Genomic DNA, 57,671 nt, shown 5'->3' with positions numbered 1-57,671 from the left:
GTCGCGGCGCCCTCCGATTCGCTCAAGGAACTGGCGACGCACCGGGCCGAGGGCAACCCGCTGTACATCGAGGAGATCTTGCGTGCGCTGATTGATGGCGGCGCGCTGCGCGAGAACGAAGGCCGCTGGGAGACGTCGCCGGGACTCAGCCTGTCGGCGCTGGAAGTGCCGCGCACCCTGCAGGGCTTGCTCATGGCGCGCGTGGACAGCCTGCCGGAAGAGACGCGCTACCTGATGCAGCACGCCGCCGTGATCGGACGGACGTTCCCGCGCGCGCTGCTGCAGCGCGTGCTGGAGGCGTCCGATCCGGGCTTCGAGTCCGAGCTGCGCCTGCTGCGCGATCACGACTTGATCGCGCTGACGGCGCAATCGGGCAGCGCCGAGTACATCTTCCGTCACGTGCTGATTCAGGAAACGGTCTATGCCAGCCTGTTGCAGCGCCGGCGGCAGCGCATGCACTTCCAGACCGCCACGGCGATTGAGGCGCTCTATGCTGACCGCATCGACGAGTACGCAGAGCCGCTGGCGTACCAGTACACGGAGGCGGGCGACAACGCCCGCGCGCTGCCGTATCTGATCCGGTCGGCCGAGCGCGCCGCGGGCCGCTACGCGAACGACGAGGCGATGCGGCGCTATCACGCGGTCGTCGAATTGCTGCCGGCGACGCCGGTGACGCCGGCCCAGCGCGTGGCCGCATACACCGGCATGGGTGAAGTGCAGCTGGTCGTCGGCCGTTATGACGATGCGCTGCAGAGCTTCCGCAACGCCATAGAGATTGCGCGCGGCGCGGGCGGGTCCACCGCGCGCCAGATCGCCAGCATCGCCAGCCGGATCGGCCGCGTGTTCATGCGCAAGAGCAACTACGACGAGTCCCTGCGCTGGCAGGAGACCGCGCTGGATGAACTGGATCGCGACCCGGACAGCCTGCGCTCGGTCGAGCGCATGCGCATCTACCATGAGATGGGCTGGGTCTATTACCAGCGCGGCGAAATGGACAAGGCGTACCAGTGGCGCATGCGCAGCCTGGAGATCGGCTCCGGCACGGATTACTACGCGGAGCTCGGCGCGGCGTACAACGGCCTGGTGCCGCTCTTCGCCGCGCGCGGTGATTGGGACCGAGCGCGCTCGTACGCCGTCGAGGGCCTGCGCATGCGCGAGCGCATCAGCGACACGGAAGGCACCGCGCGCTGCTACGTCAACCTGGCGAACATCTCCGTGGCGCAGGGCGACTGGAACCGCGCCGTGGAGGACTACGGGCGCGGACTGACGCTGGCGCTGCGCGTGGGGCAGGCGTCGACCACCTTCACGATCTACCACAACCTGGGCGAACTGCACACGCTCAAAGGCGAGAGCGCGGTGGCGCGCGGGTACCTGGCGCAGGCGCGGAGTGTGGCCGAGAGCAGCGGCAACGTCCACCAGTTGTGTGCGGCGCTGAACAACACCGCCGAGGTCGATCTGCTCGAAGGCCGGCCGGCCGCGGCGATCGAGACGCTGCAGGGCAGCCTGGCGCGCGCGCGCGAGACGGGCAACAAGCCGGACCAGGCGCAGGCGCACTGGCTGATGGCGCTGGCGCAACTGGCCGGGGCGAACCTGCCCGAAGCCGAAGCGGCGGCCGCGCAGGCGCTGACGATTGCGTCGGATGCAAAGCTGGCGCCATACGAGGGACGGGCAGCGCGCGCGCTTGGCAGCGTGCGCCGCGCGCAGGGACGCTTGGACGAGGCGCGCGAGTTGCTGCAGCGGGCGCGCGGCATTTTCGTGACGCTCAAAGACCGGCTGGAGATGGCTCGCACCGATCTGGAGATTGCGTCACTATGCCGCGCGTCGGGCGACGCGGCAGCGCAGGCTGAGTCCGCACGCGGCGCCGAGGCGGTGTTCGTATCGCTCGGCGCGGAGGTCGACCGGCAGCGGGCCGCCGCACTGGTGCCGCAGCCAGCCTGAAAAGACCACTGACCCACCCTGACCGGTGGGTCTGCTGTTTCTTGTGAACCGGCCATATTGGCGGGGTGCGCCGACTGCGGCATAATGGACGCGGCGAGCCGCATCGCATCTATGCACGTATCCGCAGGTCGGTTCGCAGTGAAAGGTGCGTCCATGTCAGAGGTAGAGACCCCGCCAGCCGAAAGGCGGCGGCACAAGCTGAGTGAATACCTGATGGCGGCCGTCGCCATAATCGGCAGCATCGCGATTGCCGTCGGCGTCTTTGCGTTTAACGATCAGATTCAGCAACTCGGCGCGCTGGGCTACCCCGGCATCTTCATCATCAGCCTGCTGAGCAGTGCGACGCTCTTTGCGACTGCACCGGGTTTCGTCGCCGTCTTTGCGCTGGGCAAGGTGCTCAACCCGGTGCTGATCGGCATCACGGCCGGTGCGGGCGCGGCGCTCGGCGAGACGACCGGGTATCTCGCGGGCGTCGGCGGCAAAGCGATCATTGAGGACAAGCCGATCTACCGGCAGTTTCATAGCTGGATCACACGCTACGGCCCGCTGGCGATCTGCGTCATGGCCGCTGTGCCAAACCCACTGTTCGACATCGGCGGCCTGATCTCGGGTGCAACCGGCATGCCGCTCTGGCAGTTCGTGCTGGCAACCTGGATCGGCAAGTCGATACGGTTCGTGATTCTGGCGTACTCGGGCGGGGTGCTGCTGGGGACACCGTAAACTACCCGCTGCGTTGAGACAACAAGTAACGCGCCGCTCCCGGTGAAGGGAACGGCGCGTTTCGCATTTTGTAACGGGCGTTCAATTGAACGCCCGTACCATCGTGTGAACGCCGGTGCCCTTAGAGCATTTTGCAGAAACATCGGGCACGCCATGCGGTTCGCTGGGTAGGGGCAGGTCTTTGACCTGCCCGGCGGACAGGCCAAAGGCCTGTCCCTACATGCGCCGTGCAGCGCCATATCGGATCATTTCGCAAACCGCAATAAGCTTACGGCAGCACCTGGAATGACGTGCTGGCGCTGCGGCCCATGACGTCCGGCGCGTAGGTCTGCCAGGCGCGCGCCGGCAACGTGTGGAAGTCGCCGGCCAGGCTGGCGCGCAGCATGTACGTGTACTCGTACACGCCGCGGCCGAGATAGGTGGCGTACATCTTTACGCGGTCGTCGCGCACGTCGGTCTGCACCCAGTACGTCCAGTACGGGCGCGCGTACGGCGTCGACGCCAACGCCGGGTCGGGCTTGGTGTCGAGTTGCCCGCCCTGCACCGCCACGCTCGTCGTCTTGAGCGTGTTGTCCACGGCCTCGAACCCAGCCGGCATGGCGTCCTCGACGACGAGGTAGTGCAGGTCGGTCGGCGCCACGATGACCAGCCGTACCTGCACGTAGTCGCCCACCTTCGCGGAGGCGATCGCGGTGCTGGTCGGCTTGAGCGTGGCCTGGTCAACGGCGTAGTACTGGCGGCCGACGATCACGCCCCGGTTCAGCGCCGGGATGTTCTCGGCCGACAGGTAGTACTGCAAGTTTGCGCTGTAGTACAGCTTGCCGTCGCCCGCGCCGCGCGTGATCAACAGCTCGTTCGCGGTGTCGAGCAGCAGGTCCTTGACCGGCACCGTGAACGACACCGGCTGGTCGATGGTGCTCTTGTCCACCTTGTTGTCGCCGCCCAGCAACTTCCCGTTCAGCAACACCTGGTAGGTGTAGTTGCCGGACAGTTCGCCGCTGGCCTGCATGTACTCGGTCAGCGCGAGGACGGACCAGGCCGTCTCCTGCGTGGTCTCCCAATGGCCCTGCTTGCGGGCGACCATCAGCCAGCGCACCGCGCCGGCCAGCAGCGCGTTCTTCGGGTCGGCGCGCGACAGCGCCATGACCACGAGCGCGGTGCTGCGCGTGTTCGTGTTCATGGTGCGGTAGTCGGCCTTCGCCTCTTCCCAGTGCGTGCCGGTGGCGCTCGGCAGCGCCGCCGCCGACAGTTCCGCCACCAGCGTCTGCGCCTGCGGCTGTTTCAGTGCGTGCAGCGTCATCAGCAGGTACGCCTTGCCGTACGCGCCCAGGCTGGCGCGCTGCTCGTACAGGTTGACGGCGCGGCTGGTCATGTTGCGGCCGATCTCGGTCAGCGCGAACACGACAAACGCGCGCTCGTTGTACGCATAGCCGAGTTTGGCATCGACCGGCTTGTCCAGATACTTGGTCAGGAATTGCTCCGCGCGGTTCAGCGCTGTCGCGTCGACCGCGAAGCCGGCGCGCTGTGCCGTCGAGAGCGCCATGAGTGCGTAGGCGGTCAGCATCGGCTGGCTCTCGTCGGACTGGCACCAACCCCATCCGCCGTCGAGGTTCTGCAGCGTATACAGCCGCTGCACGTCGCGGCTGACGGCCGCCTCCAGTTGCTTCTGCAGTTCCGGCCGCTCGAGCCCCATCTTCTTCAGCGACAGGACGGTGGCCGCGTTCGGGAAGAAGCGGCTGATAGTGAACTCCGTGCAGGCCGTGCTGTACGTTTCAAGATACTTCAACCCGCTGCGGCTGGCCGCAGCCAGCGACGGGCTGGTCTCGATCTGCAACTCGCCCGCCGCGCGGTCGGCGCCCGCCGGCAGCTTGATCTGCTCTGCGAGCTTGGTGTCCACCTGCCCGGCGGTCGCGACGGTCTCCGGCGAGATCTCGCGGTTGACGGGCAGCGTGTACTCGGCCGCATCGCTCAATCCGCCGCCCGTCACGCTGAACTTCGCGACGACGTTCTGCGCCGTGCCGACGACGGTGTCCCATGACACTTTGGCCTTGTCTTTCGCCTTGATCGTGACGGCCTGCTTCGCGCTGCCGGCGATCACAAGCCCCTGCGCGTCGAGACTCACGTCGGCGGTGATATCGTTGGCAGTGTTATTGTTGACGACCGCCTCGATGCGCGCCTTGTCGCCCGTGACCACGAACCGCGGCGTGACCGGCCGCAGCAGCAGGTCCTTCGTGCTCAGAATATCGACCGAGGTGTCGCCGACGAGCGTGCCGGCCGTGACGCCCTTGACGCGGACGTTCCACGTCGTCAGGTTGTCCGGCAGAGGCGTCGTGACCTGCGCGCGGCCCTGCGCGTTCGTCGTCACGTTCGCATTCCAGTACGCGGTGTCGCGGAAGTCGCGGCGCACGGGGGATACCACCGCCGCGGCCGGCCCGCCACCGCCACCGCCGCCCTTGGCGTCGCGCTGGACGGTCTGGTTCAGGCGCTCGACCGAGCGCACGAGGGTCGTCGCCGTCTGGATCGCCAGGCCGCGCCGACCGTAAAACGCATCGACCAGCGGCGTGCTCTGCTCGTCCATGAGCGACTGCACCGCCTTGTCCACCATCGCCAGCGAGAACTCTGCCTCAACCGGTTTGCCGGCGCCGTCGGTCGCGTCAATGTTCAACGTCGCCTTGTCGCCTGGCGCGTACTGCGGCTTGTCGGCCGTGATCTTCACCGTCAGCTCTTTCTGCGTCGTCGCCACATCCAGGCTGGCGTAGCCCATCTTGAACTGCGCCGGCTCGGCGATGCCGGTGCGGCCCTTGACCAGCATGACCGAGACGTACACGTTGGGCGTGTACTCGGCCCGGATCGGCACGCTGAGCTTCTCGCTGTTGCCGGCCATGGTCAGGCGGCGCACTTCGAGGATGCCGCCGCGCTCGATGGTGATCAGCGCCTCGCCGCCCGCGAACGGCGCGGGGATCAGGATCTCGGCGGTCTCGCCGACGTCGTACTGCTTTTTGTCAGAGACGAGTTCAATGCGGTCGTTGTTGTCGACGCGCCAGTTGACGAACTGGCTGCCGAACACCCACATCGTCGTCGCGCTGCGCACGGCGTTGCCTGCGCCATCGGTCGCATCGGCCACGATGCGATAGATGCCGCCGGCTGCCGGTGTGAACTTCGCCGCGCCGGCGCCCTGCGCGCTCGTCAGCACGTTCTGCTTGGTCAGCAGTGTGTCGCTGTAGTGGCTGGTCCAGTAGAACTGGCCGTCCTCGCGCTTTTCGCGCGCACTGTACCAAGTGCGCCGGTAGACGCTCACGCTAACGTTCTGGCTGGCTACGGGCAGGCCCTGGCTGTTCACGGTCAGGACGTCCACGGCCTGTTCCTGGCCGGCGGTGCCGAGATACTTCTGCGGCTTGAGGCCGATGTAGATCTGGCCTTTGTGCACCGGCACCGTCACGCGGCTGGCGACCGACTGGTTGTTGATGTCGGCCACTTCGACTTCCAGCGTGAAGTTCTGGCTGAGTGGGTAGTCGCGCAGGTCGGCCGTCACGTCGGCGTGGAAGTTGCCGGCCTTGTCGGTCGTACCTTTGCCCTCGCGGATGACGCCGCCGGTGCGCTTGCGGTCCAGCAGCAGATCGGTGTCCACGAAATCCCAATAGCCCTTGACGTTCGTGGGGCGGAAGAAGTAGTCGTCGCTCAACAGGCGCCACTGTACCTTGGCGTCCGCCACGGGGCCGCCGAAGAAGTACGTCGTCGCGGCGTCGAGGTTGATCGTCTCGCCGTTGGCGTACTCGGCCTTGTTGGTCTTGACATCGACCTGGAACTCCGGCTTGCGGTACTCGGCGACCGTGAAGCCGACGCTGCCGAAGTACTTGCGGTTGGCCGCGCCGAGCTCAAAGTTGATATTGTAGTAGCCGGTGCGCGCCGCCTCGCTCAGAACGACCTGCCCGTCGAACGCGCCGAAGCGGTCGAGCGTGACGTTCTGCGACAGCACCGCTTTGCCTTCGCTGTCGCGCACTTTGATCGGAATGCTTATCACATCGGACGGGATACTGTAGGTAGCATCGTTGTCGCGGCGCAGGATGCCCTTGTAGTAGACGGTCTGGCCGGGGCGATAGACGGGCCGATCGGTGTACAGGTTGGCGTAGAACTCCTGCGAGCCGTACTGCATCGGCAACTGGTAGTCGAAGCCGCCGATGCCGTCGTTCCAGTCGCTGCCGGTGGCTGCGACCACGCGGCCGTCGCTCTCGCTGAGCGCAAAGATCGGCTCGAACGGCTCGACGCGCGGGAAGCTGCCGCGGAAGACGCCATTGGCGTCGGTCTTGCCCTGTGCGATCACCTTGTTGTCCGGCCCATAAAGCGCGACCGGCTGGTTGGCAACCGGCTTGCCGGTTTGCAGGCTCGTGGCCCAGACGAGCGCCTCCGTCTCGCCGCGTTTGAGCGCCAGGTTGAGTCCGCTGACGACGAGCAGGTGGCGGTCCGCCTCGCGCACGCTCGGCGAGCGCGCTTCGACGTAGTAGACGCCGGCATCGAGCGGCGCGCCGGTCGTGAGCGTCGTCGAGATGACGCGGTAGCTGTTCAGCGGCGTGCTGACGGCCTGCGACCAATCGCGCATGCGGTTGGCCGGCGCGGGGCGGAAATTGTTGAAATTCTGATACGCATTGCGCCCGGCCATGCGCAGGAAGTCTTCGCGGTCCACCCGGTACAGCGAATACTCAATTTTTTCGAGATTGACGTACGACGCGTAGATCAACTGCGCGCCGAGCGCGTCGTACATGCCCATGATGCCGGTGACGTTGAGCGTCAGCGACGGATCGAGCGGCGGCGCGACAAAGCGGGCCATGAACTCCTTGCCGAGCTTGTCGCCGTAGCGGCCACGCGAATCGCCGTTGACCGTGACAGTGTACGCCTGCGACGCCTGCCAGTTGCCGCGGATGTGCAGGATGGTGTCGTTAGCGTTGAACTGCCAGTCGAGGTACTGGTTCGTGATGGTCGGCGCGACGGTCAGCTTCAACGCCTCTTTGTCCATCGGCGAGGTGAACGTCAGCGTAAAGCCGGAGCGGATCTCGCGGTTGCCGACCGAGCCGTCTTTCGGCGCGGTGCCGGATACTTCAGGCTTCTTGATCGTGCGGAACTGCCAGCGCACGTCGGCCTTGGTGGCCGCGACCTTGTTGATATCCTGCGCGCCAGCCGCAAGGATCGCGGAGTAACTCGTGTCGTAATCAAGCGGCGGATCGGCGACGAAGCGCATGACCGGCCCGTTCCACTCGAAGCGCCCGCCGACGCCGCGGCCTGTGGCGCCGCCGCCCTGCGGGGGCAGCAACCGGAAGCGCGACTCGACGGAAGCGGTATCCATCGGCGTATTGAACGTGACCGTGATGCCCTGCGACGGTCCGGCGAACACGCTGTTGTCGTCGGGAGAGCGCCGCGCGATCGCCGGTGCGGTCGTCTTGAACGCGAACGCATAGCTTGCGAGTGACTGCCCGAGCGCATCGGTCATCGACTTGACGGCGACGGTATACGTCGTGGCCGCCGTCAGGTCCTGGCCCGGCGTGTAGACATAGGTCGCCGTGTTGAGCCATTCGCCTGCACCCTGGATGGCGGGCTGGAACGTCAGCGGCTGCGGCAGGTCTTTCTGGCCGGCGACCGAAACGAGCGGCACGACCGGGTGATTGAATTGCACCACGATGCGCGCGCGGTCCTTCGTCACAGCGTTGTCTTCCGACTTGTCGGCGGGCGACGTGGAGACGACCGCGAGCGCCTCGTTCGTCAGGCCGGCGGGGAAGAGCCGGCCGGGCTGGCGCACCGGCGCGCTGGTCGGCGTCGGCGGAGCCGGCGTCGCGCTCTGCGGCACGACGGGCGCGGATGTCGGCGTCGGCTGCGGGGCCGGCGTGTTCTGGTCGCAGCCGGCCAGCAGGGTCAGCGCGATGATCAGGGTTGCGATACGGCGATAAATGCTCGTCATAGGATGCTTCCTCCGCCCGGCGGTTGTTCCGGGCTGTGCGGCTACGTGGCCGGTGTGATGATTTCCGGGCTGTTATGGGCCGGTGAATTGACCAAGCGCGACACGGGATAGGCTTCCATCTCGCGCGCCGGGTAGGGCGCGAGCAGCGCGGCCAGTTGCTCGATCTTGTCGTTCTGCGGGTCGAGCCATTCAGCGCGCCGGCGCGCCGCGATGATGGCTGGCATCCGGTCGTGAATCGGCAGCATGAACTCGTTGGCGGCCGTGGTGATGATCGTACACGACGTGATCGCCAGTCCGTCCGGCGAGGTCCAGGTGTCGTACAGCCCGGCGAAGCCGAACGGCTCGTGCGACTTCAGCCGGATATGCATTGGAATCTTGCCTTCGGACGTCTTGCGCCATTCAAAGAACCCGTCGGCGACGACCAGGCAGCGGCGCGACTTGAACAGCCGCTTGAACGATGCCTTCTCGCCGAGCGTTTCGGCGCGCGCGTTGATCATGCGCGAGCCGATGCTGATATCCTTGGCCCAGACCGGAATCAAGCCCCAGCGCATGGCGGCCAGCTTGTTGCGGTCGTCGCGGTGCACCACCGTCATGGCCGGCTGCGTCGGGGCGATGTTATAGCTGGGTGGCAGCGCGATGTCGGGTGCATCGGCGTCAAACAGCATGGCAAGCTGTTCCAGGTTGGTATAGAGCGTGAATCGTCCGCACATATCGCCAATTTCCCCCTCTGAATTATAGTCCCGGACGGCACGATACCGACATATCCACCAGCAGTTCTCAATTTGGCTTTGGCCGGCACTTTCCAATGTCGACTTGTCATGCGCTGGTGCTCAGGTGCTTGTCACGCAAGCCGATTCGACAAGTACGCTGTACTGCCCTCCCCCCGACCCCCTCCCAACGAAGTTGGGAGGGGGAGCGATTCGATGCGGAGGTGCGCGGCGGCGCAGCCGCCGCGCACCTCCGCATTCACTTTTCCCCTTCTCCCCCGTGCGTGGGGGAGAAGGGGCCAGGGGATGAGAGGGGGCAACCTGGTGGCCAGACTCCGAAATGAGAAAAGCTGCATATCTATAGCATCGATAGCCCCAGTCACGACCGTGCGCGCCCACGCGCGGACACGCCACAGCAATAGACGCCGTACGGGCCGCGAAAGTTCCGGCAAAATACAAAGCGGGGTCCGCGCGTGCGGGCCCCGCTCAGGGTCACCCAGAACAGCGCTACTTCTTGTTCGTGGCGATCACGTTCAGCATGTCCGGCACGTTGGTGTACTTGACGCGCGGGCGGCCCTGCGGCTTGCCCAGCGCGGTTTCGGCTGCGTCGAGCACCTTCCAGTCGTCGTACGAAACGATGTTCGGCTGGCGGCCGCGGATGAACGCATCGAACGTCGCGGGCTTCGCGTGCTCGTCGCAGACGGGCGTCAGGCTGGCAGCGTCCTGCAGCGCCAATTGAACAGTCTCGACGGCGTCGGGCTTGTTGGTGCCGATGACGCCGCTTGGGCCGCGCTTGGCCCAGCCGACGACGTACTCGCCCGGTACGACGGCGCGCGACTGCGCATCGACCACGCGGCCGCCCTCGTTCGGCACGGTGCCGCTCTTCGAGTCGTACGGGACGCCGGGCACCGGCAGGCCCTTGTAGCCGACCGCGCGGAAGATGATGTCCACCGGGATCGTCTCAAACTGGCCGGTACCCTTGGCCGACAGCGCGCCGCCGGAGCCCGGCACCAGCATGTTGCGCTCCATCTTGAGCGCGGAAACGTGGCCGTTGCTGCCGATCAACTCGACGGGCGAGGTCAGGAAGCGGACGTGCACCTGGCGCTGCTTGCCGGTCGTGCCGCGCTTGAGCAGCTCGTGCAGCGTCTCCAGGTTGTGTAGAATTTCCTTGTCACCCTCGGCGGCCGCCTTGCTGGCCGGGTCGAGGTCGAGGTCGGCCGGGTTAATGAGCGTGTCGCTGATGTGCAGCTCGCCCAGCTCGCGCAGTTCGGGGTTGGTGAAGGCGGCCTGCACCGGGCCGCGGCGGCCCAGCAGGTAAACATGCTCCAGCTTGTTCTGCTTGAGCAGGTCGAGCGAATGGTCGCCGATATCGGTCGTCTTGAGCTCATCGACGCTCTTGGCCAGCACGCGCACGACGTCCATGGCGACGTTGCCGATGCCGACGACGACGGCCGTCCTGGCGGCGGCCACGTCGAACTGCATGTTCACGAAGTCCGGGTGGCAGTTATACCAGCCGACGAACTCCGTCGCCGAGTACGCGCCGCGCAGGTCTTCGCCCGGGATGCCGAGCTTGCGGTCGGAGGCCGAGCCGTACGCGTAGATGATCTGGTCGTAGTAGCGGCGCGCGTCGTCGTGCGTCAGGTCCTTGCCGAAGTCCACGTTGCCGTAGAAGCGCACGCGCGGATCGAGCGAGATCTTCTCATAAACGCGGATGACGGACTTGATTTTCGGATGGTCGGGGGCGACGCCGTAACGAACGAGGCCGAAGGGGGTAGGCAGCCGGTCGAAAATGTCGACCGAGACGTGGATGTTCTTTTGTTCGATCAATGCGCCGGCTGCGTAATAGCCGGACGGGCCTGCGCCGATAATGGCGACGCGCAAGGGGCGCTCCGCCGTGCCGATCTGACTGCTCATATGTGACACCTCTGGTGCTTTAGGGGATATTCCTCATCCCCTCCCCAAGTGATTATGATACATGATGTAGGCAGGCGGCGCAAGCGCAACATGTATGATTCTTGGTATAATCAGCCCGCTTGCCGTGAATCCATTACAGACCCTCTCGCGCATCAACCTCGTCCTGCGGATCGGCCTCGGGCTCGTCTGGCTCTGGTCGGCGCTCGTCTCCGAGTTTTTCGCGCCGCGCGCCGTCACGCTGGGCCTGCTGGCAGATGTGGGCATTACCGGTCCGCTCGCCGAGCCGGTGCTGCATGCGGCGTCGGCGCTCGATGCGCTCGTCGGCGTACTGACACTGGCGGGCGTCGCGATGCGGCCGCTCGCGCTGGCGCAGGCTGCAATCATCACCGGCTATACCATTCTGCTGGTTGGCCGCGTTCCCGACCTCTGGGCGCACCCCTTTGCGCCAATTGGCAAGAACATCGCGCTCGTCGCGGCCGCGCTGGCGCTTGCGCTGGTTTCCGGGCGACCAGCGCGCAACTGAGACTCGCTGAGGACCTATTGCTCTTGTGCCACGTCGTAGCCTGAGGCGGTCACCGTGATACTGGCGGGGTGTTGGCCGGCGTGCTGTCCGGCGCGCCGTATCAGAGTTCGGCAGGGCCTCTCCAAAGTCTATGTTTCCCTCTCCCTAACCCTCTCCCGCGACGCAAAGTCGGCGTCGCAGGCGAGGGGATTGGCTCCTTCCCCTGTTCGCGCTGCGTGCGAACGGGGGAGGGCTGGGATGGGGGCACATCATCACTGGACTTTGGAAAAGCCCTGGATGTTCGGCAGCAATTCTCATTTTGGAGTCGGCCACCAGTATGCCCCCTCATCCCCTAGCCCCTGCTCCCCCGCGCGCGAGGGGGAGCAGGGGAAAAGCTAACGGGGAGGTGCGCGGCGGAAAGCTAACGGGGAGGTGCGCGGCGGCGCAGCCGCCGCGCACCTCCCCTTAGAATCTCGCCCCCTCCCAACTTTGTTGGGAGGGGGTCGGGGGGAGGGCAACGCCGCTTTCTTGTCGAGCCAGCTTGCGTGATAAGCACCAGGGGGCCAGTTCATAGCAAGCCGGCATTGGAAAGTACCCGTCCAAAGCCAAAATGGGAATTGCTGGATGTTCGGCCGGGCAAGTTGACATACGGTCTCATTCGGGTACAATACCTCCCGCTTAAGTTATACTGGGGAAGATCGCCTAAGCAGTTCAGATGCGGGGGAACCAGGAACGTAGCAGGGGTGAATCCGGATTGTTCCGGTAGGGTCACTTTTGGGACCCGAACCCGTCAGCTAACCTCGCCGGCGTGCTGAAAGACCCGTTGGAGACATACTGTCTCAACGGGTTTTTTGCTAGATAGCACACGCTACTCTTGATTCAGGGAGGCTGTATGCCCGCGCTCCTTCAGAAGATTATCAAAACGGGCATCGCGACCGAGCCGCTCAGCCGCGACGAGGCCGGCATTCTACAAATCGTCAGGCAAATCGATGAGCGCACCCAGCGCTTGCTGGGGCGCGCCCTCGCCATTCGCGAAGTGGACGCCGGCTCGTGCAACGGCTGCGAAATTGAGATCAGCGGCCTGACGTCGCCCGTCTACGACCTCGAGCGCTTCGGCATTCACTTTGTGGCCTCGCCGCGTCATGCCGACATGCTGCTGGTGACGGGGCCGGTGACGCGCAATATGGAAGTGCCGCTGCGCAAGACCTACGAAGCCACGCCCGCCCCGAAGCTCGTCGTCGCCGTGGGCGATTGCGCGCAAACGTGCGGCGTGTTCAAAGGCAGCTACGCCGTGGTCGGCAGCGTCGACAGCGTGATTCCGGTCGACGTGTTCGTGCCGGGCTGCGCGCCGGAGCCGGCCGATATCCTGCGCGGCATCCTCGCCGCGCTCGACAGGCTGCCGGCGTGAGCGCGGCTCGCGCCTGCGCTAAGCCGTCGCCGGAATCCGCTGGACGACGGGCCGAAGGGAAGTCAATATGATGCTGGTCTGCTTTGTAATCCTCGTCCTGGCGTACACTCTGGGCGCGCTCAGCGCGCTGGTTATGCCGCGCGGCGGCGTGGGACGTGGACTGACGGCGCTCTGTGCGGTGACGGGCGCCGCCGCCGGATGCGTGCTCGGCGCAGGCGTCGTCTTCGCTGGCGAGCCGTTCAGTTTATCACTCCCCGATCTGGCGCCCCTCGGAGGCGGCCTGTTGCTGCGGCTCGACCCGCTCGGCGCGTTTTTCCTCGTCGTGATTGGCGTCGGCGCCATTCCGGCATCGATCTACGGCGTGGGCTATTCGGCGGCCTACGAAGACGGCCGCGCCTCGCTGCGCCTGCTGGGCGTCATGCTCAATCTGTTCCTGTTGAGCATGAGCCTCGTCACCATGGCGGACAACGTGCTGACGTTCCTGTTGATGTGGGAAGGCATGTCGCTTGCGTCTTACTTCCTCGTCATCACGGAAGCGGGCGAAGACGGAACCGTGCAAGCGGGCCTGTGGTACACGGCGATGACGCACGCGGGGTGGGCGGCGCTGTTTGGCGCTTTTCTGATCCTGATGAACGGCCAGGCGACCGGCACCTTTGCCGATCTGCGTATGAACGCAGCCACGCTCGACCCCGCGCTGCGCAACGCCGTCTTTGTGCTGGCGCTGCTCGGCTTCGGCTCGAAGGCGGGCGCGGCGCCGCTGCATGTCTGGCTGCCGCGCGCGCACCCCGCCGCGCCGAGCCACGTGTCGGCGCTTATGTCCGGCGTGATGATCAAGCTGGGCGTGTTCGGCCTGTTGCGCGTGGTGCTGGACCTGATGGGCGGCGGTCCGCTCTGGTGGGGCGCCGTGGTGCTCGCGGTAGGCGCGGTGTCCACCATGCTCGGCATCCTGTACGCGCTGATGGAGCAAGACCTGAAGCGCCTGCTGGCTTACAGTTCGGTCGAGAACATCGGCATCATCCTGATGGCGGTCGGCACCGGCATGATATTTCAGCGCAGCAACCTGCCTGTGCTGGCCGGCCTGGCCCTGACGGGCGCGCTGTATCACACGCTCAATCACACGGCGTTCAAGACGCTGCTCTTCCTTGGTGCGGGCTCCGTACTACACGCCACCCACACCCGCAACATGGAGGCGCTCGGCGGGTTGATTAAGCGCATGCCGTGGACGGCCGCGTTCTTTCTCATTGGCGCCGCATCGATTGCCGCCCTGCCGCCGCTCAACGGGTTCGCCTCGGAATGGCTCATCTTCCAGTCGATGCTCAGCGCCTTCAAATTGCCGATGCCCGAACTGGCCGTGCTGATGCCTATTGCAGTTGGCATCCTAGCGCTCACCAGCGGACTGGCCGCCGCGGGTTTTGTGAAGGCGTTCGGCATTTCGTTCCTCGCCATCCCCCGCTCGCCGGAAGCCGAACACGCGCATGAGTCGCCGCTGTCGATGCGCGCCGGCATGGCGATCCCGGCCGTGCTATGCGTCGTGCTGGGGATAACGCCATTCGCCGTCTTGCCCGTGCTGGAACGAGTGCTCGCCGGTCTGCCGGGTATCGGCGGCTCCGGCGCGGTTCCGGCGCCGACGCTGTTCGTGCAGTCCCCCAATGCGTTCGGTCAGATGTCGCCGGCGCTCGTGGGGCTGGCGCTGCTGGTCATCCTGGCGCTGGCGCCGCTTGGCCTGCGGCTGGCGCGCGCCAATCGCGCGCTGCGCGTTAGCGACTCGTGGGGCTGCGGGCGCATCGGCCAGACGCCGCGCATGGAGTACACCGCCACCGCATTTGCGGAGCCGCTGCGCCGCGTGTTCGCCGAGTTGTATCGGCCGACCCAGGAACTGAGTATCGATTTCCACAGCGAGTCGAAATACTTCGTGCAGTCTATCGCCTATCGAAGCGGCGTCACGCCCTGGTTCGAGAAGGCGCTGTATGCGCCTCTGCTGGCGGCCGTGGCGTGGCTCGCGGCGCAGGTGCGGCGCTTGCAGTCCGGCTCCCTGCACCTGTACCTCGCATACATTACCATCGTCCTGATCGTCTTACTGTGGCTCGCCAGGTGGTCCTAAAAATGGCCGACTATCTTCTCGAAATCGCCCAATCGCTGCTGGCGCTGGCGCTCTCGCCCCTGCTGGTCGGCTTTGTGCGTTGGGTCAAAGCACGCCTGCAGAACCGGCGCGGCGCGCCGCCGTGGCAGCCCTACTACGAACTGCGCAAGCTGTTTGGCAAAGAAGTGGTCATGTCAAACAACGCGTCGTGGCTCTTTCGTGCAGCGCCTTACGTGGTCTTCGCCAGCGCGGCGACCGTTACGCTGCTGATTCCGCTGCTCTCCGCGCCATCGCCGTTCGACGGCGTGGGCGATCTGGTGGTCGTTGTCTACCTGCTGATGCTCGGCACGTTCGTTCTCGCACTGGCCGGACTGGATACCGGCACGACGTTCGGCGGCATGGGTTCCAGCCGCGAGATGACGGTGGCGGCGATCGCCGAGCCGACGATCGCGCTCGCCATCGGCGGGCTGGCGCTGGGCGCCGGTTCGACGAACCTGGGGCGCATGGTCACACAGACGCTGGCCAATCCCGGCACCGTTCTCAGCCCGGGCCATCTACTGGCATTTGCCGCCTTCTTCATCGTGGCGCTGGCTGAGACGGGGCGGCTGCCGGTCGATAACCCGGCCACGCATCTCGAACTGACCATGATCCACGAGGCGATGATCCTCGAATACTCCGGGCGCTATCTGGCGCTGATCGAGTGGGCGTCCTGGCTGCGCCTGTTCATCTTCTTCACGCTGCTGTCCAACCTGTTCGTGCCGTGGGGCATCGCGACGACGCTTGAGCCGGCCGCATTGGCCCTGAGCCTCGGCGCGCTGATCGTCAAGCTGGTCGTGCTGGGTCTCGCCGTCGCGCTGCTCGAAACGCATATCGCCAAATTGCGCTTGTTCCGCGTGCCTGAGCTGCTCGGCGTGTCGTTCGTGCTGGCCCTGCTGGCCGTCACGTCCGCATTCCTGTTGAGGTAGGCGCATGGGCGAAGACACATTTTCCCAACTGGCGGCTCTCGGCTCCACCCTGACGCTCATCTTCGGGCTGGTTGTGCTCTGGCGGCACAGCCTGCATGCCTACGTCGGGGCATTTCAATGGCAGTCCCTGGTGCTGGCCGGCATGTTCGTGCTGGTCGGCTACTACGGGGGCGACCCGGCATTGTACGTGGTCGCGGCGGTGTTCTGGGCGCTGAAAGTCATGATCATTCCCCGCTATCTCAACCGCCTGCACCGCGACATCGGCGCGGCCCAGGAGGACACGCCCTACGTCAATACCGCCACGTCGCTCGTCGTCGGGGGACTGCTCGTCGTCATGGCGTACGCCATGACCCGCCCGATGGTGCTGGCGAGCACGCTGCCGACGCGCGGGGGCATCCCGCTGGCGATGGGACTGATTCTGGTCGGGTTGTTCGTGCTCATCACGCGCAAGAAGGCGCTGACCCAGATCGTCGGTTTCCTGGTGCTGGAAAACGGCATCGCCCTGCTGGCCGTGCTGGGGACTTACGGCATTCCGCTGATCATCGAACTCGGCGTGTTCCTCGACGTGCTGTTGGGCTTCCTGGTCATGCAGGTGTTTGTCTATCACATTCACGGCACGTTCGAGACCATCGACGTCGATCAACTCAACCAACTGAAGCACTAAAGGGCGGCCCGGTATCATGATCTTCCTTCTCCTGTTGCTTCCGTCGCTGACGGCCGCGTTGCTGGCGTTCGCCGTGCGCCCGTACCGCAACTTCGTCGGCCGGGCGAGCGCCCTGCTGTCGCTCGCGCCACTGGGAGCGGCGCTGGCGTTCGCCGGTCAAACGTTTGGCGGCGGCACGCCTGTCTTTGGCCCCGGCGATCTGCTGCGTGTCGACAGCCTGAGCGCGCTGTTCATGGTCTGCGTGGCATTTGCCGGACTGCTCGCGCTCTGGTTCAGCCCCGGGCTCGCCGGCGCGAACCATTTCGAGCCGGGCGCCCTGCGCCGTTACCATGTGTTCATCAACCTGTTTATTTTCGCCATGCTGCTCACGGTCTCGGCCAACAACGTCGGCATCATGTGGATTGCGGTCGAAGCCACCACGATCTTCTCGGCGATGATCATCCCGCTCACGCTGACCAAATCATCGGTCGAGGCGTCCTGGAAATACATTCTCATCTGCTCGGTCGGCATTGCGCTGGCGTTCGTCGGCACGGTCTTCGCCTATTTTGACTTCGTCACGCTTTCCGGCCATCCAGAGAACGCGCTGAACTGGCCGGTGCTGGTGGCGGCCGCCCCGCATCTTCAGCCGGACGTGCTGCGGCTGGCGTTCGTCTTTATTCTCATTGGCTACGGCACCAAGGCTGGTCTGGCGCCCATGCACACCTGGCTGCCCGACGCGCACTCCGAGGCGCCCTCGCCGCTGTCGGCGCTGATGTCGGGTGTGTTGCTCACCGTTGCACTCTATACGATAATGCGCTGGAAGGTCGTCGTGGATGCGGCGCTCGGCCCGGCCTATTCCAACCAACTGCTGATTGCGCTCGGCGTCCTGTCGCTGGGCATCGGCGCGTTCAGCCTCGTGGTCCAGCACAACTACAAGCGCATGCTGGCCTATTCGAGCATCGAGCATGTGGGGCTGATGTGCATCGGGCTTGGCCTGGGGCCGCTCGGCATCTTCGCCGCATTACTGCACCTGATCGGGCATACCGCCGCCAAATCCATGGTGTTCATTGCCGCGGGCGAGGTGCTGCACCGCTTTGAGAGCACCGATCTCGCCGGCGTTTCAGGCTTGCTCCGCGCGATGCCGCGCACGGGGGTGCTATTCGCCGCCGGCGTGCTCGCGCTCGTCGGCCTGCCGCCGTTCGGGCTGTTCATGTCGGAGTTTGCGTTGGTGCGGGCCGGCGTCGTGGCGGGCCACGGTTGGCTGATGGCCGTGGTGCTCGTTCTGCTGGCGGTCGCCTTTGTGTCGCTCATCCGCCATCTTAACCAGATGCTGTATGGGGAACCACCCGCCGGCGTTCCAATGGGTGAGCAGAGGGATTGGCGATTTGCATGGCTGGCGGTGAACGTGGCCGTGCTCGTTATATTTGGACTGGTGCTGCCCGCGCCGGTGGCCGCCTGGCTGAATCAGATTGTGGAGATTGTGTCCCGATGACCGACTTCGACCAGTTGCCGGCCGCGCTTGCCGAACAGTTAGACGGCCGCGCCAGCGGCCTCCACATCCGGCATGGGCGCGCGGTGTATTTCCAGATCGCGCGTGACGACACGCGCCGCGTGGCCGAAATGATGCGCGACGCCGGCGCCGAGTTGATCCTGATGACCGCTGATGACCGCCGCGCAGACCGCGGCGGGTTCGACGTGCACTACCTGTACGCTCAGCGCCGCGCCAACTGGTTTGCCCACGCCACGGTCAGCCTGCCCGCCGGCGACCCGCAGGGCCTGTCGCTGGCGACGTTCTACTACCTGGCATCGCGGTTTGAGCGCGAAATCCGCGACATGTTTGGCATCGAGTTTGCCGGGCACCCCGACCCGCGCCCGCTGGCGCGGCATGGCTTCTGGCCCGAAGATTACTTCCCGCTCCGCAAAGACGCCGTTGTACCGGCTACCTTTACGGACGACGGCACGCCGTTTCCGTTTTTGCCGGTTGGCGGTGAGGGGGTCTTTGAGATTCCGGTCGGCCCCGTGCACGCGGGCATCATCGAGCCCGGTCACTTCCGCTTCAGCGTGGTCGGGGAGACGGTGATTGACCTGAAAATCCGGCTCTATTTCACGCACAAGGGAACGGAGAAGCTGTTTGAGGGGCGGTCGCCGGCCGATGGCGTCGAGTTGGCCGAGCGCATCTCCGGTGACGCGACCGTCGGCCATGCGCTGGCGTACTGCCAGGCGCTGGAGTCGTTATCCGGCACGGATGTGCCCCCGCGCGCGCAGTACCTGCGCGTGGTTCTGCTGGAAATGGAGCGGTTGTACAACCATATCGCCGACTTCGGCATGATCTGCAACGACACGGGCTATGCCGCCGCTCACTCGCATTGTTTCCGCATCCGGGAGAAGCTGCTGCGCCTGAACAAGCAGTTGACCGGCAACCGCTTGCTGCGCGGCGGCGTCGTGCCGGGCGGTGTGGCGTGCGATCTTCCAGCCGGTCTCGACCTGGCGTCGCAACTGGACGCCGTGCTCGCCGATTTCAACGAGATCGTCGAGATCAGCCTGAACAATACGCTGGTCACCAACCGCCTGGACGGCACGGGGCGCCTGACGAACCGGACCGCCGTAGATCATGGCGTGCTCGGCTATGTCGCGCGCGCGTCGGGCATCGACGCGGACGTACGGCGTGACCATCCGTTTGCCGCGTACGGTGCGCTGGCGTTTGAGGTGCCGGTCTTCCAAGACGGCGACGTGCGTGCGCGGACGATGGCGCGTGTGATCGAAGCGCGCGAATCGGTGGCTCTGATCAGGCAGGCGCTCGCCCGGTTGCCCGACGGCCCACTAAACGCGCCGTTGGGCGACTTGCCCGCATACGAACCGGCATTTGGTCTGGTCGAAGGCTGGCGCGGCGCTATCGTGCATTGGGTCATGGCTGATGGCAATGGCCGCCTGCACCGTGTCAAGATCAAGGACCCGTCGTTCGCAAACTGGCCGGCGCTCTCGTTCGCCCTGTTGAAGAACATCGTGCCCGACTTCCCATTGTGCAACAAGTCGTTCAACCAATCGTATTCGGGGAACGATTTGTGAGGGTGTTGCGTTTACGCTTCCGTAAAACCAAGACCCGAAGGAACTGCACAATCCTTCGGGTCTGTTCTTTGTCGGCGTGCGAACCCAGTGGCACGCATCGGCTAAAGCGTTTGCTGGAATGAACCGATACGCGACCTGTGCGGCCAGCAAGATTTCTCAGGCACTGCGTGCCTTCGAAATGACAGGACGTGCGGTGTTGTCATTTCGAAGCTGCGCAGCAGCTGAGAAATCTTGGCCTCGCCTTGCCAACCGCTAGCTGTATCGGATTACTCGTGAATCCGCTCTACCGGCCTAGTCCGACCTGCCACGCGATCAGCGCGGCCAGCATTAGCCCGGCGAACGCCAGCACCGCCCAGTCGCGTGGGCCGAGCGTGATCTCGCGGTACCAGGTGCGCGGCTTGCCCGGCGCGAAGCCGCGCGCCGTCAGCGCCATCGCCGTCTGGTCGCTCAGGCGGATCGCGCCGATCAACACGGTCACGAGCACCGGCAGGTAGCCGCGCGCCCGCGCGATCGGATTGCCGGCCGGCGGGTTCCACGCTCGCGCTGTCTGCGCCTCGCTGACGGTCTGGTACAGCCCATACAGCGTCGGGATATAGCGCAGCGACATGCTGATCGTCAATCCCCACTCGTACGGCAGGCCGAGCTTGACCAGCGCACGGATCATGTGCGCCTGGTCGGTGGTGGCGGCCAGCAGCGCCAGCACATACACCAGCGCGAGGATACGCAGGGCGTTTGTGATGCCGCCCAGCACCCCGTCGCGCGTGATGCGCAGGATCCACCAACTGAACCAGACATCGTCGCCGCGCGAGTAGAAGAGCGGCCACGAAATGAGCACGAGGATGATCAGCGGCACCAGGCTGGCGCCGACGAGGCGTACCTGGCGGGCCGGCACGCGCGACGACAGCAGCAGCATTACGCTGACGATGAGCGTCGCAGCCAGCGCGGGGGCAGTCGTTGATAGTACGAATACGAGTGCGATGGCGCAGAACGCCAGCTTGCTGCGCGGGTCGAGCGTGTAGAGCCAGCCCGAATGGGGCGCGGGGGATTGTTGCATCGTATCAGCCCAGCATCTCCGCAAACTCCGCGACGGTTAGCGGCGCTGCCGTCCATCCCAGACGCTGCGCCAGTGCCAGCACCGGTGGCGGCAGCAGTCGCGCCGGCGCCAGCGTTGCCGCATCGGCCAGCACATCGCGCGTCGGGCCATCAGCAACGATGCGGCCCTCGCTCAGGACGATCACCCGCCCGGCGTATGCCGCGACACGCGCCATGTCGTGACTGATCAGAATGATGGTCGCGCCAGCCTGCCAGGCGGTACGCGCATGCTGCATCACCAGGTCGGCGTGTTTCGCGTCGAGGCCGGTCGTCGGCTCGTCGAGCACCCAGATCTCCGGCTGCATCGCCCAGGTGGCCGCCAGCGTCACGAGGCGGCGCGCGCCGTAATTCAGTACTGCGGGCGGCGTCTCCGCCAGTGCGCGCAGATCGAACGTCTCAAGCGCGGCTTGCGTGCGCTCGTGCGCCTGCGTCGCGCTCATGCCGATATTATGCAGGCCGAAGGCGATCTCCTCGCGCACGGTGGCCGCGAAGATCTGGTGGTCGGGATTCTGGAAGACGTAGCCGACGCGCCGCGCCAGTTGACCGGTCGGCGTGTGCGCGATATCCGCGCCATCGAGGAGGACGCGCCCGGCTGTGGGGCGCAGCAGGCCGTTGACGTGCTTCGCGAGGGTCGACTTGCCGGAGCCGTTCGCGCCAAGCAGCGCGACGAACTCGCCGCGCCCGATCGAAAAGCTGATGCCGCGGAGGGCGTCGCCGGCGTCGGGGTAACGGAACTGCACGTCGTCAAATGTGATGAGCGGTGCGGTTTGTGCCGGTGCCGGGCGGGGAGCCGGGGCGTTGTGCGGACGCGCGCCGTGCAGGGCCTGCGCGGCTTCGTCGCACGTGAGGAATGATGCGTCGCAGCCGCGTGCGCGCAGAGCGTGCGCCAGTTCGGCAATCTGCGGCAGGCCGATGCCGAGCGCGTCGAGGGTGTCGCGCTCTCGGAACACCTCCGACGGCGTGCCCTCCACGACGATGCGTCCGGCGTCCATGACGAGCAGGCGGTCGGCATAGCGCGCCGCCAGTTCGGCGTCGGCGGTGGCGATGATGACGCTGTGCTGCTCCGCGCGCCGCAGCGTGTTGAGCGACTCGACGACCTCCTGCGCGCCGGCTGGGTCGAGGCCGGCCGTCGGGTCGTCGAGCACCACGATGCTGGGCGCCAGCGCCAGCACCGAGGCCAGCGCGAGCCGCTTCTTCTGTCCGCCGGATAGCTGCCACGGTGCGCGCTCGCCGAGACCGTCGAGCCGCGCCCACGCCAGCCACTCCTCCACGCGCGCCTGCATCGCCGCGCGTGGCATGGCCGCCGTCTCCAGACCGAACGCGATCTCGTCGGCGGCCGTCATGTTGAATAGTTGGGCGTCGGCGTCTTGAAACACGAAGCCGATGGATTGACCATCGGCTACGTGCAGCTGACCGTCGAGCCGGCCGCCTGTCATCGCCGGGGCCAGCCCGGCCAACGCCCAGCACAGGGTGGTCTTCCCGCTGCCGGTTGCGCCGAGGATGGCGACCCACGCGCCCGGCTCGATGGATAGATGGACGTCGCGCAAGACGACGCGCTCGCCCGGATCACAGGGCAAGCGCGGGTAGGCAAATGTCAACTGCGCGGCGACTGCGGGCATGCGCTAGGACTTATTGAACCGGTCGATCTGCGGATAGGCGCGGCGCACGGCAAACAGCAGTGCGTAGCCGACCAGTCCGCCGGCGACGACCTGGATGATATTCACCGGGAAGTCGGACAGCGCCTGCACCATGCCGCCCAGCGGCTCGATCAGCGCCTCGGCGAGGAAGTACACCGCGACCATGGCGACGGCGCCCGCGAGCCAGCCCCAGATGTAGCGCGCATTGCCGGCCAGCTTGAACGCGAGATAGCCGGCCAGCAGCCCTTCGCCGCCGTGCGCGATGAACGTGAACGGCGCGAACTGGCTGTAGCCAAGGCTCAGGTCGGCGAGCGACGCGCCGAGTCCGCCGGCGACCAGTCCCACCCACGGGCCGAAGGCGAAGGCGGCAAAGAAGATGGCGATATCTGAGAAGTTCAAATAGCCGTTTGCCACCGGGATTGAGATGGCGCGCGTGAACACGAACACGACGGCGGTCATCACGGCCATTAGAGAAATTGTGCGGGCATCGAGCTTGAAGGCCATTGCTGTCTCTCCTCGTCAGTAACCAAGATGGTAGATGTGTGGGCGCCATTATAGCCATTGCGCCCGATAAGTTCAACTGATCGGCTCGGCATCGCACCGCAGGCGTACCAGCGAACCTTCGGCGATGCGTTGTTGGCTTTCACAGCGCACCGCCTGCCCGTTGACGTCGACGGTCAGGCGGAACGCGCCCGACTCAAAGCGGCAATGCCGCACGACGCCCGGCACGCCGTCATCGGCAAGCCGCGCCTGCTCGGGCCGGATCAGATACCAGCGCGCCGGATCGGAGTCGCTGCGCGCGCCCGGTAGCGCGGCCAACCAGTCGCCGCGCACGACCGTGCCGAGGTCGAGGAAGCGCGCGACGAACTCGTCGGCCGGATGATGGTACAACTCCTCCGGTGTGCCGAACTGCGCGACGCGCCCGTCATTCAGTATGGCGATGCGGTCGCTGATCGCCATCGCCTCGGCCTGGTCGTGCGTCACGTATACCGCCGTCGTCGCCGTCTGCTTGAGGATGGCGCGGATGTCGACGATCAGTTGTTCACGGAGCAGACGGTCGAGCGCGCCGAGCGGCTCGTCGAACATCAGCAGTCGCGGACGCGGCGCCAGCGCGCGCGCCAGCGCAACCCGCTGCTGCTCGCCGCCGCTCAATAGGTTCACATCGCGCTTCGCGAACGCGCCCAGCCCGACCAGCGCGAGCGATTCGCGTACGCGTGTTTCCACCGCCGCGCGCGGCTGATTGGCCATGCGCAGGCCGAACGCCACGTTATCGAAGACGTCGCGGTGCGGGAAGAGCGCGAGGTCCTGGAACATCAGGCCGAAGCCGCGCTCGTGCACCGCGACCGGCGCGAGGTCGCGGCCGTCAAATGTAATGACGCCCTCGTCGGCGCGCTCAAGTCCGGCGATCAGGCGCAGCAGGGTCGTCTTGCCGCTGCCACTGGGGCCGAGCAGGCAGACGATCTCGCCCGCTGCGATGGAGAGGTCAATATCGTGCAGAACGGGGCGGCTGCCGAACGATTTGTTGAGGCGGCGAATATCGAGCAGGGCCATGGGCAGGTTGGGGGAGCGCTGAAAGGTCGCTGTGGTGCTAGAAGTCGGCGCCTTCCCAGCGCAGGCGCTCCATCAGCATGATAGCAGAAATGCTGACGAGCACCAGAATAGTGCTCAAGGCTAGCGCCTGGCCGCTGTTCAGCGCGCCGGGCTGGCCGAGCAGTCGAAAGATCGCCACCGGCATGGTCGGCATCTCCGGCCGCCCGACCAGCGACGTGGCGCCGAACTCGCCGACTGACACGGTGAACGTGAATACCGCGCCGGCGACCAGTGCGCGCGTGATGATCGGCAGGTCAACAGCGCGCCAGGCGTGTGCGGGCGATGCGCCGAGCACGCGCGCCGCCTCGCGCAAGTTCGGCCGGATACTGCGCAAGACCGGCAGCACCGAGCGTACGACGAACGGGAAGGCGATCAGCGCGTGCGCGAACGGCACCAGCCACGCCGACGAGCGCAGGTTGATCGGCGGCCCGAGCGCGAGGATGAAGCCGAAGCCGAGTGTGACCGCCGAGGTCGCCAGTGGCAGCATCAGCACCGGGTCGAGCCAGCGCCAGCGCGCCTGCATCAGCCGCTGCGCGCTGAGCGTGCCGAGCGGCAGGGCCAGCGCAATCGTCAGCACGGCAAAAGCCAGCGAGTTCCAGACCGCCTCGATCGGCGGCACGTACGTGACCGAGTTGCGGCGATTGACGAACAGTTCTGTGTAGTAGCGCAAACCGAAGCCGTCGGCGGTCGATACGGACTGCGCCGCCAGTGCGACGAGCGGCAGCGCCACAAATACAACGAGCGTGCCGAGCGTCAGCGCAATCGCGGCGCGCTCACCGGTCGTGTGCGGAATGCGCCGGGTGATCTGCTGCGGGCGCAGCCGCAGCGGCCGCGCCAGCGCGGACTGTACGCGTGCGTACAGCGCCATCAAGCCAAACGTGACGCCGATCTGCACGAGCGACAGCACGGCCGCCACGGGCAGATCGAACAGGTTGACGGTCTGCCGGTAGATCTCCACTTCGAGCGTCGCCAGGCGCGGCCCGCCAAGCAGCAGTACCACGCCGAACGACGTGAAGTCGAAGACGAAGACGAGCAGGCTGGCAGCGACCAGCGCGGGGGCCAGCAGCGGCAGGGTCACCTCACGGAAGGCGCGCCAGCGGCTGGCGCCGAGCATCTGCGCCGCGCTCTCAAGCTGCGGATCGAGATGCGCCCAGAAATTGCCGACGATGCGGACCACCACCGAGACGTTGTAGTAGATGTGCGCGACGATGATGATCCAGACCGTGTTGAGCAGTTTGATGGGCGGCTCATCGAGACCGAAGGCTTGCTGGAGCAGTGTGTTGATCCATCCGGCCGGGCCGAGGATGATGCTGAAGCCGAGCGCCACGACGATCGTCGGCAGCAGGAACGGCACGGTGATGACGGCGCGCACGAGCGCCTGGCCCGGAAACTCCCAGCGGGACAGGACGTAGGCGGCGGGCAACCCGCAGAGCACGGTCAGCGCCGTGGACAGCGCCGCCTGCGCCACCGTGAAGCCGAGCACGTTCGCGAAGTACGGCGTGGCCAGCACACGCGCGACGCCGTCCCAGTCGAACGCGCCGTCGGGCGCGAGACTGCGCTGGAAGATCGCGGCGAGCGGGTAGAAATAGAACAGCAGCAGGAACCCGCCCGGCAGCAGCCAACCGAGCGGGGCAGCCACCCGGAAGGCGAGCGCGCTCGCCCTCCGGGTGTTCTGGTTGTTAGCGACTAGCGCAGTACGGCGTCCGTCCACGCGCTGATCCACTTCTCGCGGTTGGCGTCAATCGCGTCGGCAGTGACCGCCGCGGGCTTGTCGGCTTTCTGCGCCCAACTGTAGAAGTCGGGCAACTTCGCGTCGGCCATGACCGGGTAGACGAACATCTGGCCCGGGATGTCTTCCTGGAACGCCTTGGACAGCATGAAATCCACAAACTTGCGGGCCAGGTCGGGGTTCTTTGCGCCCTTCAGCACGCCGACGAATTCGATTTGGCGGAAGCAGGCACTCTCGCCGAGTACGTTGCCGGTCGGCGGCTCCTTCAGCTTGCCATCCGAGAAGAAGACCTCGGCGGCCGGGCTCGTGGCATAGCTGACGACGATCGGGCGGTCGCCGCCCTTGCCGCCCCACGACGACTTGGCGTAGTACGCGTCTTCCCAACCTTCGCTGACGAGCACGTTGTTGGCGCGCAGCGCCTTCCAGTAGTCGATGTACTTGTCCGCGCCGTACTTGCCGATGGTGGCGATCAGGAAGGCGAGGCCCGGCGACGACGTAGCCGGGTTCTCGACGACGGTCATGCCCTTGTAGGCGGGCTTGGTCAGATCATCCAGCGACTGCGGGGCCGGAATGTTCTTCTTGGCGAAGTAGGCCTTGTCGTAGTTCAGGCAGACGTCGCCGTAGTCGGTCGGCGTCAGATTGAACTTCGGGTCGAGCACATAGGCGGCCGGCAGCTTGTCAGCGGCGACCGGCTTGTACGGCTCGAAGATGTCGGCCTTCAGTGCGCGCGACAGGAACGTATTGTCCACGCCGAAGAAAACGTCGCCGAGCGGGCTGCCTTTGGCGAGGATCGCCTTGTTCAGCGCAGCGCCGGCATCGCCCGACTTCAGAATCTTCAGCTTTACGTTGTTTGCCTTCTCGAACGCAGCGACCACGTCATCGCTGGCGGCCCACGAGTCATGCGACATGACAACCAGTTCGCGCGGCGCGCCACCCGTGGCGGGCGCTACCGTCGGCAAAATTGTCGGTGCGGCGGTTGGTGCCGTGGTTGGTGCCGTGGTTGGCGCTTTGGTCGGCGCGGCCGTGGGGGCCGCCGTCGGTGCGACAGGCGCCGTGGTCGGCTGCGCGGCTGCGGCGCTGGGGACGGGCGCTGCGGTCGGCGTGGCGCCACAAGCGGCCAGGAACAGCGCTGCCAGAATGGCTATAGTCAGCCAGAGTCCTGCTTTGCGAAACATAGATCCTCCCGTGAGTATCGAGTCCGGGCATGTTCTGCCCGTTCTCGGGTAAATGGTTTGCGCCGGCGCTAGGCCAGCAGGTGGACAACCAGCAACAAGCCGGATATCAGGGTCACCTCGGCGTGCGTCTCGGTTAGCTCGTTGCTCACCCCGCGCGCAGCGCCCATGAACAGCGTTTCGCCGCGCAGCGGGTAGCGCAGGCCGGTGGTAGCGATACCATCCACGCGCGCGCTGAGCGGTATCAACGACACGGTGTCGCCCGGACTGCCTTCAATGGGCGTGCGCGGACCGGCCAGCCATGCATCGAAGCGGTCGCCGGCCAGGCGCGTCGGCACATTCGACTCCGATGCTTTCACCAGCAGCATGACGTTGGCGATCATCTGATCGAAGCGCCCGCCGAGCGTGCCGATCAGCGTGATCTCGGTCGCATGCCGCTTGATAGCTTCCTCAAGCGCGAGTTCGAGGTCGGTCTTGGCCTTCTCGCGCTGGAAGCGGATGACCTCCGCGCCGCCGGCCGTGCACCAGTGCTGCGCCGCCTCGTCGGCCGAGTCGAGGTCGCCGATCAGCACGTGCGGCGGTTGGTCGAACTGCGCGCGGGCCTGGTTGGCGCCGCCGTCGGCGGCGATGCGCAGGTCGGCGTTGCTCCACAGCCCACGCAGGCGCGCGCTGGCTTCAAGCTCGCCGTTGGCGATGATGACAGTATTCATAGGCTCACAACAAAAAATCGCCAGTCCCGGGGCAGGACGGCGATGGCGGAAAGCATGACCATGGATTCCTACGCCGGCATTACCCGGATCAGGTTCAAGGGTCGAAGGCGATAGGCCTTCCTCTCAGCCCGGCAGATCCCGAGCTCCCCTGTTTTCAATTTTGTGCTTTGCAGTATAGCATATCACGGCGCGCCGGCAAATCGCGGATGCCGGCGCATTACGTTGTCTGCCGGCGCTGACTGGCCGGAGGAGCCTGGGAGGGTATGGCATGACGATGGCCGACGATCATTCGCACGATGAGCGGCACCTCACGGTGTATGGCACGCCGTGGTGCAGCGACTGCAAGCGCACGAAGCAGTTTTTGGGAGAGCAGCGCGTTCATTATCACTGGGTGAACGTGGAAGCGGACCGGGAGGGATTGGCGCTCATCGAGCGCGTCAACGCGGGCAAGCATACGGTACCGACGCTGGTGTTTCCGGACGGCTCAACGCTGGTGGAACCGTCGAACGCCGAGCTGGCGGCGAAGCTGGGGATCCAGCAGCATGCCAAACTGAGCTACTACGATCTGATTGTGGTGGGCGGCGGCCCGGCCGGTCTGACGGCGGCGCTGTACGCCGCGCGCGAGGGTATGAGTGTGCTGGTGATCGAGAAGGCGGCGCTGGGCGGGCAGGCCGGCATCACCGAGCGGCTGGATAACTTCCCCGGCTTCCCGGACGGTATCAGCGGCGCGGAGTTTGCCGACCGCCTGGCGCGACAGGCCGAGCGATTCAACACCGAAATGCTGAAGGCGCAGGCAGTCACCGCGCTGCGCCGCGAGGCGGAGTCGTGCTACGTGGACACGGGCGACGGGCAAGAGTATGGCGCGCGCGCCGTGCTGATCGCCACAGGATCGACCTACCGCCGGCTTGGCGTGCCGGGCGAGGACAGCCTGATCGGCGCGGGAGTCCACTTCTGCGCGACGTGCGACGGCCCGTTCTATCGCGGGCGACCGGTGGCCGTGATCGGCGGGGGCAACAGCGCGGGCGAGGAGAGCCTGTTCCTGACGCGCTTCGTCGAGAAGGTGACGCTGCTGGTGCGCGGCGAGGCTATGAGCGCCAGCCGTATCGTGTCCGACAAGGTGCTGCGCGCGCCCGGCATCGAGGTGCGTTACTCCAGCGAGGTCGTGGCCCTGCACGGCGAGAAGCGGCTGGAAGGGATCAGCGTGCGCAACAGCCGCACCGGCGCGACTGAGCGACTATCGCCGGCCGGCCTGTTCGTGTTCATCGGGCTGTCGCCCAACGCCGGCTGGCTGCCGGCGGCCGTAGCGCGCGATGCCCAGGGATTCATCGTAACCGACCGCTCGCTGCAAACCAGCGTGCCGGGCGTCTTCGCCGCCGGCGATGTGCGGCTGGGCAGCACCAAGCAGGCGGCCGCGGCGGTCGGCGAGGGTGCAACGGCCGCCTTGATGATCCGGGAATATCTCAAGTCGGTGTAGGGTGCATGCGCAGAAGGCGGGAGTGACCGTTCAACGTTTGGCGATGGCAGCGCGCAACCACTGTCTGTTGGGGTCGCACCGGGATAGCAGCAACCGCGGGTCGCGTGCCTGCCCGGTTTCGCTTTCGATTGAGCGATCACGGTGATTGACGCATCGGGCCATCCTGCCTATAATCTCGGTGCCTGCGCCCCGGGTCCTCAACGCCCAGCCTGGGTCGAGCAAACTTCTTGGCGGAGGAATGTGCTTGTGACCGATCACCCGACAAAAGCGGGGAGCACCGAATCACCAAAATCGCATCGCGTGGCGGCGACCCAGCGCCGCGACAAGGCGCCCGAAGGCCGCTTCTTCCTGATATCTGACCTGGAAGACGCGATTGCCGAGTTGCCGCCGGTGCGCGCCGTCCGCATCATGGCAACCGAAGACGCCATCGAGGAAATTCATGTCATCTCGACCCCGGACATCCTGCCCAAGGCGCTGGTGCGCAATATCGAGACGCTGCTGCTGGTGCGCTATGGCATCCGGATCGACCATCGCTGCCTGAGCATCGTGCAATCGCTGCAGGAGGCCGGGACGATCATGCACCGCCCGCTGATCCAGACGGTGCGGCGTGTGCCCGCGACGGGCGGCCATTGCATGGAAGTCGAACTGCGCGTATCGGCGCATGTGGCGGTGGGACGCTGCCTGCTCAGCGATGACGTGAACGACATGCGGGCGGTTGCGTTGGCGCTGATCGACGCCATCAACCAGCTCACCGGCCAGAGCCGGCTTGATCTGCGCGAGGCGACACTGCTCGACATCCATGAACACCAACTGGCGCTGGTGCTGATTCGCTGGCAAGGCGAAAAATCGGACGAGTGGTTCACCGGCACGGCGCTGGACGCCGGCGATTCGCTGATGGCGGTGGCGCGCGCCACGCTCGACGCCGTCAACCGCAAGCTGGTGCGGCTGCCGCTCCAGGATCTATTATAGAACAAACGTATGCGCCGCGATCGTCGCCGAGGTTGAAATCGCCGCCAGTTAGTTCTATAATATCGACGCCGACCCGCCCAAGAGCGAAGCGAAGGGAATCTAGCTGATCCGGATGTCATCTAGGATAAAGGAGATTCCCCCATGAAATGGAACAATAAACTCGCTCGCGCGTACCTCATCATCGTCGCCATCGCGAGCCTGGTTGTTTCAGTTCTTGCCGGCAGTAAGTGGGACTAGAGTGAATTAGGCGAGGCGGGTCGGCGTTTCCATTTTCCGTAGGTTTGCACATCCAGCGATCATGCAGTCGTTGCCACGCGCAGCCCAACAGTATATCATCCTGACTCTGGTGCTGGCGGCGCTCGTCGTGGCGGCGTCCGTGCCCGCGCTGTCCGCCTCGGCGTCCGCGCTGCCAAGCGCGGTGGCACTGGCGGCGCTGATCGTCCTCTTTGACCTCTTTCCGGTTAAGTTCCGCGAGAGTCACTTCGAAATCACCATGTCCACGGCCATCAAGCTGGCCGGTATTCTGCTGTTTGACCCGCGCATCGCCGTCCTCGGCACGTTCGTGGGCACGATCCTGGCTGAATGGCGCGCCAAGCGCGCGCCGGTTAAGAAAATGTTCAATGTGGCCGTCATGACCGTGACGGTCGCCGTGCAGGCCGCGCTCTTCATGGCGCTGGGCGCGTCCGATGTCGCCGGGGTAGTTATCTCGCTGCACCAGATTGTCGCGCTGGTGCTCATGGCGACTGTCGACATTGCGTTCAACACGACGGCGGTCGCCTTGATCATCGCGCTCGTCTCGTGCTCGCCGGTGGTCGATCACTGGGTGACCGGCTGGAAGCCGCTGCTGGTGCATGAACTGTCGATGGCGCCGCTGGCCGCGTTCATCGTCATCCTCTGGCACATTTCGCCGTGGGCGATCCTGTTCGCGTCGATCCCGCTCGTGCTGGTGCGCAATTCATACCAGTTGGTCGGGGACCTGCAGCGGCAGACATTCGACGCGCTGATGGTGCTGGCCAAGATGCTCGACGAGCGCGATGAGCACACGCATCGCCACTGCGAGTTGGTGGCGGCGCACGCGCGCGAGATCGCGCACGAGCTGAGCCTGAAAAACAGCGAGATCGACATCATTCATCGCGCCGCGTTCCTGCACGATATCGGCAAGATTGGCATGGCCAACAGCATCCTCTTCAAGGCGGGTGCGCTGACGCCGGAGGAGCGCGAGCTGGCCAAGCGCCATGCGGCCTATGGCGGCGACCTGCTGAAGCAGTTCCCCATGTTCGAAAAGGGCGCCATGTACGTGCGCCATCATCACGAGCGCTGGGATGGCCGCGGCTATCCGGACGGGCTCCAGGGGGAGTCGATCCCGCTGGGCGCGCGCATCCTGAGCGTGGCCGACTCGTTCCAGGCGATGATCGAAGACCGCCCGTACCGGAACGGTATGGAAATCAGCGCCGCCCTGCGCGAACTGGCCGTCAACGCGGGCACGCAGTTTGACCCGCGCGTGACCGAGGCGCTGATGCGCGCGAAGCGCCGCGCCGGCGAGGTGGTTATGACGCCGCACACGGCGCCGGTGCCGGCAACCGAATCGGCCGGATGATCATCCTGCTGGGCGCGGCCGGCGCGGTGCTGCTGGCGCTGGCGCGCGGCGGCCGGCTGATCCGCCTGGCCGAAGTCAACCTGCGCTGGTTTCCCCTGCTGTTCGTTCCCCTGGGCCTGCAACTGCTGATCTACACACCGCTGGCCGACCGGCTTGCGCTGCCGGACTGGATGATCAGATCTACGTACCTCGTCTCAATGCTGGTGGCGGCCGTCGTCGTGGCGCGCAATGCACGCCTGCCCGGCTTCGCGCTGCTGCTGGGCGGCCTGCTGTGTAACCTGGCCGTGATCGCGGCGAACGGCGGATTCATGCCGGTTTCCGAAAGCGCGCGCGCGCTGGCCGGGCTGCCGCCGATCACGGGATCGCACAACAATGTCATTCTGATGACCGAGTTTACGCCGCTCTGGTTTCTCGGCGACCTGTTTCCGATTCCGCGCGTGGTGCCGCTGGCTAACGTATTCAGTATTGGCGATGTGCTGATCGCGCTCGGCGCGTTCGGCTTCATCCACGCGGCGATGCGCGCGACCGTGTCGGCCCCCGCATCGTAATACGACGTTGGACCGCCCCGGAGGTATCGCATGACTGCTCTGCCGTCGTTTGTGCTGGCTGACCAGGCGGGCGGCGCCCGTCGCTTCCCGCCCGGCGCACCGGCGGTACTCTGCTTCGTCAAAGAAGATTGTCCGACGAGCAACATGGTGGTGCCGCTACTGGAGGCCCTGTATCGCGCGCTCGACGGCGCGGCGCGAGTCTGGCTGGTTGGGCAGGAGGCGGTCGGCAACGCGCTGCTGGTGGATCGCTACCGGCTGACCGCGCCGATGCTCGACGACTCGGCCCTGCGCGTCTCGTACGTTTACGCCGTCGAGATCATACCGACGCTGGTTCTGGCCGATGGCGAGGGGCGCGAGCAGGGGCGGTTGGTCGGCTACCGCAAAGACGAGTGGCAGGCGCTGTTCGCGGCGGCGGCGCGGCTGGCCGGGCGCGACGGACCGGCCATAGACTGGGACGCGTACCCCGACTGGCGGCCTGGTTGCGGTTCGCGCACGCTGGAACCGGGCATCGCCGAGCGGCTGCAGGCGGAGTCAGCCAACGGGCCGCTGCGTGCACGGCGCATCGACATTGCGCCCGGCGACGACGAATTTGAGTTCATGTTCGACCAGGGCCTGACGGACGGGCTGCCGGTGGTGCCGCCGACCCCGGAGCGCGTGTTGCGCATGCTGACCGGCACGCGGCGCGATTCGCAGCAGGTAGTCGCCGTGGTGCCGCCGAACATGGCGCCGGCGACGGTCGAGAAGGTGGCAGCCAACGCCGTGATGGCGGGCTGCAAACCGGCGTATCTGCCGGTCGTGATCGCCGCGCTGGAAGCGGTCTGCACCGACGAGTTCAACATCCACGGCGTGATGGCGACGACCTGGGGCGCGTCGCCGTGCATCGTCGTCAACGGGCCGATCCGCGCCCGGCTCGGCATGAACCCGGGCGTGCAGGCGCTCGGCAGCGGCAACCGCGCTAACGCCACGATCGGCCGCGCCCTCAAGCTGATCTTGCGCAACATCGGCGGCGCGAAGCCGGGCGGCGTGGAGCGCTCGACCCTGGCTTCGCCGGCCAAGTACACGATGTGTTTCCCGGAGGCGCAGGAAGCGAGCCCGTGGGAGCCGTTGCACGTCGAGCGCGGCTTCGAGCACACCGACAGCGTCGTGACCGTCTTTGCGCTGGAGGGGCCGCGCGGCATCGCCGATCAGATTTCGCGCACCGGTCATGCGCTTGCGGCCAGCTTCGGCTTGGCGCTGGAAAGCGTTTGGCACCCGAAGGTGCGGCCGTACGGCGACGTGCTACTGGTCGTCTGCCCGGAGCACGCCGAGACGCTGCGGCAGGATGGCTGGAGCAAGGCACGGGTGCGCGAGCGCATTCAGGCCGTCGCGGCGCGGCCGCTGTGCGACGTGCTGCGCAGTGACGAGTGCGGCGAAGGGGTGCCGGCCGGGCGCTGGGGACCCGGCGGGCCGAATGCTGAGCAGTTGAAGACCCTCGTTCCGAAGTTCGCAGCGGCAGGCAACATTCACATCGTGGTGGCCGGCGGTCAGGCAGGCAAGTTCTCGGCGATCTTTGGCGGCTGGGTGGGCGGCCCGGCCGGCAGCATGCCGGTCAGCCGCCGCATTGACGAGTAGGGCGGCCATGGCCGCTCGCAGCGGAGGTAAACATGACACAGATCATTGACCCGACCGATGAACGCGCGCCGATTCGCCGTGCGCTCGCGCCGCGCCCGGCAGCGCTTGCCGGCACGCTCGCGCTGCTGGACATCAGTAAGCCGCGCGGCGACGTATTTCTGGCGCGGCTGTCCGAGCGCCTACGGGAACGGCTGCCCGGGGTTGCGATCAAATCTTACCGCAAGCCGACCTACACGAAACCGGCGCCGGATGCGTTACGGCAGCAGATCGCCGCGGAGGCCGGTTTCGTGATCGAGGCGCTGGCCGACTGAGGGTCGTGTACCACGTGCAGTGTGCACGATTCAGTCTGGTTTGAGACACAGCAGATCCCCGCAGTATTTGTGGCCTCATCGGCGTTCGCCGGCGCGGCGCAGGCGCAGGCCGACGCGCTTGGCCTGCCCGATGTGCGGCGCGTTTTCGTGCCGCACCCGATCCAGGATGCGACCGACGACGAGATGCGCGCCAAAGCCGACGCGGCGGTGGAGTTAATTATCGCCGCGCTGACCGCGTGAGCATGGTTCCGACACAACGGCTCTATTACGCCGTTTCGATTTATAGGTGTCCTAATCTGTCATGTATATCCTGTGCGCACGCCGCCAGAGGCGGCGTCACCGCTGCTTCGCAGCGGTCACAGGATGAAGCGCGAAGGCAGGGCTTATGTACTTGGGCTCGTTTCACGCGCGAAACATCTGAAATGCCACATCCCAGATTCTTCGCGCGCGAAGCGTGTTGCACGCCATCGGTCTGGCCGCCGCGCTTCATCCTGCGCCCGCGCCTGCGGCGCGGAGCGGGGGCGTAAGCCCCGCTGCGCAGGACATGAATGACAGTGGATTAGGAACATGCTCAACGCAAACCAGTATAAGGGGCGCATCAACAAGCGGCTGTATGTGCGCCTGGCGGAGCTGGAGTCGCGGGCGTAGCACTGGCGATGTTTCATAGAATGCAGAAGCACCGCGAGCAAATGGCCCCGGTGCTTTTTTGTTGCGCTTGCCGGTATCCGGCGCCTAATCGATTACAATCTTGTCGATTCCTTCCGGCGCGGGCGGATAATGCATGTCGAGTTTCTTCAGCGCATCCACGATAGTTTGTGCGACAACCAGGTCGCGGTACCAGCCGCGGTTGGACGGCACGATGTGCCAGGGCGCCCACGGCGTGCTCGTGCGCGTCAGCATGTCCTCGTATGCCTTCATGTACTGCGGCCACAGGTTGCGTTCGGCCAGGTCGTCCGCGTTGAACTTCCAGTGTTTTTCCGGGTTGTCCAGCCGTTCCTGCAGGCGCCGCTTCTGCTCGTCCTTGTCGATGTTCAGGTAGAACTTGAGAATCGTCACGCCCTCGTCGGTCAGCATGCGCTCAAAGTCGTTGATGTGGGCGTAGCGCTTCTTCCAGACAGCGGGCGGCACGAAATCGTGCACACGCACGATCAGCACGTCCTCGTAGTGGCTGCGGTTGAAGATCACAATCTCGCCCTTGCCGGGGATCTGCGGGTGGACGCGCCACAGGTAGTCGTGGTCGCGCTCGGCCGGTGTCGGCGACTTGAACGACGCGACCTTGACACCCTGCGGGTTCACGCCCTGGAACACGGCCCGGATGGTGCCGTCTTTGCCGCCGGTGTCCATCGCCTGGATGACGATCAGCAGGCGATGCCGGTGCTCTGCATAGAGCAGGTTCTGGAGCTCTTCCAGCTTCAGGCGCAACTTCTCGCGCACCTTCAGCGAGTCTTCCTTGTTGCCATTGAAGCCGGAGCGGTCGTCCGGCTTCCAGTCGCGCAGGCGAACTCGGTCGCCCGGCTTGACGCGGTAGAGTTTCATGCGATGCCTTCCCCGTTTGTGGATGTGTGCTTGCGCAGTGTGATTACAGGCGCCCAATGGCTGTGCGCGGCGTCTACGTGGCTGGTCGTTCCGGGTTTTCTCGGTCGAGCGCCCATTGAGCAGGGTTGTCAGCTACATACCGCCGTATAGCGTTCAACTCCTTGTCGTTGCGGATGATATGCTCATAGTAGTTGCGTTGCCATACCGGAGCGCCGGGCGTGTTTCGCTGCCCGTTGATCTGTTTCGCAGAGACGGTCTTGAACGCCCCGACCAGTTGTCCAAGCGGTTTGCGTATGACTGGCGAACTTGCGGTAGGGGCGGCTCGCGAGCCGCCCGGCATTACGTCATCGAGAACGATGATGGCATGGAGGTGGTTTGGCATGATGATCCACTCATCCAACATCACGTACGGATACTGTGTTGCCAGCCATGCCCAGCTATCGGCTGCGACTGTGCCGGCGGCATTGGGGCGCATCACGCCGTCCACGATCGCGCCAAACAGGCTTGCACGGTTGTGCGTGCATATCGTGACAAAATACCCGCCGGCCTGCGTATAATCGTATCCCTGCGCCCGAATCGATCGACGATGTTTGTGGTTGGGAGCGTATGGCATGGACGGTTTTCCGGGGCGGCTCACGAGCCGCCCCTACGACAATGACCGGGCGCGCCCCATCACCAATCGCCGCTGTACGAAGCTCCTACTGCGTCAGTTCCTCCAGCCGCGCGACGTAGCGCTCCATCGTCGCGAACGCCTGCTCGACCGGTTCCGGCGACGACAGGTCAACGCCGGCGAGCTTGAGCGCGTCCAGCGGGTACAGCGCGCCGCCGGCCTTCAGGAACGCCAGATAGGCGTCGGCGGCGGGCTGGCCGCCGGACAGCACGCGCGCCGCCAGCGCATGCGCGCCGGCGATGCCGGTCGCGTATTGGTACACGTAGAAGTTGCTGTACAGGTGCGTGTGGAACTCCGCCCATGTGATGCCGCTGCGCTCGCGGTCCGACACGACCTCGTCGCCGTACACCTCGCCCAGCAGGTCGGCCATCAGGCCGATCATGCTGTCGGCGGTCAACGCTTCGCCGCGCTCGGCCTTCTCGTGTACGGCCAGTTCGAAGCGCGCCAGCGAAGGCATGATGAAGAAGTAGCGGTAGAAGTTCGCCATCGCTTCTTCGATCACGGCGATCTGGAACGCCGGGTCGCCGCCGCTGTTAAGCAGGTGAGCGCGCACCATCGCCTGGTTGAAGTTCGACGCAACCTCGGCGACGAACAGCCCGTAGCGCGAGTAGACGAACGGCTGGGTCTTTCGCGTATAGTACGAGTGCATCGAATGGCCGAGCTCGTGCGCCAGCGTGCTCATGCTGAAGATGTCGTCGTTGAACGACATGAAGATGTACGGGTGTGTGCCATACGAGCCGGTCGAGAACGCGCCCATGCGCTTGCCCTTGTTGGGGTAGATGTCCACCCAGCGCTGTTCGAGCACGCCGTCACGCATGACGCTGACGTACTCCGAACCGAGCGGGCGCATGCCCTGCGCGATCATCTCGACCGCCTGCCCGAACGACAGGTGCGTCTGCGATCGGGCCAACTGGGCGCGCGTGTCGTACAAGTGCAGCTTCTCCAACCCCAGCGCCTTGCGGCGCGCGCGCCAGTAGCGGTGCCAGACCGGCAGGTGCTTGCGGAACACCGCGATCAAGTTGTGGAAGACCTCGGTCGGGATGAAGTTCGGCCCGAGCGCGGCGTCCAGCGACGAGCCGTACTCCCGCGCGCGCATTACGAATACGTCGCGCTTGACGCCTGCGGCGATGCAACTGGCCATCGTGCTCTTGAGCGCCAAATGCGCGTCGGCGTAGTGCTCGAAGGCGGTGCGGCGCACCTCGCGGTCGGTATGCGCCAGCAGGTAGTTGATGGTGCCCTGCGCGACCTCGTAGCCCTCGCCGCCCGATCCGCGCGCCGGCTCGAAGCGCAATTCGGCATTGGCCAGGATGCCGTGTGTCGCCGTCATCGCGCCGAACGGGTCCATGCTCTGGCTCAGCAGCTCCTCAACCTCGGCGCTGCGGACGTGCACGGCGCGGCGTGACAGCCGGTCGAAGTATTGCGCGTAGATTGCGAGGCGCGGTTCGGACTGCCGCCACTGGCCGAGCTTCTCGAAGCCGATCTGCAGGAGCTCCGGTTCGGCAAACGCCATGGCGGCGCCGGCGCGAGCCATCATGCCGCGCGCGCGGTCGAGTCGCGCCGCGGCGGTCTGGTCGTTGGCGTCCACGGCCTGGTTCATGCTGGCATAGGTGAACAGCTTGCCCAGCCGGATCTGCACCGCCTCGCTGGCGTCGAACCAGTCGGCCAGCATGGCTGCGCTGTCGCCCAGGCGGCCGCGAAAACGCGCCAGCGCGGGCAGGTCGGCGGCCACGCTCTCCAGTTCGGCGTCCCACGCGGCCGGCGTGGCAAACATGCTCTCGACGTCCCACGTGTGCTCAACCGGCACGTCGCGCCGGGCGGGAATGGTCTGTGTGGTCATGTGGATCTCCGCTCAGGCCGCCGGTTGTTCGCCCGCGCCGTCCAGCCGCCGCAGTGCTTCGCGGTACACGTCGGCGGGAAGGGGTCCCAGGTCGGCAAACTTGCGGTTCTCCGCGAGGTGCTCCGGAAACAGCGTGCCGACGATCGTCGTGTGCATGTGCGGGTGCGAGAGCGTCATGCGCAGCATGAAAGCCGTGCGGCTCTCGCCGGGGCCGCGCAACTCGTCGAGCTTCGCCTTCTCCCATGTCGCCCAGCGGTCCTGAGCGCCCAGCCCGGCGTCGTCGGGCGCGCCGCGTGCAACGCCACCGCGGATGATGGTGCCCGCGCCCGCCTGCGCCGCCGCCGTGATATTGTTCTCCTCGGCGCGCTGCAGCGCGGAGTAGGGGATCTGGAACGTGTCGAACACGCCCCAGCCGGCGAACGTGCTCAGGTGCGGCAGCACGGCCGATGCGCCGATCCAGCGCACCTTGCCCGACGCTTTGGCGTCCTGCATGACGCGCACGATGTCGCCCTGCTCCACGTCGGCGACGGTCGCGTTGTGCAACTGCCAGACGTCGATGTACTCCGTCTTCATGCGCCGCAGGCTCGTCTCCAGGTTGCGCATCAGGTTCTCGCGCGTCCAGACGTGCAGCGTGTTGTCGTGGTCGCCGGCGTCCTCGAGGAAGCATCCGCACTTCGTGGCCAGGTAGTATTCCTGGCGGCGGCCGCTGATGTACTTGCCGATGTACTCCTCGCTCAGGCCGTAGTCGTGCGACGAGTCGATGAAGTTGATGCCGCTGTCGAGCACGGCGTTCAGGATGCGATTGGCCTGCTCATCGGTGACGGGGCGCCCGCGCCAGATGCGCGGCCCGCGAATCTCCATTGCTCCGAAGCCGAGCTGCGTGACCTGCAGGCCGGTGCGGCCGAGTGTGCGTTTCTGCATAGTGCGTGTTCCTCCAGGCGAAGTTCAGTGCATCGGCGCGCGGCGCTCAGGCCGGCGGATGCGTTTTCGGCGAAGCAGTCTAGTGGCGGCGCGAGCGCCGGCCGCCCGAGAGCAGCGACTGCCCGACGCGGCGATACCGGTAGTCGCGCCGGGTGTACTTGGTGACGTCATACATGGCGTGGCGGACGAAGCGCGCGATGTCGCGCAGCACAATGGCCATCACGGCGGCGCCGATGCCAACCAGCAACGCGGTCGCCCCTTCGAGCAACGCGAACGCTGCGACCAGGCTGAGCACGCAGATCAGGATATTGATCAGTCCCTGGTTCACGCGCCGGGGATTGACCGGCATGCCGAATGTGAGCACGGCGGCGAGCGCCGCCGCACCCCAGCCGACGAGCGGATTGTCGAGGGTCATGGTGTCTGTTCGTCTCCCGGTATCACAGGCGGGCCACAGCGCGCGCCAGCCCGGCGCGGAATGCCGGCGTCACGAGCCGCGCGTACGGGCGCGCCGCCGATTTCTGCAATGATGCCAACTGCCGCTGGGCGGCGTGCAGGTAGGCCGTGGCCGCATTGAGCGTGCGCGCGTCGGGCGACGAGCCGTCCTGCGTGTGCTCGGAGATGAACGCGGCGATCTGCCGGGCACGCACATCGGCGTCGTGCATCTGGCCGAGGTGATCCTGTGCGGCGGTCGTGGTGCGGATCAGGCGCGCGGCCGGTTTGCCGAGCAGCGGCGCGAAGAACTCCAGCGCGTAGCGCAGGCGTTTGCACTCGATGCGCAGCGCGTGCAGCGTTTCGATCGGCGCGGCGGCGATGCCAGTCTCGTAGCGCCGCACCGCGTCATAGTGCTGCCAGATCAGCGCCGGAACCACATCGCACACGCGAGGCGCGGGGTGGTCGCCGGCCTGCGCGAGAAAAGCCTCGAAGGTACGCTCCCACTTCACGTAGCGATCTTCGTTGAGGAAGGCGATCGCGCTCTGGTGCGCCTCGGCGCGCTGCCGCTGCCAATCATCGGTCAGCGCCCGAAACGCGCTGCGCCGGGGTTCGGACAGCCTGAGCGCATAGCGCTCCGCGTGTTCCAGCATAACGTCAAAGTCGCGCATCGCGCCGAGCGCGCGGGCCAGATCGCGCAGCGGCTTCAGCACGCCTTTGAGCGCGGCGGGCGGGTAATGCTCGCCCAGCAGGCGAAACACGGAGCGCATGCGCCGCGCGGCCACGCGCATATCGTGCACCGCATCGGCATCGTCGCCCGCGCGCACGCCGTCGTCGCAGGCGCGCAGGCGCGCGAACTGCGCCTCGAAGATGCGCGCGCCCGCGCGGGTGATCGTCTCGCTTGCGGTCAGGGCGTCCGCGACCGGCGGAACGGCGCTCAATTTCCCAACGGAGTTGGGAGGGGGTCGGGGGGAGGGCAGCGCCACTTTTTCGGCGGGCCAGCTTGCGTGACAAGCGCCTGAGGGCCAGCGCATCGCAAGCCGCATTGGAAAGTACCCGTACAAAGCCAAATTGAGAATTGCTGAATCGCCCGGTCACGCCTTGCGCCCAGGGGCGTATATATCTATAATCTGATCATGCTCAAACGCGCATTGTGGCGCTGTTTGGCCTTTGGCCTGTTCATCACCACCCTGGCAATGCCCGATGTCGCCTCGCCGGCGTTCGATCTGTCCGCCGGTTTTCGCGGCGGCGGCTCCGAGACGCCGCTGGCGCAGGGTGGCTACATTACCTACACAGTAAAGCAAGGCGATACCCTCAGCGGTATCGCCGCGCGCTACGGCGTCAGCACCGCTACGCTGATCGCCTTGAACGGCCTGCGCAACGCCGATGCAATTCGTATCGGGCAGACGCTGCGCATACCGGCCGGCGGCTCCAATCCGCCCGCACCGGCTCCCGCCGTGGTGCCGGGCCGCGAAGGTCCCTCCAGCGCATTACTCCCCGACAGTGAAGCGGTTTACAGCCCCGCGTTCATCGACTTCGATATTGCCGCGTTTGCCCGGCGCTACGGCGGCTATCTGGCGACCTACAGCGAAAAGGTCGAGGGCGAGACGATGACGGGCGCGCAGATCGTGCAGATCGTTGCGGAGCGCTTCAGCGTCGGGCCGCGCGCCCTGTTGGTAGTGCTAGAAATGCACGGTGGCTGGGTGACCGGCAGCCCGTCCACCGCCCGCCAGCGCGACTACCCGATGGACGTCACCGATACGAAGCATAAGGGGCTGTATTACCAGATGTGGTATGCGGCCAACTATATGAACGCCGGCTACTATGGAAAGTTGCAGGGACGCCTGTCGGCGATGCAACTTGAAGATGGCGGCTACGTGCGCTTCGCCGCGGGCGTGAATCCCGGCACGGCGGCCGTGCAGAACATGCTGGCGCGCACCACCTCATACGGCGACTGGCTGTCGCAGCTCGACACATTCAGCGCGACGTACCAGCGTTTCTTCGGCGATCCGTTTGCGACCGCGATCACCCCGCTGGCGCCGGTCGACCTCAAGCAGCCGCTGCTGCGCATGCCGTTTGAGGACGGGCGGGTCTGGTATTACACCGGCGGAGCACACGGGGCGTGGGCCGACGGCAGTTCGTGGGGCGCGGTGGATTTCGCGCCAAGCGGCGGGCCGGGCGGCTGCGCCGTGTCGGCGGAATGGGAAGTCGCGGCGGCGGGCGGCCGCATCGCGCAGGTCGAGCATGGCCGCGTAATGCTAAACCTGGACGGCAGTGATTTTCAGGGCAAGGGCTGGACGCTGATGTATATGCACGTCGCCAGCCGCCAGCGTGCGCCGGTCGGGACCTATCTGTTCATGGGCGACCGCATCGGGCACCCGTCGTGCGAAGGCGGCTACTCGCAGGCGACGCACATGCACGTAGCGCGCATGTACAACGGCCAGTGGCTGCCGGTGGGCGGCAGCGTGCCGTTCAACCTGGGCGGCTGGCAGTTCAAGGGCGGCGCCAGCGAGTATGACGGCTCCATGACACGCGGCGACGTGACGCGCCCAGCGATCAATGGCCACGTCGATCGGCTGAATGCGCTGCGCGGGGAGCTGGGGCCGGAGATTCAGGCGCTGATCAATCAGAGCCCATAAGTAAATCCCAACTTCCAACTTCCAAATCCCAAATCCCAAATCCCAAACCCCAAACCCCAAACCCCAACGTCCAAAACCCAATTCCCAAGCTCCAATCCGGATGCTCGACACCCGAAACCTGATCCCCGATACCCGTAACCGAGATCAATGACAGAGGCACAAAGAGTACTGCTCTCTGTGCCTCTGTGACTCTGCGGTGGCGTTCGGGGCGCGCTACTTGATGAAGCGTGCGAGCCAGTCGATCACGCGGCGGCCGTAGTCCACCCGATGACTCGGCCGCCCGGTGATGATGAACAGGTGGCTGCCGCCAGGATAGCGCACGAACTGCGTCTCCACCTTGCCCGCTGCGATCAGGCCGACGTAGAACTCTTCGCCCTGGCTGACCGGGCAGCGGTCGTCGCCCTCGCCGTGCAGGATCAGGCACGGCGTCTGCACCTGGTCGACACAGGTGATCGGCGACTCCTTACGGAACAATTCGCGGTCGTTGAACAGGCGCGCGTTCATCTCCCAATCGGCGAACCACGGGCCGATATCCGATGTGCCATGGAACGACTCCAGGTTCACGACCGGCGCGCCGATGATTGCCGCCTTGAAGCGGTTGGTGTGCCCGACCGTCCACGAGGTCATGAAGCCGCCGTACGAGTAGCCCGTGACGGCCATCCGGTTGGCGTCGGCAATGCCGGCGGCCACCAGCGCGTCGGCGGCCGCCAGTTGCTCCGGCAGGTCGTACTCGCCCCAGCGCGCGCGGATGTTGTGCGCGAACGCCGTGCCGTACGAGCCGGAGCCGGTCGGGTTCAGCAGCAGCACGGCCCAGCCGCGTCCGGCCAGCGCGTAGCGGTAGAAGTAGCCCGACATGAAGTTGTTGCCGTGGAACGAGTGCGGCCCGCCGTGAATATCCACCAGCAGGGGAGCGGGTCCGTCGGCGTTCAGCGGATGCACCAGCCAGCCGTCCAGCGTGCCGCCGTTCGGGTTGGCGAAGACGCGGCGCTCGATGCGCGGTATGGCCAGCCCGGCCAGCACATCGGCGTTAATGCTCGTCAGACACTTTTCATTGCCGCCATTCCAGTCGCAGACATACACGTCAGCCGGGTTCACCGATGTCGTCGCGATGAACGCGATGCGGCCGGCCTTGTCGCTGCCGCTCGCGCTCAACAGCCAACGCTCGCCGCTCACGACGCGCGTGATGGCACTGTCGGCGACCGTGATCCGCAGCGCATGCACGTTGCCCGCGTCGGCGATCAGCGCGGTGACGTTCTTGCCGTCGGCGGACCAGATCGGGCCGGGGGTCGCCGCCGGGGGCGCCACCAGCATTGCGCCGCGGTCGAGCGCGGCGGTCAACATGCGCGGTGCGCCGTCCGCGACCGGAGCGATCCAGACATGCACGACCGGGTCGCCCAGGCCGTTCTCGCTCCGCGCGTTGCCGTAACACGCGATCAGCGCGCTATCGGGCGACCACGTCGGCGATGTCGCGCGGCCAACCGTCTCGGTCAGCCGGCGCGCGTTGCCGCCGTCGGCGTCCAGCAGCCAGATATCGGTCAGGTTGTAGGCGCCGGCGCTGTCACGCATACGCGCAAAAGCGATCTGCGTGCCGTCGGGCGACCAGGCGGGCGCGCGGTTGTCGCGCGCCGTGGCCGTCAGCGCCCTGGCCTCGCCGCCGGCCGCCGGCACGACGAACAACTGCGTCACGGCGTCATAGGTGTAGCCCTGGCCGTCGTCCTTGTAGTGCGCGTGATTGATCACTTTCGGGCGCTGCGCCCAGAGCGCCTTCGCTTTCTCGTCGGTGGGTGGCGTCTCCGTGTAGGCGCGGGCCGCGAACAGGATGCGCGAGCCATCGGGCGACCAGACGGCCGCGCCTGCGCCGCCGGGCAGGCTGGTCAGCTTGCGGGACTCACCGCCGTCGGCGGGCATGACGTACAACTGCGCCTTGTCGCCTTCGCGGTCGGACAGGAATGCCAGCCAGCGTCCATCCGGCGACCAGCGCGGCGCGCTGTCGCTCTTGCTGCCAGATGTGAACTGCGCGGGAGCGCCGCCCGCCGCCGGGACGATCCAGATGTTGGAGCGGTACCCGTCGGCCTCGGCGTCAATGCGCGTCAGCACATAGGCGATGCGCGCGCCGTCGGGCGAGAGCTGCACGTCGCCGGCGGTCTTGATACGATACAGATCATCAACGGCTATTGGTCTGGGAGTGCTCATCGGTCGCGGGTGCCTTTCGTGAAACTGGATTTGAGCGTCGGCGCGCCTAATCGCGCCGTACGATGACGAAGGTCATATCGTCGGCGGGCGGCGTGGCGCCCACGAACTGCTTCAGGGTGCTGCTCAGCTTTGCGTGCAGGTCGGCGGGTGTGCGGCGGCAGAAGTCACGCACGGTTTCCAGCAGGCGGTCGTGCCCGAAATCCTCGCCGCGCGCGTTGAGCGCGTCGGTCACGCCGTCGGTGTAAATCAGCAGGATGTCGCCGCTCTGCATGGTGGCGGATTCCTCGACGTACTCGGCATCGTCGATGACGCCGAGCGCGATGCCGTGCCGGGTCAGCTCCACCACGTCGCCGCTGGCGGCGCGGTACAGGATCGGCGCGGGGTGCCCGGCATTGGCGATGCGCAGGGCGCCGGAGGCCGGCTCGATCTGCGCGTAGCAGAGCGTGACGAACATGCCGTTGGCGGAATCGGCGGCGACCAGCCGGTTGGTGCGCGCCAACGCCAGCGCCGGCGAGGCCGAGCCGGCCGCGCTGGCGCGCATAGTCGAGCGCGTCAACGCCATGAACAGCGCGGCGGCCATGCCTTTGTCGGCCACGTCGCCGAGCACGACGCCTACGCGCGCCGGATCGTCCGAGACGAAGTCGTAGTAGTCGCCGCTCATTTCCAGCGCAGACTGCCACTGCGCGGCGAACGACCAGCCGGGCACGCGCGGCGTCTCGCGCGGGATCAGGTTGGCCTGCACCTCGTGCGCCACCTGCAATTCGCGCTCTAACCGGCCTTTCTCGACCGCGACCTCGTACAGGCGCGCGTTCTCGATGGCGATCGCCGCGCTCGACCCGATAGTCGACAGCAGGTCGAGATCGGCGTCGCTGAAGCCGCCCGGCTTGTTGAACACCTCGACCACGCCGGTGACGCGTCCGTTCATGATCAGCGGCGCGGCCATCAACTCGCGCGTGATGAAGCCGGTGCCGGCATCCACGTTGGAATAGAAGCGCGGGTCGTGCTGAACGTCGTTGATAACGACGCCGCGCGCGTTCTCCACGACCCAGCCGGCGAGCCCGTGCCCTTTGGGAATGCGGAACGGATTGAGCCGGTCGGACGCCTCGCCGACCGCGACTTTGAACACCAGTTCGTCGCCCTCAAGCATCAAGATCGAGCCGGCCTCGGTGCCCAGCACCTGCTGGATGCGCTCCAGTGACGCGATCAGCACGCGATTGAGGTTCAGCGTGGAGGTCAGATCGGCGTTGATGTCGTGAATCAGGCGGAGCGATTGCAGGCGCGTGTTGACGTCGCGGAACATGCGCGCGTTGTCGAGGGCGATGGCGGCCTGGTGCGCCAGCGCGCCGAGCAGGTCGAGGTCCTGCGGGCCGAACGCGCCGGACTTGAGGCGGTTGTCGACGTAGATGGCGCCGACCGTGCGTCCGCCGCTTTGCAGCGGCGCGCACAGCACCGACCGCAGGTGCAGCTTCGACGCGCTGTCGCTGGCTGCGGTCGCGCCGTCGCCCTGCGCGTCGGCGGTCAGTCGCGGCGCGCCCGTGTCCAGCACGCCGTTCAGAATCGTGCGCGAGACCTGGAACTCTGGCGACTCGATCGTGCGATGATCGAGCCCGCGCGCGGCATGGAAGGTCGCGCGGCCGGTATCGTCGCGCAGGATCAGGAACCCGCGCTCGGCGCGCGTGGCGGCGATGACCTCGTCCATGACGCGTTCCAGCACGGCGTCGGGATCGGGCGTCAGGCTGAGAATCTGCGAGACGCGATAGATCAGCGCGTAGGGGCTAGGCTCGCCAGCGGGGTTACTCATCGGTCTATCGTTCGGGTGAAATGGGTTCGGTGGGTGGACACAGCGGCGATTATAGCATGGGCGCGGGGAGTCTTGAAGTCAGAGGTGGACCGGTCGAGGGCGATTCACAAGTCGCTTGACAGCGCGTGGGCCGTGCCCTGAGCCTGTCGGAGGGCAGGAAATTGCGCGCGCTTCGACCCCGTCTGCGCGGGGCGGTGCGGCAAGCTCAGCGCCCGCTTCGTCGGCTTTTCATCATACACGACAACAATTGAACGGCCATGTGGTCAGGCTATCGGCGGCTGCGAGCCACTCGGTCGCGCCGCTACCGAAAAGGTCTATGGTCGCGATGCGTCGTCATGCATCGCGACGGAAAAGGGTACACTATGGTTGACCCGCACGTTGTGCCTGCAAATGCGGGCATCCAAAGGCGTTATACCTTTTCGGATTGATCGTGTCCCTTGCAGCCTGTCATGCTGAGCGCGCAGGCAAGGTCGCTGTCAGCCAACTCGCTGCGCGCGCGAAGCATCTTGATTTGCAGCATTTGAGGTGCTTCGCGCGCGAAGCCAATCATGGGCCCATCGTCTGACCTTCGCGCTCAGCATGACAGGCCAGTGGGACATTCTCAAGTCGAAACGGTATTGGATTCAGGCTCCTGCTTTTGCGGGAGCGACGATCTTTACGGTTGAGTGTTCGTGTGTGACGCGACGGACAGATAGTCACGAACCGTCGGTCCCTGAACTTCACAAGGCGCGATTGAACATATATTCGGCGCGCACCGTCTATAGAGCATGAAATGGCTGTGCAGTGCGTCTGTCCGCAGCATGTTCTCGCCGGGGTATAATCACTTCGCTATGAGCCGAACGCGCATTGGATGGTCGCATCGGCGTTTCCGCGCACTGGCGCTGCTTGGGTTGATCACGCTGGCATTCGCCGTGTGGGCGTATGCGGCGCTGGCCGCGGATTTGCCGTCGCCGGAGGCGCTGATCGTGCGCGCCGCGCCGGACACGACCAAGATATACGATCGCCAGGGCCGCCTGCTGTACGAGGTGCTCGACCCGCGCGCGGGCCGCCGCACGCGTCTGCGGCTGGCCGATATGCCGCTGCAGTTCCGGCAGGCCGTGATGGCCGTCGAGGACGCCAACTACTATTCGCATCCGGGCATCGACGCGGCCGGTGTGGTGCGCGCGATCGTGCAGGCGATCCAGGCCGAGCAGATCGTCTCCGGCGGCAGTACGATCACGCAGCAACTGTCGCGCATGCTGGCGTTCACGCCGGCCGAGCGCGAATCGCGCACCGTGACGCGCAAGCTGCGCGAGATGATCCTCGCCGTGCGGTTGACGCAGGCGTACTCGAAGGACACCGTGCTCGAAATGTACCTCAACGAGGTGTATTTCGGGCAACTGGCGTACGGCGCGGAGGCGGCGGCGCGAACGTACTTCGGCAAAGGTGTTCACGAGCTCGACCTGGCCGAGTCGGCCATGCTGGCCGGGCTGATCCAGTCGCCGTCGGCGACCAACCCGCTGGTGAACCCGGCGGCGGCCCGCGAGCGGCAGCGCGTGGTGCTCGGGTTGATGGTCAAGAGCAGCGTGATCAGCGACCAGCAGGCGGCAGATGCGCAGGCCGAGCCGCCGCACTATGCGACGGTCGGGCAGGCCGACGGCGCGGCGATCTTGCGCGCGCCGCACTTCGTCGCCTATGTGCGCAACCTGTTGGAGGCGCAGTACGGCGCGGAGCGTGTCAACGGTGGCGGCCTGCGCGTCACGACAACGCTCGACCTCGACCTGCAGGAGCGCGCCGAGGCCGCGGTGCGCGCGCGGCTGGACGACCTGAAGCGGCGCACGCGCGAAAACGGCGAGCCGAATTATCGTGTCGGCAACGCCGCGCTGGTCGCGCTCGATCCGCGCACCGGTGAGATCCGCGCGCTGGTCGGCAGCGCCGACTACTACGATGCCTCGATCGATGGCGCAGTGGATGTTGCGCTGTCCAACCGCCAGCCCGGCTCGGCGATCAAGCCGATCATCTACGCGACGGCGTTTATGCGCGACTACACGCCCGCGACGGTGCTCTCCGATGTGCCGACGGCGTTCACGACGCGGGAGGGAGACCCGTACCAGCCGCAGAACTATGACACGACCTGGCATGGGCCGATCTCCCTGCGCGCGGCGCTGGCGACCTCCTCGAACATGGTTGCCGTCAAGGTGCTCGACCACGTCGGCATCGATGCCACGCTGGAGACGGCGAAGGCGCTCGGCATCACGACGTACGACAACAGCACGCGCTTTGGGCTGTCGCTGGCGCTCGGCGGCGGCGAAGTGAGCCTGTTGGAGTTGACCGGCGCATACGCCGCGTTCGCGAATGCTGGCCGGCGTGTCACGCCGGTGGCGATCCGCTCGGTGACGGCCGCGGGTGAAGCCGGAACGACCGGGCCGGATCGGAACGGCATCGGCGCGCAAGCTATCAGCCCGCAGGTCGCGTACTTAATCACGAGCATTCTGTCCGACGACGCGGCGCGCATACCGGCGTTCGGTGAAGACAGTGTGCTGCATCTCAGCCGGCCCGCCGCCGCCAAGACCGGCACCACCTCCGACTTCCGCGACAACTGGACGGTCGGCTACACACCCGATCTGGTGACCGGCGTCTGGGTCGGCAACGCCGACAACCGGCCAATGTACCAGGTCAGTGGCATTACGGGTGCGGGGCCGATCTGGCACGACTTCATGGAGATAGCGCTTGCCGGACTGCCAGCGCGCGAGTTCGAGCGGCCGCCGGCGGTTATCAGCGCCGAAATCTGCGACACCTCGGGTCTGCTGGCGACCGACCTGTGCCAACGACGGCACAGCGAGTGGTTTGTATCGGGCAGTGAGCCGTTGCGCGCCGACGACTCCTACGTGCGCGCCGACGTGGACTCCGTGAGCGGCATGCTCTGGAGCGCGGGCTGCCGGGGCGAGCGCGTGTCGCGCGTGTTTCGCGTACTGCCGCCCGAGGCGCGCGATTGGGGCCGCGAGCAGGGCATCGCGCAGTTGCCGGGGGCGACCTGCGATGCGCCGCTGGCAGGCGGTGCGCCCGCCGATGCGGACGCGTTGGTGATGGTTAGTCCGGCGCCTCACGCGACCTTTGCGCTGACCTCGCAACTGCCGCCGGCGGCCCAGCAGATCGAGATCGCGGCGCGCAGCGGAGGCGCATCGCTGCGCGCGGTGACGCTGCTGGTCGACGGGCAGGCGGTCGGGCAGTTCGCCGCGCCGCCGTACCGCGTACTCTGGCAACTTGCCGCCGGCGAGCACACGGCGCAGGCGATCGGCACCGACGTGGCCGGCAACGCCGTGGCGAGCGCGGTGCTGACGTTCAGCGTGCGCGGCGTCGCCGAGTCGCGGTAGGCGAGGGATCATGCTTGACGTTGACGCATACCTGACACGGATCGGCTACCGCGGTCAGGTCGCGGCCGATCTGACAACGCTGAATGGCATCCATCGCGCGCACATGCGGGTGGTGCCGTTCGAGAACCTCGACATCATGGCCGGGCGTCCGATTGTGCTGGACGAGGCGCGGCTGTTCGATAAGCTTGTGCGCCGGCGGCGCGGCGGCTTCTGCTACGAGCAGAACGGCCTGTTCGCGGCGATGCTGCGCGCCATCGGGTTCGAGGTGTCGCTGTTGAGCGCGCGTGTGGCGACGGCGGAGGGCGGCTGGGGTATTCCGTTTGACCACCTGACGCTGGCAGTGCATCTTGACGAGTTGTGGCTGGCCGATGTCGGCTTCGGTGATTCGTTCCAGGAACCGCTGCGGCTCGTTGAGCATGGCGACCAGATTCGCGGTGGTGTGACCTACCGGGTGACGCTGGGTGGCGATGAGCGCGTGCTATGGCAGGCTGGGCATACGCAGTACACATTTGCGCTGGCGCCGCGCGCCAGCCTCGCCGATTTCGAGAGCGGCAGCCATTATCATCAGACGTCGCCGCTGTCGTCGTTCACACGCAGCCTCGTTTGCTCGCTGGCCGCGCCCGATGGACGGGTGACACTCAGTGGCCGGCGGCTGATCGTGACCGCCGGCGGGCAGCGTACGGAGAGGGAACTGTCGTCGGAGACGGAGGTGTCCGACGTGCTGTGGACACAGTTTGGGATTGCGGGATGAAATCGACTTTGCGCGTGCCTCGGATATCATGGAACCGCCTGTGTGCGAGCGACGCACGCGCGGAAATGCTACATCATCACCCCAACATGAAGCTTCGGGCCACCGAGAGAATCTGACGTATACTGCGACTGTCGTATCGATTTCCGCCGACGCTCAGGTTACCATGTTCACGAGGAGGGGGCGATGCACATCCGACGACTACATTTGTGGACGACCGCGCCCGATTCGCTGCACTCGTTCTATGCCGGCACACTCGGTCTTCCAGCGGAGATGTCGGCGGACGGCCAACTGATCGTGCACGCTGGCGCGACGCGATTGGAGTTCGAGCGTGCGCAAAGCGACCCGAGCGCGAACTATCACTTCGCGTTTAACATTCCGCCGCACCGCTTCACCGAGGCGCAGGACTGGCTGCGAGCGCGTGTACCGCTCGTTGCCGATGCCGACGGTCGCGAAACGTTCCACTTTGAAAGCTGGAACGCGCACGCCACCTATTTCAGCGACCCGGCCCGGAACAGCCTGGAGTTGATCGCGCGCCATGACCTGCCGTTCGATGCGCCGGGGCCGTTCGGGCCGGGGCACCTCGCCTGCATCAGCGAGATCGGCATGGCGTTCGCGGACGTGCATGAAGCCATCGTTGCGATCGAGCGGCAGACCGGCGCGAGGCCGTACCGCGAGGCGAGCGATACGTTTGCGCCGATCGGCGACGAGTACGGGCTGTTCATCGTCGTGAAACGCGGGCGCGTCTGGTTCAACAGCCAGGATCGCCGGGCCGAACCGTACCCGCTGCGAGCCGAAGTCGAAGTGAACGGACAGCGCTACGCCGTCGAGGTCGCCGATGGGCGCTTCGAGGCGCGGGCCATGTAGCTGTGCATGGCAGGTGTCGGCATTGTTGAACGCGGATTTCCAATTCAGGGAGGAGGAGCGATGAGCAAGTTCACGGGGGTGCTGGCCTGGCACCCGGAAGTCTCGATGAGCGAGGAAGAAACCAACGATTTCCTGTCGGGTCGCTGGGTCGCGCGCATGGCGACCATCGGGCGCGACGGCTATCCGGCGGTGACGCCGCTCTGGTACCTGTGGGACGGCAAGTGCCTCTATTTCAATATTGCGAAGTCGCGCCAGTCGCTGAAGAACCTGGCGCGCAACCCGAAGGCGTCCGTCGTGATCGACATGGACGAGCGGCCGCTGATGGGCATGCGCACCAACTTCGCGAAGGCGGTGCTGGTCGTGGGTGACGCTGAGTTGACCGAGGCCGGCTCGGGGCAGAAAGTGCGCATCGAGGCCGGACCGTACGCGGGCGAATATCTGCCCGAGCAAGCGATCGGGTTCATCACAAACCGCTACGGCCTGACTGAGCGCGACGGCGCGATCGGGCTGACGCGCGAAGGGTTCCGCGGCCTGTACGCGCAGGAGGGCATCGAGGAGAGCCAGCTCTACAAGGACAACATCGGCCGCGTGTTCGTCAAGATCGTGCCGCGCCGCATGCGCACCTGGGACTTCTCCAAGGCGCCGATCGGCCACAGCGCGGAGAGCTAGGCCGCGCCGGTGATCGAACCATCGTTGGGAAACTCGTTTGCCGCCTTGGCGGGCAAGACTTCCCTGCAGGGTGACGGCTACCCCGCGCGGCTTTGACCAGCGATCCACGCGCCACGCGCTTGCCGGTCATACGGGAGTGGTGTATCATTTTGGTAAGGCTAGGTGATGGCCTGGAAGCGAGGGTTCTGTGAATGCAGGCACGTTGACTCTTCGGGAGTTCACAATGCGTGAACCGTTGCCGCTGTCGAGCATTCAGGATGCGGTGCTGGATTTTCTGCGCGGGCGCGACGACGCCGTGGTGTTTGGCGCACAGGCGGTAAACGCGTACGTGGAAGAGCCGCGCATGTCGCAAGACATCGACCTGATGTCCACACGTGCCGCCGGGCTTGCCGACGACTTGCGAAATTATCTGGCCGAGCGCTTTCATGTCGCCATGCGCGTGCGCGAGATCGGCGACGGACGCGGCTATCGGGTTTTTCAGGTACGCAAAGAAGGCAACCGCCACTTGGTAGATGTGCGGTCCGTGGGCCAACTGCCGCGCACTGAGCGCATGGCCGACGTGCTGGTCATCGCCCCGGCGGACTTAGTGGCGACCAAAGTCATGGCGTATCACCATCGCCGCGGTCAGCCGAAGTCGGGCACCGACTGGCGCGATATGGCTCTGCTCCTGTTGCGCTTCCCAGAATTGAAAAGCAACCCGGAACAGGTGGCGGAGCGTCTCGGCGTGCTTGGAGCCTCTCCCGAAGTCATTGAAACGTGGAGACAATTGGCAAGTCAGGAGGTTGTTGCCCCACGGGATGATGACGAATTTTGAGACAACGCAGCGTCTCGCACACAAGTACACAGGCTCGGCGGACTACCCGCCGAGCCTGTCTTTTTGCGCTGAGTAACGCGTGGCGCGACTAGGCCGCCGCCGCGACCCCGGCGTCCTTGCACGCCTTGTTGAAGGCGGCCACCTCGCCGGCGATGACTTCCTGCAGTTTCTTCAACTGCGCGTCGATCTTCGCCGCGTGGTCCTCGTATAGCTCGAACAACTGCTTCGGCGGCGCGCCGTCATGGCTTTCGACAAACGAGTTGATGATCGCCACCTTGGCGTTCAGCTTGGTTGGGAACTGACGCGGGTCTTCCGCCTTGACCTGCACCAGTTCGCTCTCGACCGCCGTCAGCGCGTCGCGCGCCTTCTGCGCTGCGTCTTTCACGGCCCCGGCGCTGGCGTGCTTGGCGACGCCGTCCACCTGGTCGCGCAGATCGCGCAGGCGGATGATCGCTTCGTGCGTCTCATTGACCTTGCGGTTGACCTTCACCGCGAGGCCAAACTGCGCGTCGAAGTCGGCCTGGGTCGCCTGCACGCGCGGATCCTTGACGATCTCGAACGACTGCGTGTATGTCTGCCCGCCGGCGACGAGCTGCGCCTGGTATGCGCCGGGCGGGACCATCGGCCCGGCGACGAGTTGGTCGGTGCCGCCACGGCCCTTGCTATCCAGCAGCTTGCGGGCATCCGGGTAGCGCATGTTCCAGACGAAGCGGTTGGCGCCTGCATCCTTCGTGATGCGCGGGTCGCTGTCGCCGGCCTTCTTCTGCTCTTCGGTCGCTTCCTTGCTCGTGAACTCGCGGATCAGGTTGCCTTGCGCGTCGAGGATGCGCAGGCCGATGTCGCCCTCCGGCTTCTCTTGCAGCGCGTACTGCACAATCACACCTTCCGGCGGGTTCTCGCCTGCGTCGATCGGCTTCTCGATCTTGTCGCCGCCGGGCGTCTTCTCCACGACCTTGAACGCGTATACCAGCGGGCCGGCCATGCGATACGTCATCGCCGGGCCTGGTTTGCTGCCGTAGCCTTTGTACTGGCGGAAGCGCACGGTTGTGCGCGGCTTAAAGAGGTATGCGCCCTGCGTTGCGGCGGCCATCTGGTGCAGCGGCGTCACGTCGTCGAGAATCCAGAGCGAGCGGCCGTGCGTCGCGGCGATCAGGTCGGTGCCGTGGAACCAGAGGTCGTGGATCGGCGCGACCGGCAGGTTCGTCTCGAACTTCTGCCAGTTGGCGCCGTCGTCTAAGGAGACGTAGACGCTCGTCTCGCTGCCGGCGACCAGCAGTCCGCGGCAGGTCGGGTCGGCGCGGATTGTACGCGTAAACTCATCGGCTGGGATGCCGTCGGTGATCGGCGTCCAGTTTGCGCCGTAGTCGGTTGTCTTGAACAGGTAGGGCTTCAGATCGTCCGACTTGTAACGCGTCGCCGCCATATAGCACGTGCCCGCGTCGTGCGGCGACGGCTCCAGAATGCTGATCAGCGCCCACTCGGGCAGGCCCTTCGGCGTAATGTTCCGCCACGACTTCATGCCGTCGCGGGTGATGTAGACCAGGCCGTCGTCGGTGCCGGCCCAGACGACGCCGGCTTCTTTGTGCGACTCGGCCAGCGCGAAGATGATGCAATACGTCTCGGCGCCGGTGTTGTCGTTGGTGATCGGGCCGCCCGACGGCTGGAGCCGGCTCGGATCGTTGCGCGACAAATCGGGGCTCATGACCGTCCACGACTGGCCATCGTCGGTCGACTTGAAGATGTGATTGCCCGCAATGTACAGCGCGTCCTTTTCCCAACGCGAGTAGTAGACCGGAAACGTCCACTGGAAGCGGTACTTGTGCGCGATGGCGCCGTAGCCCATGCCGTGGTTCTCCGGCCAGACGCTGATGACCTTCTCCTGATCGAGCGCGCGATCCCAATGGATCAAGCGCCCGGCGCCCGCGCCGCTGCCGATGCCGCCGCCGATGATGATGTTCGGATTGGACGGCTTGATCGCAATGTAGCCGCTCTCGCCGCCGCCGCACTCTTCCCAGTGCAGCGTCGTCAGCACGCCGCGCCCGGATGCGCTCGGCAGGCTGATCGCCGTGTTGTCCTGCTGCGAGGCGTACAGGCGATACGGGTACGCATTGTCGGTGATGACGTGGTACAACTGCGCGGTCGGCTGGTTGTAAATTGACGACCACGAGTCGCCGCCGTTGAACGAAATGCACGCGCCACCGTCGTTGCCCTGCGCCATGCGGCGCGGGTTGTGCGGGTCGATCCACAGGTCGTGGTTGTCGCCGTGCGGGGTCGGGATTTCGGAGAACGTCGCGCCGCCGTCGATCGTCTTCCACATCGAGTAGTCGAGGACGTAGCAGACGTCGGCATCCTGCGGGTCGGCGTAGATGTGCATGTAGTACCAGGGCCGGCCGCGCAGGCCGGGCTCCTCGCTCATGCGCTTCCACGTCGCGCCGCCGTCGTCGGAGCGGAACAGGGCGCCGTCTTCGGCTTCGATGATGGCGTAGACGCGGCCGCTCTGCGCGCCCGACGCCACGATGCCCATCTTGCCGAGCACGCCCTTCGGCAGGCCGGGGTTGCGCGTGATCTCCGTCCAGGTGTCGCCGCCGTCGGACGATTTGTAGAGCGACGAGTCGGGGCCGCCGCTGTTGAGCTTGTACGGGTAGCGCTGCGCTTCCCAGACCGCCGCATACAGCATGCGCGGGTTGTTCGGGTCCAGGGAGAGGTCGATGGCGCCGGCCTTCTCGCTGCGGAACAGTACCTGCTCCCACGTCCGGCCGCTGTCCTTCGAGCGGTAGACGCCGCGCTCCTTGTTCGGGCCCCAGGTGTGTCCCAGCGCGGCCACGTACACCAGATCGGGGTTCGTCGGGTGAATCTGGACGCTGGCGATGTGGCGCGTGTCCTTGAGGCCGACATTGGTCCACGTCTTGCCGGCGTCGGTCGACTTGTACACGCCGTCGCCGTGCGACACGTTGCCGCGAATCGCCGTTTCGCCCGTGCCGACGTAGATCACGTTCGGGTCGGACGCGGAGACCGCGATGGCACCGATCGCAGAGGTCTTGAAGAAGCCGTCCGAGATGTTCTCCCAGTACTGGCCGCCGTCATACGTTTTCCAGACGCCGCCGGCGCAGCCTCCAAAATAGAACGTCATCGGGTCTTTGGGGTCGCCGTGCACGGCGACCACGCGGCCGCCGCGATGCGGGCCGACGAGTCGCCACTGCAGGCCTTTGAACAGCTTGGGATCTACTGTCATCGTGGGTATGCTCCTCCTATGGATTTTGCCCGCGCTGCACTCTGGCGCCGCGGGATGATGGTTAGTAACGACGATTAGACTTGGGTCACGCGAGGAGAATCATGAGCGCGCCAACGGTCCCCGCCGCCAGCGCTACCGCGCCCATGGCGGCGAAGGGCAGGCGGACACTGCCTTCAAGCGCCTGCGCCAACCCCAGCAGAAACAACGACACGGCCAGAACGGTCAGCCAGAAGGTGTAGCCGTCGGCCCGCAGACTGGCCAGCGCATACCGGCGATTGGCCACTTCGAGCCGGTCGACCAGCTTCGTGCGCGTAAACTGCAGTTCGTTAACGTATTGTTGGATTTCCGGCAGCCTATCGGCCGCCGTGGGATTGTACTTGGCGTCCCGGAACATGGACGAGAACGGCTTTTCGCGCTGGACGCGCGCCAGCAGGACCTCGGAGCGTGCCCGCGCTGCTGCGGCTTCAGCGTTGTTCCCGCGCGTGTCGAGGTCGAGCGCGGTCAGGCGGAGCACCTGCGCTTCCTGCAGGTCTTTGAAGCCCTGCGCGACCACGGTCATCTCAAAATTGGCTTGCAGGCCGAGCTTTTCAAACTCGTCCGTGACCTCCAGCGTCAGCATCTGCGCATTGCGGCCGGCGATAGAGGCCGTGACATTGGCGCCGTTCTGCAGAGCGGCCACGATGGCTATGATGACGGCCGCCAGCAGAGCCATGAACGTGATGACCCGTTTCGTGCGGTCAGTGCGCGGTGTGCTGTTGCTCATGGCCGGCTTGCCACTACCCGCAATAGCGTGCTGGCCACCACGGTGCCGAGCAGGCCGGAACCGAAGAAGAGCACCGCCAGCACCAGCCCGGCGATGCGCCGCCGCCGCCCGTCCGTCAACTGAGACAGCGCCAGGCAGAAGAGGCTGATCGCCATCAGTACCGCCGACCACACCAGTCCGCGTTGCTGCGCATACAGGCTGTCGGCGCGCGCAAATGCTTCCTGCGGTTTCAGTTGCGCGATTCTCGGCGTTTCTGCGCGCAGCTCGGCGAGGCGCTTTTCGTAGTCCGGGGCGCCGTCGGCTTTCTGGTACTTGGCGCCCGTCAGCGGCGTCAACTGTGCTAACTGCGGGAGGACAAACTGCCGCAGCTGCACGGCCTGTGCCCGCAGGGCCGGATCGCGACTGTCGTCCATCGCCTGGAGCTCGGCAGCGTAGCCGGCGTGCGCAAACGCAAACTCGGCTTCCTGGAAGAGCAGACGGCGCGCCTCGCTCGCATAGGCCTGCAACTTCGTGGCGTCCACCAGACCGGTGCGGCCTTCATCGCTGGCGGCAGAGCCGATGACGCTGGCGCGCCACGCGACCATTGCCGTCGCAATGGAGACGACGGCGACGGCAACTGCGAGTATTAGATCGGAACGTCTGGATCGAGGTTTTTCGCTGCGCATGGCGTGTCCAGGGGCGAATTGGTACGCGCATGATACCGTGAATCAAGGGGGAAAGTCAATTGTCAGCAATTCTCAATTTGGCTTTGGACGCGTACTGTCCAATGCCGGCTTGCTATGAACTTGGCCCTCTGGTGCTTGTCACGCACGCTGGCTCGACAAGTAAGCGGCGTTGCCCTCCCCCCGACCCCCTCCCAACTTTGTTGG

General features: G+C 65.9%; 44 protein-coding genes and 1 riboswitch (1 of these 45 running past the window's edge). Of the genes, 22 read left to right on the top strand and 22 right to left on the bottom strand.

What is annotated here, in order from left to right; translation table 11 throughout:
- Together HZB53_04865 and HZB53_04860 are read left to right on the top strand one after the other, a co-directional pair.
- On the top strand, window positions 1–1,938 hold the 3' portion of the coding sequence (locus HZB53_04865) for a tetratricopeptide repeat protein (GenBank protein MBI5876963.1). The gene continues 1,572 nt to the left of window position 1, outside the view; the window shows 1,938 of its 3,510 coding nt (coding positions 1,573–3,510); the start codon falls outside the window, past its left edge; it ends in the stop codon at window positions 1,936–1,938.
- A 153-nt stretch (window positions 1,939–2,091) separates the two neighbouring features.
- On the top strand, window positions 2,092–2,658 hold the full coding sequence (locus HZB53_04860) for a VTT domain-containing protein (protein MBI5876962.1): 567 nt from the start codon (window positions 2,092–2,094) through the stop codon (window positions 2,656–2,658).
- Window positions 2,659–2,926: 268 nt separating this feature from the next.
- On the opposite strand, the gene HZB53_04855 is transcribed toward HZB53_04860, so the two are convergent.
- The 3 genes from HZB53_04855 to HZB53_04845 all read right to left on the bottom strand — a co-directional run bounded on the left by HZB53_04855 (window position 2,927) and on the right by HZB53_04845 (window position 11,226).
- Complete coding sequence (locus tag HZB53_04855; protein ID MBI5876961.1) at window positions 2,927–8,605, bottom strand: Ig-like domain-containing protein; 5,679 nt, start codon at window positions 8,603–8,605, stop codon at window positions 2,927–2,929.
- A gap of 41 nt (window positions 8,606–8,646) precedes the next feature.
- Window positions 8,647–9,315, bottom strand: a complete 669-nt coding sequence (locus tag HZB53_04850) for an SOS response-associated peptidase (GenBank protein ID MBI5876960.1) — start codon at window positions 9,313–9,315, stop codon at window positions 8,647–8,649.
- A 504-nt stretch (window positions 9,316–9,819) separates the two neighbouring features.
- Complete coding sequence (locus tag HZB53_04845; protein ID MBI5876959.1) at window positions 9,820–11,226, bottom strand: FAD-dependent oxidoreductase; 1,407 nt, start codon at window positions 11,224–11,226, stop codon at window positions 9,820–9,822.
- 124 nt (window positions 11,227–11,350) lie between these two features.
- Here HZB53_04845 and HZB53_04840 point away from each other — a divergent pair, with 124 nt between their 5' ends.
- From HZB53_04840 to HZB53_04810, 7 genes are all read left to right on the top strand, one after another.
- Window positions 11,351–11,749, top strand: coding sequence for a DoxX-like family protein (locus HZB53_04840; protein ID MBI5876958.1), 399 nt, complete (start codon window positions 11,351–11,353; stop codon window positions 11,747–11,749).
- Window positions 11,750–12,620: 871 nt separating this feature from the next.
- Window positions 12,621–13,136 (top strand): NADH-quinone oxidoreductase subunit B family protein, encoded by a 516-nt coding sequence (locus tag HZB53_04835; protein ID MBI5876957.1) that lies wholly within the window; start codon window positions 12,621–12,623, stop codon window positions 13,134–13,136.
- Window positions 13,137–13,203: 67 nt separating this feature from the next.
- Window positions 13,204–15,237 carry a hydrogenase 4 subunit B gene (gene hyfB / locus HZB53_04830; protein MBI5876956.1) on the top strand — a complete coding sequence of 678 codons (2,034 nt, stop codon included), beginning with the start codon at window positions 13,204–13,206 and terminating at the stop codon, window positions 15,235–15,237.
- A 2-nt stretch (window positions 15,238–15,239) separates the two neighbouring features.
- A complete protein-coding gene (locus HZB53_04825) occupies window positions 15,240–16,181 on the top strand; it encodes an NADH-quinone oxidoreductase subunit H (GenBank protein ID MBI5876955.1) in 942 nt (313 codons plus the stop codon).
- Window positions 16,182–16,185: 4 nt separating this feature from the next.
- Complete coding sequence (locus HZB53_04820) at window positions 16,186–16,845, top strand: hypothetical protein (protein ID MBI5876954.1); 660 nt, start codon at window positions 16,186–16,188, stop codon at window positions 16,843–16,845.
- 16 nt (window positions 16,846–16,861) lie between these two features.
- A complete protein-coding gene (locus tag HZB53_04815) occupies window positions 16,862–18,316 on the top strand; it encodes a hydrogenase 4 subunit F (protein MBI5876953.1) in 1,455 nt (484 codons plus the stop codon).
- Window positions 18,313–19,890, top strand: a complete 1,578-nt coding sequence (locus HZB53_04810; GenBank protein ID MBI5876952.1) for an NADH-quinone oxidoreductase subunit C — start codon at window positions 18,313–18,315, stop codon at window positions 19,888–19,890. Before HZB53_04815 ends, HZB53_04810 begins: the two co-directional genes overlap by 4 nt.
- 283 nt (window positions 19,891–20,173) lie before the next feature.
- On the opposite strand, the gene HZB53_04805 is transcribed toward HZB53_04810, so the two are convergent.
- From HZB53_04805 to HZB53_04775, 7 genes are all read right to left on the bottom strand, one after another.
- Window positions 20,174–20,944 carry an energy-coupling factor transporter transmembrane protein EcfT gene (locus HZB53_04805; protein ID MBI5876951.1) on the bottom strand — a complete coding sequence of 257 codons (771 nt, stop codon included), beginning with the start codon at window positions 20,942–20,944 and terminating at the stop codon, window positions 20,174–20,176.
- A gap of 4 nt (window positions 20,945–20,948) precedes the next feature.
- Window positions 20,949–22,601 carry an ATP-binding cassette domain-containing protein gene (locus HZB53_04800; GenBank protein ID MBI5876950.1) on the bottom strand — a complete coding sequence of 551 codons (1,653 nt, stop codon included), beginning with the start codon at window positions 22,599–22,601 and terminating at the stop codon, window positions 20,949–20,951.
- A 3-nt stretch (window positions 22,602–22,604) separates the two neighbouring features.
- Window positions 22,605–23,123 (bottom strand): ECF transporter S component, encoded by a 519-nt coding sequence (locus tag HZB53_04795; GenBank protein MBI5876949.1) that lies wholly within the window; start codon window positions 23,121–23,123, stop codon window positions 22,605–22,607.
- Between the two features lie 72 nt (window positions 23,124–23,195).
- The gene (locus HZB53_04790; protein MBI5876948.1) at window positions 23,196–24,170 is read right to left on the bottom strand and encodes an ABC transporter ATP-binding protein; all 975 of its coding nucleotides are present in this window, start codon (window positions 24,168–24,170) and stop codon (window positions 23,196–23,198) included.
- 37 nt (window positions 24,171–24,207) lie between these two features.
- A complete protein-coding gene (locus HZB53_04785; protein ID MBI5876947.1) occupies window positions 24,208–25,848 on the bottom strand; it encodes an iron ABC transporter permease in 1,641 nt (546 codons plus the stop codon).
- Window positions 25,849–25,895: 47 nt separating this feature from the next.
- Window positions 25,896–27,113, bottom strand: a complete 1,218-nt coding sequence (locus HZB53_04780; protein MBI5876946.1) for a thiamine ABC transporter substrate-binding protein — start codon at window positions 27,111–27,113, stop codon at window positions 25,896–25,898.
- 68 nt (window positions 27,114–27,181) lie between these two features.
- On the bottom strand, window positions 27,182–27,820 hold the full coding sequence (locus HZB53_04775; protein MBI5876945.1) for a thiamine diphosphokinase: 639 nt from the start codon (window positions 27,818–27,820) through the stop codon (window positions 27,182–27,184).
- A gap of 48 nt (window positions 27,821–27,868) precedes the next feature.
- Window positions 27,869–27,980: riboswitch (TPP riboswitch) on the bottom strand.
- 114 nt (window positions 27,981–28,094) lie between these two features.
- On the opposite strand from HZB53_04775, the gene HZB53_04770 reads away from it, so the two are divergent.
- The 7 genes from HZB53_04770 to HZB53_04740 all read left to right on the top strand — a co-directional run bounded on the left by HZB53_04770 (window position 28,095) and on the right by HZB53_04740 (window position 34,570).
- Window positions 28,095–29,294: an FAD-dependent oxidoreductase gene (locus HZB53_04770; protein MBI5876944.1), complete on the top strand. Its 1,200-nt coding sequence runs from the start codon at window positions 28,095–28,097 to the stop codon at window positions 29,292–29,294.
- A 246-nt stretch (window positions 29,295–29,540) separates the two neighbouring features.
- Window positions 29,541–30,263, top strand: a complete 723-nt coding sequence (locus tag HZB53_04765) for a hypothetical protein (GenBank protein ID MBI5876943.1) — start codon at window positions 29,541–29,543, stop codon at window positions 30,261–30,263.
- 298 nt (window positions 30,264–30,561) lie between these two features.
- Window positions 30,562–31,860 (top strand): HD-GYP domain-containing protein, encoded by a 1,299-nt coding sequence (locus HZB53_04760; protein ID MBI5876942.1) that lies wholly within the window; start codon window positions 30,562–30,564, stop codon window positions 31,858–31,860.
- Entirely contained in the window at window positions 31,857–32,408 is a 552-nt protein-coding gene (locus HZB53_04755; GenBank protein MBI5876941.1) for a DUF5317 domain-containing protein, read from the top strand. Before HZB53_04760 ends, HZB53_04755 begins: the two co-directional genes overlap by 4 nt.
- Window positions 32,409–32,438: 30 nt before the next feature.
- Window positions 32,439–34,019 (top strand): TlpA family protein disulfide reductase, encoded by a 1,581-nt coding sequence (locus tag HZB53_04750; GenBank protein ID MBI5876940.1) that lies wholly within the window; start codon window positions 32,439–32,441, stop codon window positions 34,017–34,019.
- 32 nt (window positions 34,020–34,051) lie between these two features.
- Window positions 34,052–34,330, top strand: a complete 279-nt coding sequence (locus tag HZB53_04745; protein MBI5876939.1) for a hypothetical protein — start codon at window positions 34,052–34,054, stop codon at window positions 34,328–34,330.
- Between the two features lie 21 nt (window positions 34,331–34,351).
- Window positions 34,352–34,570 (top strand): hypothetical protein, encoded by a 219-nt coding sequence (locus HZB53_04740; GenBank protein ID MBI5876938.1) that lies wholly within the window; start codon window positions 34,352–34,354, stop codon window positions 34,568–34,570.
- A 492-nt stretch (window positions 34,571–35,062) separates the two neighbouring features.
- On the opposite strand, the gene HZB53_04735 is transcribed toward HZB53_04740, so the two are convergent.
- The 6 genes from HZB53_04735 to HZB53_04710 all read right to left on the bottom strand — a co-directional run bounded on the left by HZB53_04735 (window position 35,063) and on the right by HZB53_04710 (window position 40,664).
- Window positions 35,063–35,866: a polyphosphate kinase 2 family protein gene (locus tag HZB53_04735; GenBank protein ID MBI5876937.1), complete on the bottom strand. Its 804-nt coding sequence runs from the start codon at window positions 35,864–35,866 to the stop codon at window positions 35,063–35,065.
- Window positions 35,867–35,939: 73 nt separating this feature from the next.
- Window positions 35,940–36,479 (bottom strand): transposase, encoded by a 540-nt coding sequence (locus HZB53_04730; protein ID MBI5876936.1) that lies wholly within the window; start codon window positions 36,477–36,479, stop codon window positions 35,940–35,942.
- Window positions 36,480–36,564: 85 nt separating this feature from the next.
- Complete coding sequence (gene pepF / locus HZB53_04725) at window positions 36,565–38,373, bottom strand: oligoendopeptidase F (GenBank protein MBI5876935.1); 1,809 nt, start codon at window positions 38,371–38,373, stop codon at window positions 36,565–36,567.
- 12 nt (window positions 38,374–38,385) lie between these two features.
- Window positions 38,386–39,294, bottom strand: coding sequence for an aldo/keto reductase (locus HZB53_04720; GenBank protein ID MBI5876934.1), 909 nt, complete (start codon window positions 39,292–39,294; stop codon window positions 38,386–38,388).
- A gap of 79 nt (window positions 39,295–39,373) precedes the next feature.
- Complete coding sequence (locus HZB53_04715) at window positions 39,374–39,709, bottom strand: hypothetical protein (protein MBI5876933.1); 336 nt, start codon at window positions 39,707–39,709, stop codon at window positions 39,374–39,376.
- A 22-nt stretch (window positions 39,710–39,731) separates the two neighbouring features.
- The gene (locus tag HZB53_04710; GenBank protein MBI5876932.1) at window positions 39,732–40,664 is read right to left on the bottom strand and encodes a CHAD domain-containing protein; all 933 of its coding nucleotides are present in this window, start codon (window positions 40,662–40,664) and stop codon (window positions 39,732–39,734) included.
- Between the two features lie 195 nt (window positions 40,665–40,859).
- Between HZB53_04710 and HZB53_04705 the strand changes: the two genes are divergently transcribed.
- On the top strand, window positions 40,860–42,362 hold the full coding sequence (locus HZB53_04705; GenBank protein MBI5876931.1) for a LysM peptidoglycan-binding domain-containing protein: 1,503 nt from the start codon (window positions 40,860–40,862) through the stop codon (window positions 42,360–42,362).
- A 213-nt stretch (window positions 42,363–42,575) separates the two neighbouring features.
- Here HZB53_04705 and HZB53_04700 read toward each other — a convergent pair whose 3' ends face one another.
- The 3 genes from HZB53_04700 to HZB53_04690 all read right to left on the bottom strand — a co-directional run bounded on the left by HZB53_04700 (window position 42,576) and on the right by HZB53_04690 (window position 46,906).
- Complete coding sequence (locus HZB53_04700) at window positions 42,576–44,555, bottom strand: S9 family peptidase (protein MBI5876930.1); 1,980 nt, start codon at window positions 44,553–44,555, stop codon at window positions 42,576–42,578.
- A 46-nt stretch (window positions 44,556–44,601) separates the two neighbouring features.
- Window positions 44,602–46,356, bottom strand: a complete 1,755-nt coding sequence (locus HZB53_04695; protein ID MBI5876929.1) for a SpoIIE family protein phosphatase — start codon at window positions 46,354–46,356, stop codon at window positions 44,602–44,604.
- A 409-nt stretch (window positions 46,357–46,765) separates the two neighbouring features.
- Entirely contained in the window at window positions 46,766–46,906 is a 141-nt protein-coding gene (locus HZB53_04690; protein ID MBI5876928.1) for a hypothetical protein, read from the bottom strand.
- A gap of 280 nt (window positions 46,907–47,186) precedes the next feature.
- On the opposite strand from HZB53_04690, the gene HZB53_04685 reads away from it, so the two are divergent.
- The 5 genes from HZB53_04685 (at window position 47,187) to HZB53_04665 (ending at window position 52,807) form a co-directional block, all read left to right on the top strand.
- Window positions 47,187–49,709, top strand: a complete 2,523-nt coding sequence (locus HZB53_04685; protein ID MBI5876927.1) for a PBP1A family penicillin-binding protein — start codon at window positions 47,187–47,189, stop codon at window positions 49,707–49,709.
- 10 nt (window positions 49,710–49,719) lie between these two features.
- Entirely contained in the window at window positions 49,720–50,460 is a 741-nt protein-coding gene (locus HZB53_04680) for an arylamine N-acetyltransferase (GenBank protein ID MBI5876926.1), read from the top strand.
- 183 nt (window positions 50,461–50,643) lie between these two features.
- Complete coding sequence (locus HZB53_04675; protein MBI5876925.1) at window positions 50,644–51,324, top strand: glyoxalase/bleomycin resistance/dioxygenase family protein; 681 nt, start codon at window positions 50,644–50,646, stop codon at window positions 51,322–51,324.
- A gap of 60 nt (window positions 51,325–51,384) precedes the next feature.
- Window positions 51,385–51,993 (top strand): pyridoxamine 5'-phosphate oxidase family protein, encoded by a 609-nt coding sequence (locus tag HZB53_04670; GenBank protein ID MBI5876924.1) that lies wholly within the window; start codon window positions 51,385–51,387, stop codon window positions 51,991–51,993.
- Between the two features lie 223 nt (window positions 51,994–52,216).
- Window positions 52,217–52,807 carry a nucleotidyl transferase AbiEii/AbiGii toxin family protein gene (locus HZB53_04665; GenBank protein ID MBI5876923.1) on the top strand — a complete coding sequence of 197 codons (591 nt, stop codon included), beginning with the start codon at window positions 52,217–52,219 and terminating at the stop codon, window positions 52,805–52,807.
- Window positions 52,808–52,895: 88 nt separating this feature from the next.
- On the opposite strand, the gene HZB53_04660 is transcribed toward HZB53_04665, so the two are convergent.
- The 3 genes from HZB53_04660 to HZB53_04650 form a co-directional block, all read right to left on the bottom strand.
- Window positions 52,896–56,039, bottom strand: a complete 3,144-nt coding sequence (locus HZB53_04660) for a glycosyl hydrolase (GenBank protein MBI5876922.1) — start codon at window positions 56,037–56,039, stop codon at window positions 52,896–52,898.
- An 85-nt stretch (window positions 56,040–56,124) separates the two neighbouring features.
- The gene (locus HZB53_04655) at window positions 56,125–56,802 is read right to left on the bottom strand and encodes a hypothetical protein (GenBank protein MBI5876921.1); all 678 of its coding nucleotides are present in this window, start codon (window positions 56,800–56,802) and stop codon (window positions 56,125–56,127) included.
- A complete protein-coding gene (locus HZB53_04650) occupies window positions 56,799–57,467 on the bottom strand; it encodes a hypothetical protein (protein ID MBI5876920.1) in 669 nt (222 codons plus the stop codon). The genes HZB53_04655 and HZB53_04650 overlap by 4 nt, the downstream gene beginning before the upstream one ends.
- Window positions 57,468–57,671: the final 204 nt, after the last annotated feature.

The sequence above is a fragment of the Chloroflexota bacterium genome, from assembly GCA_016235055.1.
Lineage (GTDB): Bacteria > Chloroflexota > Anaerolineae > JACRMK01 > JACRMK01 > JACRMK01.
This window is presented reverse-complemented; position numbering and strand designations above follow the sequence as displayed.

Coding starts and splice junctions, on each gene's coding strand:
- HZB53_04860 (MBI5876962.1), top strand. CDS start 2,092: ATGTCAGAGGTAGAGACCCCGCCAGCCGAAAGGCGGCGGCACAAGCTG.
- HZB53_04855 (MBI5876961.1), bottom strand. CDS start 8,605: ATGACGAGCATTTATCGCCGTATCGCAACCCTGATCATCGCGCTGACC.
- HZB53_04850 (MBI5876960.1), bottom strand. CDS start 9,315: ATGTGCGGACGATTCACGCTCTATACCAACCTGGAACAGCTTGCCATG.
- HZB53_04845 (MBI5876959.1), bottom strand. CDS start 11,226: ATGAGCAGTCAGATCGGCACGGCGGAGCGCCCCTTGCGCGTCGCCATT.
- HZB53_04835 (MBI5876957.1), top strand. CDS start 12,621: ATGCCCGCGCTCCTTCAGAAGATTATCAAAACGGGCATCGCGACCGAG.
- hyfB (MBI5876956.1), top strand. CDS start 13,204: ATGATGCTGGTCTGCTTTGTAATCCTCGTCCTGGCGTACACTCTGGGC.
- HZB53_04825 (MBI5876955.1), top strand. CDS start 15,240: ATGGCCGACTATCTTCTCGAAATCGCCCAATCGCTGCTGGCGCTGGCG.
- HZB53_04820 (MBI5876954.1), top strand. CDS start 16,186: ATGGGCGAAGACACATTTTCCCAACTGGCGGCTCTCGGCTCCACCCTG.
- HZB53_04815 (MBI5876953.1), top strand. CDS start 16,862: ATGATCTTCCTTCTCCTGTTGCTTCCGTCGCTGACGGCCGCGTTGCTG.
- HZB53_04810 (MBI5876952.1), top strand. CDS start 18,313: ATGACCGACTTCGACCAGTTGCCGGCCGCGCTTGCCGAACAGTTAGAC.
- HZB53_04805 (MBI5876951.1), bottom strand. CDS start 20,944: ATGCAACAATCCCCCGCGCCCCATTCGGGCTGGCTCTACACGCTCGAC.
- HZB53_04800 (MBI5876950.1), bottom strand. CDS start 22,601: ATGCCCGCAGTCGCCGCGCAGTTGACATTTGCCTACCCGCGCTTGCCC.
- HZB53_04795 (MBI5876949.1), bottom strand. CDS start 23,123: ATGGCCTTCAAGCTCGATGCCCGCACAATTTCTCTAATGGCCGTGATG.
- HZB53_04790 (MBI5876948.1), bottom strand. CDS start 24,170: ATGGCCCTGCTCGATATTCGCCGCCTCAACAAATCGTTCGGCAGCCGC.
- HZB53_04780 (MBI5876946.1), bottom strand. CDS start 27,113: ATGTTTCGCAAAGCAGGACTCTGGCTGACTATAGCCATTCTGGCAGCG.
- HZB53_04775 (MBI5876945.1), bottom strand. CDS start 27,820: ATGAATACTGTCATCATCGCCAACGGCGAGCTTGAAGCCAGCGCGCGC.
- HZB53_04770 (MBI5876944.1), top strand. CDS start 28,095: ATGGCCGACGATCATTCGCACGATGAGCGGCACCTCACGGTGTATGGC.
- HZB53_04760 (MBI5876942.1), top strand. CDS start 30,562: ATGCAGTCGTTGCCACGCGCAGCCCAACAGTATATCATCCTGACTCTG.
- HZB53_04755 (MBI5876941.1), top strand. CDS start 31,857: ATGATCATCCTGCTGGGCGCGGCCGGCGCGGTGCTGCTGGCGCTGGCG.
- HZB53_04750 (MBI5876940.1), top strand. CDS start 32,439: ATGACTGCTCTGCCGTCGTTTGTGCTGGCTGACCAGGCGGGCGGCGCC.
- HZB53_04745 (MBI5876939.1), top strand. CDS start 34,052: ATGACACAGATCATTGACCCGACCGATGAACGCGCGCCGATTCGCCGT.
- HZB53_04735 (MBI5876937.1), bottom strand. CDS start 35,866: ATGAAACTCTACCGCGTCAAGCCGGGCGACCGAGTTCGCCTGCGCGAC.
- HZB53_04730 (MBI5876936.1), bottom strand. CDS start 36,479: ATGCCATACGCTCCCAACCACAAACATCGTCGATCGATTCGGGCGCAG.
- pepF (MBI5876935.1), bottom strand. CDS start 38,373: ATGACCACACAGACCATTCCCGCCCGGCGCGACGTGCCGGTTGAGCAC.
- HZB53_04720 (MBI5876934.1), bottom strand. CDS start 39,294: ATGCAGAAACGCACACTCGGCCGCACCGGCCTGCAGGTCACGCAGCTC.
- HZB53_04715 (MBI5876933.1), bottom strand. CDS start 39,709: ATGACCCTCGACAATCCGCTCGTCGGCTGGGGTGCGGCGGCGCTCGCC.
- HZB53_04705 (MBI5876931.1), top strand. CDS start 40,860: ATGCTCAAACGCGCATTGTGGCGCTGTTTGGCCTTTGGCCTGTTCATC.
- HZB53_04700 (MBI5876930.1), bottom strand. CDS start 44,555: ATGAGCACTCCCAGACCAATAGCCGTTGATGATCTGTATCGTATCAAG.
- HZB53_04695 (MBI5876929.1), bottom strand. CDS start 46,356: ATGAGTAACCCCGCTGGCGAGCCTAGCCCCTACGCGCTGATCTATCGC.
- HZB53_04690 (MBI5876928.1), bottom strand. CDS start 46,906: ATGATTGGCTTCGCGCGCGAAGCACCTCAAATGCTGCAAATCAAGATG.
- HZB53_04685 (MBI5876927.1), top strand. CDS start 47,187: ATGAGCCGAACGCGCATTGGATGGTCGCATCGGCGTTTCCGCGCACTG.
- HZB53_04680 (MBI5876926.1), top strand. CDS start 49,720: ATGCTTGACGTTGACGCATACCTGACACGGATCGGCTACCGCGGTCAG.
- HZB53_04675 (MBI5876925.1), top strand. CDS start 50,644: ATGCACATCCGACGACTACATTTGTGGACGACCGCGCCCGATTCGCTG.
- HZB53_04670 (MBI5876924.1), top strand. CDS start 51,385: ATGAGCAAGTTCACGGGGGTGCTGGCCTGGCACCCGGAAGTCTCGATG.
- HZB53_04665 (MBI5876923.1), top strand. CDS start 52,217: ATGCGTGAACCGTTGCCGCTGTCGAGCATTCAGGATGCGGTGCTGGAT.
- HZB53_04660 (MBI5876922.1), bottom strand. CDS start 56,039: ATGACAGTAGATCCCAAGCTGTTCAAAGGCCTGCAGTGGCGACTCGTC.
- HZB53_04655 (MBI5876921.1), bottom strand. CDS start 56,802: ATGAGCAACAGCACACCGCGCACTGACCGCACGAAACGGGTCATCACG.
- HZB53_04650 (MBI5876920.1), bottom strand. CDS start 57,467: ATGCGCAGCGAAAAACCTCGATCCAGACGTTCCGATCTAATACTCGCA.